Origin of the sequence: Pseudomonas sp. NPDC098747, from assembly GCF_044760045.1 — a bacterium.
Lineage (GTDB): Bacteria > Pseudomonadota > Gammaproteobacteria > Pseudomonadales > Pseudomonadaceae > Aquipseudomonas.
The window spans coordinates 1-57,671 of the sequence record NZ_JBIWAL010000033.1 but is presented as its reverse complement, the minus strand read 5'-3'; the positions used below and the strand labels follow the sequence as shown (position 1 = coordinate 57,671).

The window sequence follows — 57,671 nt, the reverse complement described above, 5'->3', positions numbered from 1 at the left end:
TGGCGCAGTCGGTGATCTCGTACCTCAATGGCCAGATCATGGCCGGCGCGCAAGCGGTGCAGATTTTCGATACATGGGGCGGAAACCTGTCGGCGGCGGCGTATCAGGAATTCTCCCTGGCCTACATGAAGAAAATCGTCAGCGGCCTGATCCGCGAAAATGACGGTCGCAAGGTGCCGGTGATCCTGTTCACCAAGAACGGCGGCCTATGGCTGGAAAGCATCGCCGAGGCCGGCGCCGACGCACTGGGCCTGGACTGGACCTGCGACATCGGCAACGCCCGCGCTCGTGTTGGTGACAAGGTTGCCCTGCAAGGCAACATGGACCCGACCGTGCTTTACGCCAAACCGGAAGCCATCCGCACCGAAGTCGGGCGCATTCTGGCCAGCTACGGCAAGGGCAGCGGCCACGTGTTCAACCTCGGCCACGGCATCACTCCGGAAGTCGACCCGGAACACGCTGGCGCTTTCCTGCGCGCTGTGCATGAGTTGTCGGCGCAGTATCACGAGTGATCGACACGCAATAGAAAACGCCCGGCATTGCCGGGCGTTTTTGTTTTTGATGTAGGAGTGTCAGGCCTTCACGCCGCCCAGTGGCGGCAACTTCGCCAGTTTCAACGCCACCAACAGTGCCACCAGCAACAGCGCACCGATAAACAGCCCAATCCCGTTCCACCCACCCAAATGCCAGAACACCCCGCCCGCCGTCCCGGCAATGCTCGACCCGGCGTAGTAGCTGAACAGGTACAACGACGACGCCTGGCCTTTGGCTTTGATCGCCCGACGGCCGATCCAGCTGCTCGCCACCGAGTGCGCGGCGAAGAAGCCAAAAGTGAAAATCAACATGCCGACGATCACCAGCAGCAGCGACGTGAACATTGTCAGCGCGAGGCCGACGAACATCAGCGCAATGGTCGCCCACAACACCTTGCGCCGGCCCAGTTGGTCCGCCAGCGAGCCGATTTTCGCCGAGCTGTAGATACCCGACAGGTACACCACCGACAGCAAGCCGACGAACACTTGATCAAGGTTGTACGGCGCGGCCAGCAAGCGATAGCCGATGTAGTTGAACAGCGTGACGAACGCACCCATCAGCACGAACGCCTCAAGAAACAACAGCGGCAGACCGGCGTCGCGAAAGTGCATGGTGAAGCCGTCGAGCAAGCTGCGCGGATGCAGTGAGCGTGAACGGAAGTTGCGCGACTCGGGGAGGATCTTCCAGAACACCGCTGCTGCAATCATCGCCAGACCACCGATTACCAGCATCGCGGTGTGCCAGCTGACGAAGTCGATCAATACGCCAGTGATCAAGCGCCCGCTCATCCCGCCAATCGCGTTGCCGCCGATGTACAAACCCATCGCCAGGCCGATGTGCTGCGGATGAATCTCTTCGCTCAGATAGGTCATTGCCACCGCCGCCAGACCACTCAACGACAAACCGATCAGCGCGCGCATGATCAGCACGCCGTGCCAGCTCGGCATCATCGCACTGGCCATGGTGCACAGCGCGGCCGCGAAGAGTGCGGCAACCATCACCGGTTTACGCCCGACCCGGTCGGAAATCGGCCCGGTGATCAGCAAACCAATGGCGAGCATGCCGGTGGCCACCGACAGAATCAGGCTGCTCTGGGCCGCGTTGATCCCGTATTCGTGAGACAGCAGCGGCATCATCGGCTGCACGCAATACAGCAGCGCAAACGTCGCGAACCCGCCGCTGAACAGCGCCAGCACCGTGCGCATGAACATCGGCGTGCCTTTTTCGATGTAGATCTCTTGCAGCTCGGCGACGACATCGTCCGCAGCAGCAGGCGGGACTTCATGGGCTAAGGGCGCGACAGCAGTTTTCACTTCAGACCTCGGAGGGCACGGCCAGGCAGGCAATGAAAAAATCATATAGCTGGCTAATGTTTCTATCCAATATATTGTTCGACCTGTTTGATAGCTTTAACGACCTAATGGGGTTTCCATGGAATTGCGTCACCTGCGCTACTTCATCGCCGTCGCCGAAGAACTGCATTTCGGCCGCGCCGCACAGGTGCTGGGCATCTCCCAGCCACCGCTGAGCCAGCAGATTCAGGCGCTGGAACGAGAGGTCGGCGCACGCCTGTTCGAACGGACCAATCGTCGTGTCGAGCTGAGTGAGGCCGGCAGATTGTTTTTGGAAGAGGCGCGGCTGGTGCTGGCGCAGGTCGATAAAGCGGCGGATGTCGCCCGCCGCGCGCAACTCGGCGAACTCGGTGAGTTGAAGATCGGCTTCACCTCGTCGGCACCGTTCAACTCGACCATTCCGCAGGCGATCTTTTCATTTCGTCAGCGTTTCCCGGCAGTGCATTTGAATTTGCGCGAGATGAGCAGCACCCAAGTCGCTGAAGCGCTGGTCGACGAATCAATTGAAGTCGGCATCATGCGCCCGCTGGGTTTGCCGGATTCGTTGAGCGTGGTCGAGCTGATGCGAGAACCGTTGGTGGCGGTGCTCGGTTCCAAGCATCCGTTGACGCAGGGCAGCGAGGATGGCTTGTTTCTTTCGGCGCTGGCGCTGGAGCCTTTCGTGTTCTTCCCGCGCAGCTACGGCAGTGGCCTCTACGCACAATTGCTCAGCCTTGCGCGCGATTCCGGTTTCAGCCCGCATTTCGCCCAAGAGGCCGGTGAGGCCATGACCATCATCGGTCTGGTGGCGGCGGGGTTGGGGGTGTCGGTATTGCCGGCGTCCTACCAGCGAATGCGCATCGACGGCGTGGTCTACCGGCCATTGCTCGATCCTGAAGCGGTGTCGGCCGTGTGGCTGGTGCAGCGCAAGGATCAGAAATCGCCGATGGCCAAGGCGTTTGTCGAACTGCTCACACGTAAGGTCGAAGAAGCCTGACGGCTACGCCGTCAATCGCTGGCAAGCCAGCTCCCACAGGTTTCAGTGTTGTTCACATTCTCTGTGTACACCCACAACCCTGTGGGAGCTGGCTTGCCAGCGATGACGTCCGTTCAACCCCAAACTTCTCAAGGCAACCGCACCAAATCCCCCTTCAACGCCACCCGCGTGACAAAAATCCCCGCTCGACACTCATACGTATTCAAATCCTTGCGCACATGCTGGTCGTAATAACTGACGATATTGGTCACTGCGTTCGCCCCGACCCGCTTGGCCTCGGCCTGCAACTTGATCAGGTTCGACTGCAACACCCACTCGCACGAGAACTGATCACTCTTGTTGAAGCCGTTGGTGCTCAGATCACTGACCACTCCCCGCTTTAGCAACTGTTGAGTTCCCTGCGGCCCATTGCCAACCAGATAAAACATAACGCTGCCATCCAGTCGCCCGGCGCGAATTGCCTGCGACAACACTGTTTCGAATGGCATGTACATCAGATTGGTCGCATGGCTGGCACTGGGCAGCAGGCTGAAAAGGACGGCGGCGATCAGGGCTTTCACTTGCATGGTCATCTCCTTGACGATGAAAGAGAACCGCGAGTGTTTGATCGATGGGGGCTCGCCGTTCTTGCAGGTGTGGTGCGTTGGCCTGCTTGATCGAGTGTAGATGCTGAAAGTGAAGAAGGCGCTGAACAGCTCTTTTGTGGCGAGGGAGCTTGCTCCCGCTGGGGCACGAAGTGGCCCTAAGTGACTCCCCCGCTACAGACTGGCGCACTTGAAGTGGTTGCATGAAGGGCTACAACTTGTACAAGCCAACCTGTCTGTAAAAAGGCGCCGAAAGACGCCCTTTGTCGTTTCTGGCGTTTACTGAACCTTCGCCAGATCTCCCTTCAACGCAACGCCCGCCATGATCGCGCCGGCGTGGCATTCGTAGGTTTGCGGGTCCTTGCGCTCGTTGCTCTTGTAGAAGCTGACGATGTTGGTCACCGCGTTGGCGCCGGCGCTCTTCGCGGCCTGGTGCAGGCTGATGATGGCCGATTGCACGACCCACTCGCAGGCGACCTGGTCGGACTTGTTGAAGGCGTTGGTTTTCTTGTTGGTCACGGCGCCGGAGCTGAGTACGGTGACCTTGCCGGCAGGGGTGTTGCCGGCCAGGTAGAACTTCACGCTGCCATCGATTTTACCGGAGCGGGTCGCTTCGGCGACGGCTTTGTCGAACGGCAGGTAAACCGCCGTGTCACGGGCCTGGCTCACCGCCGGCAGGACGCAGAGCAGAAGGGCGGCGGCAGCGAGTTTCTTGAAGTGCATGGAGGTCTCCTTGACCTGGATTAATTCGGTTGCGGCCAGCGGCGGAAAATCAACGAGGTGTTGACGCCACCAAAAGCGAAATTGTTGTTCATCACGTATTCGTTGCTCATCTGGCGGAATTCACCGCGCAGGTAATCGAGCTTGCCGCAGTGCGGATCGACCTCATCGAGGTTGAACGTGTGCACGTACAGGTCGCGGTTGAGCATTTCGATGCTGAACCACGACTCCAGCGCTCCGCAGGCCCCGAGCGTGTGGCCGAGGAAACTCTTCTGCGAGCTGATCGGCATGCGTTCGCCGAACAAGCTGCTGGTCGCCTGTGTTTCGGCAATGTCACCCTGTTCGGTAGCGGTGCCGTGACCATTGACGTAACCGATGGCATCCGGCGTCAGTCCGGCGTCTTCCAGCGCCAGTTCCATCGCGCGGCGCATGGTGGTTTGTTCGGGGCGGGTGGTGTGCTGGCCGTCGGCGTTGCTGCCGAAACCGACGATCTCGGCGTGGATATGTGCACCGCGCGCGAGGGCGTGTTCCAGCTCTTCGAGCACCAGAATGCCGCCGCCTTCACCGATCACCAGACCATCGCGGCCTTTGTCGTAAGGGCGCGGGCTGGTCTGTGGCGCGTCGTTTTTCAGGCTGGTGGCGTAGAGCGCGTCGAAAACCATCGCTTCGGTCGGGCAGAGTTCTTCGGCGCCGCCGGCGAGCATCAGCGGCAGGCGCCCGAACTTGATCGCTTCATACGCGTAGCCGATGCCCTGGCTGCCGCTGGTGCAGGCGCTGGAGGTTGGAATCAAACGGCCGGTGAGGCCGAAGAAGATGCTGATATTCGCCGCAGTGGTGTGCGGCATCATCCGCACGTAGGAGTTGGCGTTGAGGCCCTCGGCCACCGAGTTGAGCAGCATGTTGCCGAACGCCTTGATCTCGTCGGTGCTGCCGGTGGACGACCCGCAGGCCACGCCCATGCGCCCGTCCTTGATCGATTCATCGCCGAGCAGGCCGGCGTCGGCCAGGGCTTTTTCCGCCGCCCCGACCGCCAGACGCGAAACCCGGCCCATGCTGCGCAACTGCTTGCGGGTCCAGTGCGCCTGGACGACGAAATCATCGATAGGGCCGGCGAGACGCGTGTTGAGTTCGCTGAAGCGATCCCACTCGTCCATCCGGCGGATGCCGCTGCGGTTGGCCGCGAAGTTGCCGGCGATGGTCTGCCAGTCACTGCCCAGCGAGGTGATGCCGGCCATGCCGGTGACGACGACGCGCTTCATCAGCACAAGCCTCCGTTGACCGCCAGGACCTGGCGGGTGATGTACGAGGCTTCCGCCGACATCAGGAAATTCACCGCACTGGCGACCTCTTCAGGGGTGCCCATGCGTTGCGCGGGGATCATTTTCATCAGTTCTTCCACCGGCACGTTTTCGTCGAGCATCGCTGTGTCGATCAGGCCCGGGGCGACGCAGTTAACGGTGATTTTGCGCTTGCCCAGTTCAATCGCCAATGCCTTTGCTGCGCCAATCACGCCAGCCTTGGAGGCGCTGTAGTTGACTTGGCCACGATTGCCGATCAATCCCGATACGGATGTGATGCAGACAATCCGACCGGCGGCGCGGCGGCGGATCATCGGCATCATCACTGGGTGCAGGACGTTGTAGAAACCATCGAGGTTGGTGCGTAGCACCACGTCCCAATCGTCGTCGCTCAGCGCAGGAAAAGCACCGTCACGGGTCAGCCCGGCGTTGAGCACCACGCCGTAATAAGCGCCATTGGCCTCAACGTCGGCTTCAAGAATGCTTTTGCAGGCTTCGCGGTCGGCAACATCGAACTGCAGGATGCGCGCGTTGCGTCCCAAGGCCTGAATTTCAGCCTGAACCGCTTGGGCTTCGGCGACGCCGCTGCGGCAATGCAGGACGATGTCGTACCCAGCCTGCGCCAGACGCAAGGCAATGGCACGGCCGATGCCACGGCTGGAGCCGGTGACCAGTACGGATTCAGTCATCGTTCGACTCCTGTGTCTGTTGCAGATATTGGGACGGCTGGGGCGGGCGGAACACGTTCAACCGGGCGCTGGCCTGGATGCCTGGCGCAGTGATGTGGCATTCGAACACACCCATGCCGTTGTCATCCTCCAGCGAGCGGATGCCATGGACGGTCAGCTCGCTGCCGGCCGGAAATGCTTCGACGTTGCACTCGAACTTGCGTGTGCCGAGCAGGAAACCCAGTTCCACCGGATTGCCTTTGCGCCGAGCATGACAACCGGCGAACGCGGCGACGCTTTGTGCCATCAACTCGACGCCGACCCACGCCGGCAGACTGCCGTCGGGCAGGTTGAACAGGCCGTCAGGCTTGACCGTGAGGCAGGTATGGATCTGTTCATCGTCGAAGCTTGTGATCTTGTCGATCAGGATCATGTCGCCTGCGTGAGGCAACAGTTCGGCGAGCGGCCAGTCGGTCATGGGGCGTCTCCGATAATCAGGCTGACGTTGTTGCCCCCGAAGGCAAACGAGTTGCTCATCAGGTAGCGAGGTGCAATGGACGTCAGGGGTTCACTTGCGGTCACCCACTTGAGCGCTGGCAGGTCGGGATCGGGCTGGCCGTCCCAGACGTGCGGCGGTAGCGCGTGGCCTGGGTTGTGAGCGCTCAGGCTCAGCCAGCAGAACGCCGCTTCCAGCGCGCCGGCAGCACCGAGCGTGTGACCGGTCATTGGTTTGGTCGACGAGCAGGCGACGCCGTCGGGGAACAGCGCGGCGACCGCCAGGCTTTCCATGGCGTCGTTGTGTTGGGTCGCGGTGCCGTGCAGGTTCAGATAGTTGATTTGCGCAGGCTGCAACTGCGCGCGCCCCAAGGCTTTTTGCATCGCTTGCAGCGCACCGCGTCCGCTCGGTTCCGGCGCCGAGATATGGTGCGCATCGGAACTGGCGCCAGCGCCGAGCAGGGCGATGGCCCGGCCGTCGTTACGTTGCTTGCTCATCAGGAACAGCACCGCGGCCTCGCCGATGTTGATGCCGTTGCGGTTGGCCGAGAACGGATTGCAGCGCTCATCGGACACCGCTTCCAGCGACGAAAAACCGTTGAGGGTCAGCTTGCACAGGCTGTCGACGCCACCGCACAGCACTGCATCGCAGAGGCCCAGATCAAGCAGGCGCTGCGCGCTCATCAGCGCTCGTGCGCTGGAAGTGCACGCGGTGGAAATCACGTAGGCCGGACCGCTCAGTTGCAGCCAGTCGGCAAGGAAATTCGCCGGGGCGCCGAGCTCCTGTTGCCCATAGGCATACTCGCTCGGGAACTGCTGCTCACGAAGGAAATGCGCCAGACCACGACTGGCCTCGTCGATGCCCGAAGTGCTGGTGCCGAGTACCACGCCGATGCGCTCGCGGCCGTAGGTCTGAATCGCCTGGTCGATGTCGTCGCGGATCTGCAACGCGGCTTCCAGCAAAAGCTGATTGTTGCGGCTGCGCTGTTCTGCGAGTTCTGGTGGAATCGCTGCCAACTCACCGTGCACCGCGGCCACTGGCAACTCACGCTCCGGCACCCAGCCGGATTCGCGACGCATTCCGGAGCAGTCGCCAGCGAACAGATTGCGCGCGACTTCTTGCTTGTCTCGACCCAGCGCGCAGATCACGCCGAGGGCGTTCAAGTAGGCGGTCATGGCGTCGGTTCACCGAGGGGCGAAACGCGGTAGTGCGGGCCTTGAGGCAGTTTCAATTCGAAGCTCAACGGTTGTGAATAGCGGATGTCCCAGCGCGCCGGCAGGGAGCGTTGATCGCCCTGTTGCTGCGCGGCGGGGTAATTGCGCAGCAGCTCGCCGGACGGGGTCAGGGCGAACAGCAGCGCGGCGAATAACTCTCGGGCTTCGGGATTGGGCGGCAGCAAGCCATCGGCCTGCCAGCGCCCGTCGATCAGTCGCTGACGTGCCTGAGGAATGCCCAGCGGGTCCATCATCGACCAGCGAATGCCGGGACCTTCACGCTGGATCACCAGCAACCAGTCCTGACGTTGCTCGGCTTGTTGGCGCTCGATGTGCAGTTGCAATGGCAGGGGCAGGGTTGGGTTGCCTGTTGGTAGCGGTGCCTGAGTGGTGCAACCACTGAGCAGCAGAGCGCAGAACATCAACATCAGTCGCACAATGGAACCTGTGGGAGCGAGCTTGCTCGCGAATGCGGTCTGACATTCAAAATTTTCGGTGCATGGCGCACCGCTTTCGCGAGCAAGCTCGCTCCCACAGGTCATGCGCAACATCAGGAACCCTCTGCCAATGGCTTGCGCGCAACCACGTTCACCAACGTCTCTTCCCGCTGCCCGAACGGTTTGGGCTTGAGCAATCCAAAGCGCTCCAGCAAACCGAAATCCTTCGACCGGCTCCACCACAAATACGGGTACGAAACATTGCGCTCGGCGAACTCGAAACCCTGCTCGCGAATCATCCCCAGATACTGCGCCGCACTCTTCTGCACGTGCATCGGATGGCGGAACAGCCAGCGAATCACCCAGGTATCAATGTAAGCCTCGGTGGATTCGGCAAACAACAGATAACCGCCGGGCTTGAGTACCCGATAAAACTCGGTGAGGGCCTTTTCCTGTTCGACCAGATGATGAAAGGTCTGGTGGCAGAACAGCAAATCGACACTGGCATCCGGCACGTTAAGAGTCGCGCAATCGCTGCCAATGAGCTCGACTTCCAATCCCTGACGCGCTGCTTCCTCGGCACTCAATTCTAGGCTTTGCGGATCAGCATCGATGCCGATCAAACGCTGTGGTGCAAAGGTCTGGCGCAAATGGCCGAACGACTTGCCCTGACCGCAACCGGCATCGAGTAGCACCGGATTAACCGGCGGTGCTTCGCTGAACAGCCCACGCAGATCGTTGATCGCCACGCGCAACACGTGATGCTGCCAGGTGTGGCTGCGCAGGAACCAGAAACCGAAGCGGGTTTCCTCGACGTAGCTGTCGCTCAGGTAATTCATGTGTCGTCCTTTGCACAAAGTTCGGAAATCATTTTCAACCGTCGACGTGCTTCGCTGACGAACGGGTTGCGTTCATCCCAGGCGTAACCGGCGAGGATCGAGCAGATCATCCGGCGAATGTCGGCCTGGCCATCTTCATAGAAAATCACGTCCTGAAAAGTGCCGGCGTACCAGCCCTCGACGTAGCAGCGGAAGGTGTCAACGCCGCGTTTCAGCGGCTCGGCAAACTCGCTTTGCCAATCCACTGTTTCGCCCTGCAACTGACGATGCAGCACTGCCGCCGCCATGCTCGCCGAACGCATGGCGATGGTCACGCCGGAGGAGAACACCGGGTCGAGAAATTCCGCAGCGTTGCCGAGTAGCGCGAAGCCCGGGCCGTGCAGGGTTTTGACGTTGGCTGCGTAGCCACCGAGGGTGCGCGCCGGGGTGTCCCACACGGCGTTGTTCAAGACGCCGGCGAGGCTTGGCGTCTCGGCAATGAACCCGCGCAGGCAGGCGTCAAGATCGGTATCGCGACCGTTGAAGTGTTCGGCAGCGGCGACCACGCCCACCGAGCAGCGACCGTTGCTGAACGGGATGGTCCAGAACCAGATGTCGCGATGCTGCGGGTGCGTGGTGACGAGGATTTTTTCGCGGTCGAAGGCCGGGTTGTCAATGTGATCTTCCACGTGGGTGAACACTGCCTGGCGCACCGGGAAATTCGACGGTGCTTCAAGATCGAGCAAGCGTGAAAGCACGCGACCGTAACCGCTGGCATCCAGCACGAAATCCGCTTCGATGCGATATTCGCTGCCGTCTTCGCGGTGCACATCCAACTGCGGTTTTGCCCGGTCGAAATCGACACTGACGATGGCATCGCCATAGCGGATCTCTGCGCCTTGCAGCGCTGCTTGATCGGCCAGCAGTTTGTCGAAGTCGGCGCGCTGAACCTGGAAGGTAGTCGGCTTGCCATGGGTGAAGGTGTCGCCGAAATCGAACGCGCTGTAGCGCTCACCCCAGGCAAACGCGGCGCCGGTCTTGCGCTGGAATCCAGCGGCGTTGACGGCGTCGAGCATGCCGGCTTCTTCGACGAAATCCAGGCAATGACTGAGCAGGCTTTCGCCGATGGAAAACCTGGGGAAGTGCTGGCGCTCGATCACCAGCACGTCGTGGCCCTTGCGCTTGAGCAGGGCGGCGGCGATGGCGCCGGACGGGCCTGCGCCGATGATCACGACCTGACGGGATTCCATTTCAACGATTGGCACGTGAGCTCCGGGGCAGTGGGTTGTTCAAATTCAGTGGGGCGCGATGCAGGCCGATCAGGGCCGGCAGCAGCGTGGCGATCAAGCCCATCAGCATCAGCGCGAAGTACAGCGCCGGGGTGATGAGCTGTTGCTGCAACAACAAGTTGAGAAAGACGATTTCGCTGAGGCCGCGAATGTTCAGCAGCACGCTTTCGCGCCAGCGACTGGCGCCTTCGAACGAAGCGCCGGCCCAGCCGAGGCCGAGCCAGTTGCCGAGCAGTTTACTGGCAATCGGCATCAGCAGCAGCGCTGCCCATTGCAGCGCGCCGAGGCTGGCGAGGGCACTGTGAACGTCGATCTGCACGATCCCGAAGGTGAGGATCAACGGGATCGCAATCCACGTCTGCAAACGGCTCATCCAGCGCGCCGGCAACGGCAGCACCAGCGGTATTTTCAGCGCGGCCATGCACAACAGGTAACCGATGCCGAGAATCAGCGCGTTGAGTTTGTAGTGCTCGGCCAGCACCAACAACGCGAAAAATCCGAGGCTGTAAGTCAGCGGCCGCTGCACACCAAACAGGCGCAGCAATAAAGGCACGCACGCCAGCCCCAACGGCAGCAACAGGCTGCTCAGGTGCAAACTGCCTTGGGCGAGGCCGAACAGAGTCCAGCAGGTCAGGTCGATCAGGATCGCGGTTTGCACCAGCCGCCGCGTGGCGGCGGGTGGGTAATCAATGTGACGCAGATACAGGTACAGCACCGGAATGGCGGTGATGGCGAATACCAAGCCGATGGCCAACGAATTGAGCCACGGTTGCGCTGGCAGCAGCCAATAGGCGGTCGCCAGACCACAGGCGAATGGCACGGCAAAACTCGGCACGGCGATTTTCACGCTCTGGCGATCCAGACGCAGGTCGATCACATCGCTGAGGATGTGCCCGAGCAACAGCGCAAAACTCAGGCTGTAGAGGTCTTTCAGCCACGCCGGGGCAATCAGTTCGGCGCCGCTGAGTTGCCAACCCGGCTCGATCCAGAAATACATCAGCAGCGGCAAACCGAAACTGGCCAACAGCAATTGGCTGACAATCGGGATCAGGCCGAAGTGGCGACCGACGCGGGTTGCGACAAAGAACAAGGCAATGGCAAGTAGCCAAAATACGATGATCATCATGCTGCCGGCTCCGCGACGGTTGCGGTGTGAGGGTGACGCCCGGCCCACGGTGCAAGCATGAAACTGAAGGCCAGACCGAGGCTGACCGACAAGCCGAAATTGCTCACTGCGGGCGTGCTCGACACTGCCAGCAAACCGAACGACAGCCACGTCGTCACTGCCGCTAGTAACGTGCCGAGCAGGCTGACCGCCGCACCGCCGACTTGCTCACGCATGAGAATCGCGTAATCGACGCTGATCGCGGTCACCAGCAGCAGGCCGAACAGGCTGAACAGCGTCAGCGGCTGGCCGAGCCAGCCGAGGCTGGCCAGGCTGCACAGCGCTGCCAGCAACGGCAGCGTGACGATGCGCAGGGCGCCACCCAGACCAAACGGCAGGATCAACACCAGCACGATCAACACGCAGGAGGCGAGTTTCAGTTCCGCCGCACTGATCTGCGTGGCGGCGAAAACACTGTTCAATTCACCGAGGCGATCCACCAGCACCACCCCCGGTAAATCCAGCGCCTGCACCCGCAGCAGCGAAGGATTGTTCAGCCCTTGCAGACTGGTTATCGCCGCCACGCCGTCTTCGGTCGGGCCGAGCCACAGCGTACGGTAGGGCTCGCCGAGTGGACCGATCAACGCGGCGTCGATGTCCTCAAAGGGCAATGTTTGCAACTGCTGCAACTCGTTTTGCAGGGCCGCCACCGGCACACCGAGATCGAGCAACGGCTGCCAGAACTGTGGAAGTTTGTTCAGCGCTTCGCGCACTTGCTGTTGCTGACTCGGCGGGCTGACCAATTGATCGAGCGCCAGATACCCTTGCAGTTTGTCGAGGTTGACCAGTTGCTCCAGACGTTCGCTCAGCGCCGCTTGTCGTTCCAGCAGTTCCTGCTGGTTGGCCGCGCGCACCAGGAAGAACTGGCTGGTCGGCTGATACCCGGTAATGCGCGCTATGGTCTGCGCTTCATCGGTCAGACGCTGCGGCGCACCGACCCACTGGCGGATGTCGTTTTTGCTTTGCAGTTGCACGAGACCGCCCACACAGAAGGCGATCAACAGTGCCAGCAGCACCGGCGTGCGGATGCGCTCCAGCAATTTTTCCCGCAGGTTCACCAACCGTTCGGCCAGATGCAGTGGCCACTGTGCCGGACGCAGTTCGACGTCCTTCAACAGCGCCGGTAGCAGGCACACCGCCGACAGATAGGCGCCAAGCAACCCGGCGGCAGAGAAAACGGCGATTTGCGTCAGCGCCGGGAAGGGCGTCCACGCCAGTGCGAGATAGCCGATGGCGCTGGTGATCAGGCTCAGCGTCAACCCGGGCAAAGTCAGGCGTAAAGCCGGCCAACTGCGCCACGGTTTCAGACTCCAGCTCTTCGACAGATAGTGCAGCGGGTAATCCACCGCCACGCCGATCAGGCTGGAGCCGAGCACCAAGGTCATCACGTGCATATGGCCGAACAGCGCCACACACGCCACGGCACCAAACAACATCCCAACCAGCACCGGCACAAACGCCAGCAACACGCGCCAGCGGCGGAACAGCAGCAGCAACAACAGCAGAATTCCGACTGTGGCGCCGCCACCCACCCAGGTCATCTCGCGAGTAGCCTGTTGCTGACCACTGGCCGCGTACAGCAGACCGCTGGCGGCCAGAAGCTGCACGTCGGATTTCGCTGCCTGATCACGACTGTTCTGGAGCAAATCGGCCACTTGCAGCGGCAGGTTCATGTCGAAGGCATTACCGGTGGTGCGTGCGCGCAACAGCACCCAGCTCTTGCCGTCGGCATCGGCGACCAATGCACCGCTGCCGATGTCCAGTTGCACCGCGCCGTGTTGCGGCTGGCTGTTCTGGATGCGTGCGGTCAGGCCCAGCCAGTCATCCTGGCTCGGCACCAGACTGAAACCGCTGAACGGGTCGAACAGTGCCTGTACCCTTTGCTGAATGAAGGCGTCTGGATGTTCGATCAGCAGTTGCCGATCATCCGCCGAAAGCATCGCCAGTCGCCCTTGCAGCAATTGCGTGCGCAGGGCCGGCAGGTCTGCTTGAAGGTTCCACTGCACTTTTTCGAACAACCCGCTGGCCAGCCATTGCTCGCCCAGTGTCTGCGCCATGGCCACCGCTTGCTGGCGATCGGCGTGGCCGACCAGCACCAGCATTTCGCGGTTGAGCGGTTCCTGCATGCGTTGTTCGGCGCGCAGTTCGAGGGCGTCCGGGTCGGTGCCCGGCACCAGTTCCATCAGGTTGGCGGACAGCGGCGCACCGTCGCGCCACTGCCAGCCGGCCAGCGCGACGACCGCCAGCAGCAGGATCAGAAACAGCCAGGGCAGCTTGCGTTCACTCGGCAAAGTCATGTTGCTCCGCGTCGCTCAACGGTTGGCCGGCGGTGCTGTCCTGCATACGCAGCACGGTGCTGTCGCCCTGGGTTTCCAGCAGTTCGATGGTTTGCACCAGTTCGCCGCCGTCGATATTGATCTGGTTGAACACTTGCTTGAGCAGCAGCGAACGCGGGGTCAGGGTGAGTTTCCACTGTTGCGCGTCGCCACTCAGCGCCAGTTCAAAGTCGCGTTGCAGGCCGCTGCTGTCACCTTGCAGCACGGCGAGGAACAAACGGTTTTGCTCGGCCCCGGCGCTCTTGTTCGGCAGCAACTGCCAGCCGTTGCCGTCACGCCGGGCAATGCCTTTGGCGCTGATGCGGTAATCCTGTTGCAGCGGGGTTTTCAGCAGCCAGAGCAGGCCACTGTTTTTGGCGAGGACGAAACTGCCCTTGCTGATCAGCGGCTGGGGCAGGGCGCGCAGGTGTTTTTCCTGGATGAACTGGCCGTGGATCACCTCCGGCTTGGCCAGTTGCGCGCTCAGTTGTTGCAGGTCGAAGGCGTGGGCCAGTGACGCCACGGCCAGCAGCGCCAGCGCAGCAAGACTTCTAAAAAAAAGGTTCATCGCAGCATCCTTTCCACGGCAGTAGTGAAGATTTTTGGCGAAGCCAGTTGCATCTCGCGGCTGCTCACTTGGACCGCCACTTGCACCGAGCTTGCGCGAGTCAGGCGTTCGCCGCTTTGCAGGTCGGTGATCAGATAGTTGATCTTCAGACGGTTTTCCCACTCGACCAGACTGGCGCGCACATTCAGCCGTTGCCCGAACACCGCACCACGCACGTAGCGCAGTTGCAGGTCGATGATTGGCCACGCGTAACCGGACTCGACCATGTGCGTGTAGTTGTGGCCGATTTTGTCCAGCAACGCACAGCGGGCCACTTCGAGGTATTTGACGTAATGCCCGTGCCAGACTACGTGCAGGGTGTCGACGTCGAAGAACGGTACGAGGATTTCCGTGTCGGCGTGCAGTACTCCGGCGCTACGCATGCAGCCTCCAGTGTTGCGCGGCGATGCGTTGCAGGCACAGGCGCAGTTCGCCTTCGAGCGCACGGTCTTCGATGACCGGCGGGAAGTCCTTGGCGAGTTCTTTGTGCATGGCGGCCAGCGCAGGCGGCAGCGCTCGCGCGTCTTCGACCTGAGCGCGCAGCCACACGCCTTGATTGGCCGCGAGCAGCGTAGCGGCGGCGACCTGTTCGGTCAGCTCCAGCACGCGGATCGCATCACGGGCGGCGATGGTGCCCATGCTCACCTTGTCCTGGTTGTGGCACTCGGTGGAACGCGAGAAGACGCTGGCCGGCATGGTGTTTTTTAACGCCTCGGCAGTCCAGGCGCTGGTGCCGATCTGCACAGCCTTGAAGCCGTGGTTGAGCATTGCGCGATCCGCCGTGGCGCCGGACAGATTGCTCGGCAAACCGTGGTTGTAGCGCTCGTCCACCAACAATGCGAGCTGACGGTCGAGGAGGTCGGCGACGTTGGCCACGAGATTTTTCAGGCTGTCCATGGCGAAGGCGATGTGCCCGCCGTAGAAGTGCCCGCCGTGCAGCACGCGCTCGGCTTCGGCGTCGATGATCGGGTTGTCGTTGGCGCTGTTGAGTTCGATCTCGATGAACGAGCGCAGCCAGTTCAGACTGTCGGCCAACACGCCGAGGACATGCGGGGCGCAGCGCAGCGAGTAGCGATCCTGCAAACGGTGCAGCGGCGCGGTCGGCGCGTCGATTGCCAGATCCTTGCGCAGCCATGCGGCCACCTGCATCTGCCCCGGATGCGGCTTGGCGGCGAACAGGCGTTCGTCGAAGTGTTCCGGATTGCCTTGCAGCGCCACGACGTTCAGCGCGGTGATCCGCGTGGCCAGTTGCAGCAGGTAATCGGCGCGGGCGTAGGCCAGGCATGCGAGGCCGGTCATCACGGCGGTGCCATTCATCAGGGCCAGAGCTTCTTTCGGGCGCAGTACCAATGGTGTCCAGCCGAGTTCGCGGTGCACGTCGGCGGATTGTCGGCGTTCGCCACGGAACATCACTTCACGTTCACCGGACAGGGTCGCCGCGACGTAGGACAGCGGCGTCAGATCGCCACTGGCGCCAACCGAACCCTCTTCGGGAATCAGCGGCAGGATGTCGTGTTCGAGAAAAGCGTGCAGGCGTTCGAGCAGTTCAATCCGCACCCCGGACACACCGTGGCACAGCGACTGTAAACGCGCCGCCAGCACTGCGCGGGTAGCCTGAGCGTCGAGCAGTTTGCCCAATCCGCAACCGTGAAAGGTGTAGAGATGACGCGGCAGCGCTTCGACATGATGCAGCGGCACCGCGACCACGCAGGAATCGCCGTAGCCGGTGGTCACGCCATAGATCACGCCTTCCTTGTCCAGCAGCGAGTCGAGGAACCGCGCGCCCTTGGCGATGCGTTCGCGGTAATCAGCGTCGCTCTGCAACTGCACGGGCGCCTGACGGTTGGCCAGGGCCAGCACGTCTTCGATGCGCAAAGGGCGTTCGCCGAAGGTTACCGGCTCATGGGTTGGCGTCGTCATCGGTCTTCCAGAAAGGGTAAAAGTTGAACCATTGCTGCGGGGCTTCAAGGCAATAGTGACTCAGGCGCTGCGCGTAGCGGGTGGCCCACTGATGAATGACCTGCTCGCGCTCGCTGCGCTTCCACGCTACGGCGTCGGCGAAGGGCTCGAGGGTCAGGCGATAATGGCCGTCGGGCTGCTTGAGGCACATCAGCAGATTGACCGGGCACTTGAGCAGGCCCGCCAGCAGCCATGGGCCTTGCGGGAATGGCGCCGGATGGCCGAGAAAATCCACGGTCACGCTACGGCCGCCGTGCAGCGGTACGCGGTCGCCGGCAATCGCCAGCCACTCGCCGCGCTCCAGGCGTTCGTGCAGTTGGAGCATGATCACCGGGTCGAGTTCGCTGACCTGAATCAGGCGCAGATTGGTTGCCCCGGCCTCGCCCAGCAAACGGTTGAACTGCTCGGCGTGCTTGGTGTGCACCAGCACATTCATCGTGACCTTTTCGCCGATTTCCGCCAGTGCCCGGCACACTTCGAGATTGCCCAGATGCGCGCCGACCAGCAGTTGCCCGCGACTGCCGCGCAGTTGATTGCGCAGCAGGGCCGGGTCGATGATTTCGATCTGCTCGATGCGCAGCTTGCCGTTCCACACGTCGAGCTTGTCGAGCATCGAATCGGCGAATGCCATGAACTGGCCGAACACCCGCCAATGGCTTGGGCGCAAGTCTTCACGCTGGCTGAAATCGGCCAGGCGCTGCTGATACTGCCAGGCACTGCGCCGGGCCGTGCGGCCGAACAGGAAAAAATACAGGACGATACCGTAGAGCAATGGGCTCAGAAGGCGTCGGCCAAGGACTTTTGCGGCGAGCGCGGTGAATTTCATCAGCAGGAAACTGCCGCGCTCCTCGCGGTCGGCCCAGTGCTTTTTGTCAGTCTCGAAGGTCATGTCCGCCACCGTCGCCAGAGGATGAGCGGAAAGCGCAGCAACATGCCAAAGAACAGCCGCGTGTGCATGCTTGAAATCAGCGCGTTGTCATGGAACAGCCGGAAGTGCGAGACGCCGTCCAGCGGGTAATGCACGCTGGTTTGCAGCCAGCGCATCGGCTGATTGCGCCACGCCAGACGCACCAGAATGTCCGAGTCGAAATCCATGCGTTTGCCGACCTTGGCCGAGTCGATCACCGCCAGCGTCGGTGCCATTGGATAGACGCGGAAGCCGCACATCGAATCGCGAATCTGCAGCGACAATGTGTTGATCCAGACCATTACGTGAGTCAGGTAGCGCGCGTACAAGCGGCCCTTGGGCACGCTTTCATCGAACAGCGGATAACCGCAAATCAATGCTTGTGGATGTGCGCGGGATTCTTCAACAAAACGGGCGACGTCGTGCAGATCGTGCTGACCGTCGGCGTCGACCTGTAGTGCGTGGCTGAAGCCCAGGCGCGAGGCTTCGCGCAGACCGGTCATCACCGCGCCGCCCTTGCCTTGATTGACGGTGAGCCGCACCAGATGCACGTCGGCGCGCTCGGCCAGCAGGTCCAGCACTCGCGCGCAGGACTGCGTGCTGGCGTCGTCCACCAGCAGGCACGGCAGACCTTGGGCGAGCAGCGCATCGACCACGGTGGTGATCGCGGTTTCGTGGTTGTAGACCGGAATTACCGCGCAGGGGTTATGCATTGCCAGTCTCCAGAAGAATCCGGCCACTGGAGCAGGTCGCCATGTCATTGCGATAGGCAAAATACAATTTGCCGCGCTCGGGATCGAAGCGCAGGTGCAGCTGGATTTGATCGCCGGGGCGCACCAGTTGCTGGAATTTCAGCACTTCCATGCCAGCAAACGGGCCGCGCAGGTTCAGCAGTTGGCGACCGAGATTCAGCGCCCATTCCACCTGCACCACGCCGGGCAACACGGGGGCTTTGGGGAAGTGGCCGCTGAAGTACGCCAGATCCGGCGGCACGCTTAGTTGCAGGCTCCATTCGCCGTCCGTTTCGGTTTGCTCCAGCACCTCGGGGGCTTTCGGCCGAGGGCCGAGCAGCAGCGCCTCGATATCCGCCTGCGGCAGTTTGCCCTGGCTGTTGAGCGGCATTTGCCGCAGCAAACGCCAGCGACGCGGCAGGGCGAGGGCTTCGCAGTGCTCTTTCAAGTGCTGGCGCAGGGCTTCGGTCAGGCTACGTCGACCGTGTTCGCGCAGAGCAAACAGGCCGGACTCGCTGAGCACCAGCAAGGCGCCGAGGGACGCACGATTTTCCTGAACAACGCCCAGCCGCGCTTCGGCAACCCAGTCGTGGGCGACCAAGGCTTGCTCCAGCATCGGCAAGGAAATGCGTTTTTCTTCGAGTTTGACGATTCGGTCCAGTCGACCCAGTAGTTCGAAACGGCCGTCGGCGGCAATGCGCGCAGCATCGGCCGTGTGTTCAACCTGGCCGACAGGCAGGTACGGCGAGGCGATCAGCAATGCACCGTCGTTGTCTTGGCTCAGTTCGACGCCGGTGAATGGCTGCCACAGGATTTCGCCCTGGCGCCAGGCGATACCTCCGGTTTCCGAACTGCCGAGTATTTCCGTCGGCCACTGGTACAGGCGTTGATGCAGGCTTTGCGCGGCATCCGCGGGCAACGCGCCGCCCGAGGAAAACACCCGGCGTACGGCGCTCAGGGCCGGCCAGTCGAGGTTGTCGCCCATGCGCTTGAGTAGCGCCGGGCTGGCAACCCAGGCGAAGGCTGGATGCTCGCGGCTGGCGCGTTGCATGTCTTCAGGGAATGCCAGTTGCTTGCGCACGAACGAGCGCCCGGCGCACAGCGGCCACAACACGCGGAACAGCAAACCGTAGATGTGCTGGGTGGCAACGCTCCCGATGATGCAGGCATCACCGAGATCCGCGCCCCACAGTTGCTCCAGTGCTTCGACCTCATTGGCCAGTTGGCGCAGGGTCTTGTCGATGCGCTTGGGCTCACCACTGGAGCCGGAAGTGCACAGGCTCAAGCGGCACTGATCCAGATCCAGCTCGGCGCCGGGCAGTGGCGGCTGCTGGAAGTCAGCTAAATGACTGTCGCCGATCTGATCGGTCAGCCACAGATCCACTTCGCCAGACCAGCGCTGGCGGGTTTGCGCTTGCAAGTCCGAGGGCAGCAATACGCTGACGCCCGCGCGCCAGGCACCGAGCAGGGCGATGGCCAGCTCGGCGGCATCTTCCATATGCACGGCCAAACGCTGCACGCCTTGGGCTTGCAGGCCGGCGGCAACGCTCAACACCTGTTCGCACAGGTGCGCGTGATCGAGTGCCGGGGCGTGGCTGATCGCCCGCGCCGGCCACGCCTTGAGCAACAGTTGCTCAAGTTTTATCCAGTTCATGTACGGCCTCTTACCCGTTGTCGTATCAGCCATTCAATGGCAAACATCAGGCCGATCAATCCGTAGGAGATCAGGCCGGTGTACAACATCCACCAACTCAGCGGCGCCCACAGGGTCAGGAGCGCGGCGCACAAACCGTTGCAGAAGAAAAACACGCTCCAGGCCACCGTGACCTTGCGCGTGTAGGCAATTGCGTTGGCCGGCAACTGCGGTTCACGCAGCCGCGCCAGGCGCTCGACCATCGGCGGGCCGTATTTCAGGCTCAGGCTGAACAGCACCAGCATGAAGCCGCTGATCAGCACCGGATACCAGCGCAGCAACAGCGGGCTGTCGAACAGCGCCAGTAACAGGCAAAACACCATCGCTACGCAGGCCATCCACAGACTGCCGGGTTTGCGTTCGCCGGTCAGTGCTCGCGCCAGCCACAGGCTGCCCAACAGCAGGCCGAACTGCCATGGGGCAAAGTGCTCCATGCCGAAATACACCGCAAAGGGGTACAGCAGACCGGCCAGCAGCAGGCCGAGGCCGATCAATCGGCTCATGCGGCCGGGTGAACCAGACGGTAGACCGCCTCGACCACGTCACCGACAGTGCGCACCGATTTGAATTCTTCGGCGGCGATCTTCTTGCCGGTCTGGCGCTTGATGTGGTCGATCAGATCGACCGCGTCGATGCTATCGATCTCCAGATCCTGATACAGATTGGAGTCCAGGCTCACACGGGCCGGATCCAGTTCGAAGAGCTCGACCAAGGCATCGCGCAGGGTGTTGAAAATGTCGTCACGAGTTTGCATGGTCCGGTCTCAAGCTGCCTGTTTTGCCATGACGAATGCCGCAAGGCTCGCCACGTTGGAGAAATGGTTACGGGTGTCTTTGGCGTCCGCGTCGATCTTGATACCGTACTTTTTCTGGATCGCCAGACCCAGTTCCAGCGCATCGACAGAATCCAGGCCCAGGCCTTCGCCGAACAGCGTTTGATCGTCGCCGATGTCATCGACGCTGATATCTTCTAGGCCGAGGGCGTCGATGATCAGCAATTTAATTTCACGGTGTAGATCGCTCATCTTCGGCGAGCTCCTTAATAAAGTATGAATGCAAATAATCGTTAAGCTTGCGCGAGGCCTGCGGTGCAGGTCCCTGCGCGGCAAAGGTCTGTGGGTCTATATCGGCCCCGATGCGAAAACTGAAGTGCACGCGGCGACTGGGGATCCGATACCAGGGCTCGGCCTTGGTCAAAGTGGTCGGGCTGACCTTAATGATCACCGGGGTAAGGATTTTCGCACCACGCAGAGCAATCGCCGCGGCGCCCCGATGAAAGGAGGGGGCCTGGCCCGGTTGGGTGCGGGTGCCTTCAGGGAAAATGATCAGTGTCTGGCCGTTTTGCAGGGACTCGGCGGCCGCATCGAGCATGTCCATGCTGCCGTCGTTGCTGATGTATTCGGTGCTGCGTAGCGGGCCGCGGGTGAAGGGGTTTTCCCACAGGCTTTTCTTCACCACACAATTTGCCTGGCGCACCAGGCCAATCAGGAACACCACGTCGATCAGTGAAGGGTGATTGGCGATAATCATCTGTCCGGGGCGGCCGAGGCGTTCAGCGCCCTGAATGTCGTAGGTCAATACGCCAGTGCGAGCCATGAATCGCACAAAAAACCAGAACAGCCGACTGACGGTTTGCCGCGCACGCTGACGGTGCTTCAGGGCATCACCGGGCAGACAGCCGAGCAACGGGAAAACCAGCACGCGCAGGCACAGCCCGCCCAGCCCGAACAGCGCGAAACTTGCCGCGGTGGCCAGCAGGCGCCAGTAGTAGGCGTCGCGGTTCTTCTCGGTCACGGGTTGCGTTGCCAGGTCCATACACGTTTTTTCCAGGCATGTTGGCAAAGTGGTTGCTGGCCGAGCAGGGTGCGCAGCAGATTGAGCGCGTGGGGCCATTGCGCTTTGGACAGTGCTTCGGTGGTGCTGTTCAGGGTCAGCCGCCAGTCGGTACCGGGGGTGAGCAACAGACCCAGCGCGTAAGGAAACGGCACATCGTCGATCCACTGCGAATAGGCCGCGGGCGGCTGTTCTTCGGTAATCACCAGCAACACCGCCGGAGCGCCTTCATTGAGCAGGGCCGCTGCTTCAAGCATGCCGTGTTCGAGACCGTCGCCAGCGGCGGCGAGAGCAGTCATTTCGCTGGTTTCGCCGCGCATGATCGACCACAGACCGATGATCGCGTTGTGCACCGACAGGCTGAATTGAGTCGGCGACAGCGGTTCGTCTTTGGCAAGGTCACTAAGAATTTCGTAAGTGCGCGGGGTCTCGCCGTGTCGCGAGACGAACACCAGCGGCAGGTTTTCCCGTCCGTCGGCCAGTGGCCAGCCAACACTGAAAGCCATTCTGGCCAGTCGGCTTAGGCGGCGACGCTGCATGGCCGGTAAAAACGACACATCGGGCGCGGCATCACTGCTCTGGAGCACGACCGGTTGTCGGCTCCAGGCTTGCCATGCGTCCACGCTATCGAGCCCCGGGGCCCACGCGCGCCATTGGGCGATGTTGAAGTTGATCACGGATCATTCATCCCGCCCCTGCGGGCTTTTGTTGACACGTTGAGTCGTCAAAGCCGCAGCAGGCTTGACGTGGCGTTTGGCGCCGGGTGGCGCGCATTATCCCGGTGACACGGGTGCGTAGCAAATGCTGGTTACATTTTGCGCAACGAAATGTACCGAATGGTTCGCGGTAAAAATGTCACTTGGCCATTATCCAGATTGTCAGCAGTTTGTCTGTCGGCCATCTCGGAAATTACTGGCAGTTTTTACGAGGGCTGCACTCGGATTTTTGCACCTGACCCTGTAGTCCGTGTCTGTGAAGGTAGCGAAGCGAGGCGGCGCGCATCTACACTCGGTCATTCTTTGATACACGGAGGTTTTGTCATGCGGCGCGTGGTGTTCAATCAGAAAGGTGGCGTAGGTAAATCAAGCATTGCCTGCAATCTGGCAGCGGTCAGCGCGAGTGAGGGTTATCGCACACTGTTGGTGGATCTCGATGCCCAGGCCAACTCCACTCAGTATCTGACGGGGCTCACCGGCAACGACATCCCGATGGGCATTGCCGATTTTTTCAAGCAAACGCTGTCCTCAGGGCCGTTCTCGAAAAAGAATCAGGCGGATATCTACGAAACCCCGTTCGACAACCTGCACATCATCACTGCTACCTCAGAACTGGCCGATCTGCAGCCAAAGCTTGAGGCCAAGCACAAGATCAACAAGCTGCGTAAGCTGCTCGATGAGTTGTCCGAGGATTACGACCGGATCTATCTTGATACGCCGCCGGCGCTGAATTTTTATGCGGTATCGGCGCTGATTGCTGCCGATCGCGTGTTGATCCCCTTCGATTGCGACAGTTTTTCGCGTCAGGCCTTGTACGGTTTGATGGCGGAAATCGCCGAACTGAAGGAAGACCATAACGAAGGTCTGGAAGTCGAAGGCATCGTGGTCAACCAGTTCCAGGCGCGGGCCAGCCTGCCGCAACAGATGCTTGATGAATTGATTGCCGAAGGCTTGCCGGTCCTGCCGGTGTACCTGACCAGCTCAGTGCGCATGCGCGAGTCGCATCAGGCCAACATACCGCTGATCCACCTCGATCCGCGGCACAAGCTGACCCAGCAATTCGTCGAACTGCATAATTTGCTGGAAGATCACTGATCCCCCGAACAATCCACGATTCCTGTGGGAGCTGGCAAGCCAGCTCCCACAGGGTATCAAGGTGTATCAGATGCTCTGGCTACGCAACCACGCCATCAACTGCGGCAACGGAAACGCCCCACTCTGCCGCGCCACCTCCCGACCGTTCTTGAACAGAATCAGGCTCGGAATCGAGCGAATCCCCAACTGCGCCGACAACTGCTGATTCGCCTCGCTATCGAGCTTGGCCAACCGACACTTGCCCGCCAACTGCGCAGCCGCCTGCTCGAACACCGGCGCAAACGACTTGCACGGCCCGCACCAGTCCGCCCACACGTCCACCAATAACGGCAGATCACCCTTGATCTGGCTGGCGTAGTCGCCTTGCTTGAGTTCGAAGGGTTTGTTCAACAGCACCTCGGACTTGCAGCGGCCGCACTTCGGCCGGTCAGCGAGGCGCTCGGCGGGAATGCGGTTGAGGCCGTTGCAGGCGGGGCAGGGGATGAGGAGTGGATTGGTCATGTTGGGCTCTTGATTAAACAGTCTACGAGACTGATTTGGAGTCGGCACGCCAGTTTATCAATGTCTCACCTGCTCACATTTTTCCGAGAACCAATTTCTCATCGCTGACTAGTCTGAAGGTCAATTCAGCTTTTTAACGTTTGTCGTGAGGAGATCGCTTTGCCTGTATCTGCGTGCTACTTTTGTTGCACTAACCGCGAGGTCGATGACCTGCATGTATCGAATCGGAGCGACAAAATGTCCGTAACATCCAAAATTCGCCGTCAGGGTGGCGCTGCTGTCATTACGATTCCGCCGACGCTGCTGAAACTTTTGCATTTGGAAGTAGGGGCGCAGCTCGAACTGAATGTGGTTGACGGCGAGTTGATCGCTCGTCCAGCGGCGCCTCCTGCACGCAAGCGATATAGCTTGTCCGAGCTACTTGAAGGCGCCGAGGAGCTAAAGAAGCTGAACGTCCAGACTGCTGAGGCTCGCGAAGGTGATCCCGTTGGCAGGGAGTTGGGCTGATGGTGCGTCGGCAACCCCCACAGCGGGGAGACGTTTACTGGATTGATCCGAATCCCGTAGCTGGACGGGAAATGATGAACCGGCACCGTTTTGTAGTGATTACGCCTCGGGAAATCAATGCATTGGGCGTCAGCATGACCGTACCGGTCACCAGCGGCGGCAATTTCAGCAGAAACTCAGGATTGGCCGTGAACATCGCTGGCCACGAAACCAATGGTGTAGCGGTGTGTAATCAGGTTCGCAGCTTTGACATCGAACAGCGCGTAAGAGAGGGGACAGCCAGATTTATCGAGCGCTTGGATGACGTGACGATGGCGGATATCGTTGCTCGAGTTGTCAGCGCTATCGATCCTCTGGCCTGAAGCGCCTTACGACGAACAACTGATCTCCAAATGCTTGCCCCACTCGGGCGGGCGCTCGGCATAGCTTTCCATCCCCGGTTGTTCCTCGAACGGCTTGCTCAGCACTGCATGCAGCCGGCGAACTTCCGAGTAATCCCCTTGCTCAGCCGCATCGATGGCTTTTTGCGCCAGATAATTACGCAGGATGTACAGCGGGTTGACCGCGTGCATCCGTGTGCGGCGTTGCTCTTGATCAAGCGCGCCATCACGGGCGACTCGGGCGACGTAGCGTTCTCCCCAGGCGTCGAAGCCTTTGATATCGACGAAGTCGTCACGCAAGCGTGCGATGGCATCTGCGGGTGACTGCTCGCCCAGACGGCGGAAGAACAGCGTGTAGTCGACGCCGCTGTTCTGCATCATTTGCAGCAGGTTCTCCAGCAATTGCTGGTCGTCGTCTTCAGCCGTGGTGAAACCGAGGCGGCGACGCATCAGGTCGAGGTAATGCGCCTGAAACAGTGGCAAATACAAACCCAGCGTCTCGCGCAGGGCCTCAACGCTTATGAACGGCGTCAACGCCTGGGCCAGGGCGCTGAGGTTCCATTGGCCGATGGGCACTTGATTGCTGAAGGAGTAGCGGCCCTGATCGTCCGAGTGGTTGCAGATGAAGTTGGCGTCGAAATCATCAAGGAAGGCGAACGGGCCGAAGTCGAAGGTGATGCCCAGGATCGACATGTTGTCGGTGTTCATCACGCCGTGGCAGAACCCGTAGGCCTGCCATTTGGCGATCAGTTCGGCATTGCGCTCGACGATTTCGCGGAACATCGCCAGATACGGCTCCGGCTGCTCCAGGCATTCAGGGAAATGCATCGCCAGCACATGCTCACCCAGCAACTTCTGCTGCTCGGGACGCTTGGTGTAGTAGAAATATTCGAAGTGGCCGAAGCGGATATGGCTGGGCGCCAGACGCAGCACCATCGCAGCGCGTTCCTGTTTTTCACGCCAGACCGGGGTGTCGGAGCCGATCACGCAGGCTGCGCGCGAAGACGGAATGTTCAGCGCGTGCAAGGCTTCGGAGGCGAGGAATTCACGGATCGACGAACGCAGCACGGCGCGACCGTCACCCATGCGTGAAAACGGCGTCTGCCCGGCGCCCTTGAGGTGCAAGTCCCAGTGCTCACCGGCAGCGTTGTAGACCTCGCCAAGCAATAATCCGCGTCCATCGCCCAACTGCGGCGTATAGCCGCCGAACTGATGCCCGGAGTAAACCATCGCCCGCGGCTCGGCATCGGCCCACAGCTTGTGGCCGCCGAACAGTTCAGCAAACTCTTGGGTTTGAGCAGTCGCCGGGTCGAGGTCCAGCAATGCCAGCGCTGATGGGCTGGCGACGACCAGGCGCGGGTTGTCGATCGGCTCGGGCAGCACGTGGGCAGAGAAAGCGTCACCGAGGCGGGCGAAGCGATTGTCGAAGGTCAGTTCGTCGAGGGCTTTCAAGGGCCGGCTCCAGCAGAATGTCCGAGCATTCTGCTGGGATTAACCGGGTTAGTCGAGTTTGGCCGGCGGTGGCTCTTGCAGCGGCGCTTGTAGCGGTTTTTGCTCGGCGCCAACCGGCACGATGGTTTTCGTTTCCGGCTCGATCGGCACCAACTTGTATTCCTGGCCATGCAGGTTCTTCAGGTAAACCTCCATCTGGCGGAACGAGATGTTGATGTGCTGCTTCTTGAACTCGCGATTGATGAAGCGGTTGACCTCATCGAGCACCGGGTTGCGGTCACCCAGATCGCGTACATGCATGCGCAATTCGTGATCGAGGGTGCTTTCGCCGAAGTTGAGGAAGTACACGAGCGGCTCCGGTTCCTTGAGCACGCGCGGGTTTTCCCGGGCGGCCTTGAGCAGCAACTCCTTGACCAGATCCAGATCGGAACCGTAATCGACGCCCAGTTTAAGCGTGACCCGGGTGACGGTGTCGGTCAGCGACCAGTTGATCAGTTGCCCGGTGATGAAGGTCTTGTTCGGGACAATGATGTCCTTGCGGTCGAAGTCAGTGATGGTCGTGGCGCGGATGCGGATCTTGCTCACTGTGCCCGACAGGTTGCCGATGGTGATGGTGTCACCGATCCGCACCGGGCGTTCGAACAGGATCATGATGCCGGAGATGAAGTTCGCGAAGATCTCCTGCATACCGAAACCGAGGCCAACGGACAGCGCCGCCACCAGCCATTGCAACTTGTCCCAACTCACGCCGAGGGTCGACAGGGTCGAGACGAAGCCGATGCCGGCGATCACGTACGACAGCAGCGTCGTGGTCGCGTAAGCACTGCCCTGCGCCAGATTGAGCTTTGACAGCACAAACACTTCGAGCAGGCCGGGCAAGTTGCGCGCCAGGGCAAAGGTGATGCCGATAATGATCAGCGCGCCAAGCATGTCGCCAATGCTGATCGGCACCATGCTCATGTTGGCGCCGGTGCCACTGGTGTATTCGTAAAGGGTGATGTTGTCGAGGTACGAGAACACCGAGATCAGGTCCGACCAGACCCAGTACAGCGCCGCGATAAAGCCGCTGAGCAATGCCAGACGGATCAGGCGCAGGGACTGTTCGTTGACCTTTTCGATGTCCAGGGTTGGCTCTTCGATCACCGCTTCGCCGTCGCCGGCTTCTTTCGCGGCCTGACGTTTGGCCAAGGCGCGCTGGTAGGCCAGACGCCGTGCGGCAACGCTGAGGCCGCGCACGAAGGTGGCTTCGATCACCAGCCAGAACATCAGCAGGTAGAGCGTATTGATCAAGCGATCACTGAGTTTCAGCGCGGTGTAGTAGTAACCAAAGCAAACGGCGACGAACAACGCGATTGGCAAGAGCGTAAACATCACGCCCAAGGCCTTGCGGAACAGCGAGGCGTTTTCGTGGGCCGGGCTGCTGATCAGCAGGCGGCTCAGCAGTAATGCCATCAACGCGTAGCAGGTCAGCACCACTGGCATGCCGAGGACGTCGTCGGCCAGCGCCGCCGGTTGTAGCTCGGCAACTGCGACCACGGCCACCAGTGCTATGACCACCAGTCCGAGTCGACGCACCCAACCCTGCAGGAATTCGACCTGCGGCTTCTCCCAGCGGAAGTGCAATTCAGCAACGCCGCCCGGCGCCAGAATCCGGTACGCGGTGTAGAACACCAGCCATGCCTGGCCCATTTGCAGCAGCGCCGCGCCCATGTTGGCGTTCTGTCCACGTGCGTCAATCTGCAAGGCCAGACCGCAAAGACCCAGACCCAACGCCACCGGCATGGCCAGCAGAATGTTGATCAGGATCGCCTGCGGTGTGTGCCATTGGCTGTCGCGTTTGAAGTGGCCAATGTCCTGGTGAACCTTGTTCAGTCGCCCATACAGACTCTTGCGCCGCCACAGCAGCGCGCCGATCAGCAACGCCAGCGGCAGGAACAGCAGTGGGCGTTGAGTCAGGCCATCGGTCAGTTCGCTCAGGCTGGAAGCCCACGGCAAGGTATCGATCTGACGCTTCAGGCGCTCGGGCACGCCGCGCATCCATTCCAGATCCAGCGGCTTGTTGCTGGGAATCCAGAACATCTGCTCGTCGAGGGTCGCGCGCAGGCTCTGCGCGGTACTCAACAGTTGTTTCTGGTTGAGTTGCAGGGTGATCGATTCGTTGAGCACCGCGCTCAGTTCGCGGTTCAGACGCTCCAGCAGGTCGGCACGGGTATTGGCCAGTTCCATCAGGCTTTTGCGCAGTTGCGGAGTGACTTGATCCGGCGGCTGAGTGGACAGCAGGTTGTCGACGTAGGATGCCGGATTGCTCAGCAGTTCACGTTGCTGGCTGACGTCAAACTGATACAGGCGTATGTCGGCGATCTGATCCGCAAGATCGCGGTCCAGCTTCAGCCTTGGCAAGGCCTGTTTCTGTTTATAGAGAATCTTCGACAGCAGCAGGCTGCCCTTGAGCACGTTGATCTGCTCATCGAGGGCCGAGTCGCTTTGGGTCAGGCTGTCGAGTTGCTGTTTGGTTTGCAGGTTTTGCTGAGTGACTTCGTTGAGGCGGTCGGTGCTTTTGAGCAGATAGTCCGAGAGTTTGAGGTTGGCTGAGCTTTCAGTGGCGAGCAGGCTGCTGCTGCCGGCCTTCTGTGCCTCGATCGATTGCTGGGTGACGGTTTCCTGAGACTGCGCCAGACGCTTCTGGTTGATCAGGGTCTGCAGTTCCTGGATCTCGCGGTCGAGGCGCTCGGACTTCTCCGAGAGCAGGTCATGTTGAGCGTTGCCCAGATCCTGCAACTGGTTATTGCCGGCGAGTTCCTGACGGCGCAGCGGAATCAACGCGTTCAGCGCCGCCAGCTCGGCGTTCAATTGGTCACGCTGCTCGGCGCTGACGGTCTTGCCCGCGTCCTTGCCGGACTTGAGGATGTTATTGATCTGCTGAATGCGCGTCTGGCTGGCGGAGATCTCTGCCTGAGCACGCTCGGGGCGTGTCTGCGCAGTGATAATCAAACTATTGGCTTCGGCCAGGGCCTTTTGCAGATCACTCTGCTGGGTCGAGCGATCCGTAAGGATCTGCTCCAGCTGCTGGATCGACTCCTTGGGAAAACGCTGCGCTACCGGCACCATCGCAGTCGCTTTGAGGCGCGTCAGTTCGCGCGTGGTCTCAATGGTCAACTTGGGGGCGGAGGCCAGTTGCTGCTTGAGATCGATCAGCTTCTGTTCGTAATCCCGCTGATTGTTCAGCTGATTGAGCGTGCTCTGCAGGACTGCTTGCAGGGTCTTTTTATCGGCGTCCGGCAGTTTACTGTCGGCGAGCTTGTCGAGGCTGGCCTGCACGGATTGGCTGGACGGTGGTTCGGCAGCGTGAAGCGGGCCGACAGTAAGACTCAGGCCCAGTAGGGCCGCGACGAAAAAGGAGCGCAGGTTAGGCATAGAGACCGGTCAAGCAAGTGATAGTGGACGCAGTTTAGAGGAAGAGTCCGGGTCCCGGGCGACTTCCTTCGGGGAATCTGACGCCCACTTTGCCGATCTTGTTCCCGTCCATGGCCGCAACCGTCCAATGGGTGTTGTTCCATTCCACCTGGTCACCCACGATCGGTGCGCCCCCGACCTTGTGGGCAATGAAGGTGCCCAGAGTCATGTCCGGATCAATGCCTTCGGCCGGCAAGCCATAAAGCGCTGCAACCGCTTTAAGCTGGGCGTCTCCTTCGAGCACGAAATCGCCGAAGAAACGCAGGTCGAGGCCGCGTTGTGGCGCTTGGCTAAACAGTTTTCCGAGGGCCGGCAAGTTGTGTTCATGGCCGATAACACACAGCAAATCATCGACTTCCAGCACCGTACTACCCGACGGATGGAGCAGTTGCTGGCCACGAAACAGGGCCGCGATGCGCGTGCCTTCGGGCATTTTCAGCTCGCGCAGGGGCGAACCGATGCACCATTTCTCCGCGCCGAGCTTATAAACGAATAGCTCCCACTCGCTGGTGATGTGCACTTCCAATGCGGATCGGGAAATCGGCGCCGGCTCCGGCGGTACGGTGACCTTCAGCAGTTTGGCCACCCACGGCAGGCTTGTGCCCTGCACCAGCAGCGACACCAGCACGATGAAAAACGCCAGGTTGAAGTACAGCTGCGCATTCGGCAGTCCGGCCATCAGCGGGAACACCGCAAGAATGATCGGTACCGCGCCGCGTAGGCCAACCCAGGAAATAAAGGCTTTCTCGCGGCCATGGAACGCCTTGAATGGCAGCAGCCCGACGATCACCGACAACGGCCGCGCGAATAGAATCATCCACAGCGCCAGGCCGAGGGCGGGCAGGGCGATCGGCAGCAAATCGTGCGGCGTGACCAGCAACCCCAACACGAGGAACATGCCGATCTGCGCCAGCCACGCCATGCCATCGAGCATGTGCAGGATGCCGTGACGGCTGCGCACCGGGCGGTTGCCGATTACCAGACCACACAGGTACACCGCGAGGAAGCCGCTGCCGTGCAAGGCGTTGGTCAGGGCGAACACCACCAGACCGCCGGCAATCACCAGAATCGGATACAGGCCGGCGGCGAGGTTGATCCGGTTGACCATTTGCAACATCAACCAGCCACCGCCCAGCCCGACCACGCCACCGATGCCGAACTCGCGAATCAGGTGGGTCAGCAGGCTCCAGTGCAAACCAGTCTGGCCGCTGGCGAGCATATCGATCAGGGTCACGGTGAGGAACACCGCCATTGGGTCGTTGCTGCCGGATTCGATTTCCAGGCTGGCGCTCACCCGCTCGTTCAGGCCCTTGCCGCCGAGCAGCGAGAACACTGCTGCGGCGTCGGTGGAGCCGACAATGGCGCCGATCAGCAGGCCTTGAATCATGTTCAGGTCAAACAGCCAGGCGGCGGCCATGCCGGTCAGCCCGGTGGTGATCAACACCCCGACCGTCGCCAGCGACAGCGCCGGCCACAACGCCACGCGAAAACTGGATACCCGCGTGCGCAAGCCGCCGTCGAGCAAAATCACCGCGAGTGCGAGGTTGCCGACCAGATAGGCCGTCGGGTAGTTATCGAAAATGATCCCGGCGCCATCGACCCCGGCCGCCATGCCGACCGCAAGAATGATGACCAGAATCGGAATGCCGAGCCGGGAAGAGAGTGAACTGACGAGAATGCTTGCGCCTACCAGCAACGCGCCGATCAAGAACAGGCTGTTGATGGTGGTTGCATTCAAAGGCAGTACTCCAGAAGCGTAAAAACGGGCACAAACTGACCATGCAGTCTGCGTGCCAGCGATTCTAACCTGTTGAAATGTGATGCTGTCAAAAAGGTTTTACGCTGGGGTGTTCGAGGTTTCGGTTTGGCTTGCGATTGCTGCCCTCACCCTCACCCTAACCCTCTCCCGGAGGGAGAGGGGACTGGCCGAGGTGTTTGTGCGGGTTACATCGACCTGAGGTTTCGAATCGAACTCAGGTTTTGGATTGCACGAAGATCGGCTCCCTTTCCCCCTCTCCCTCTGGGAGAGGGCTGGGGTGAGGGTGCTTTTGATCTTGATTTACTGAATCAAAGGCTGAACCGCCCAACCATATTGTTCAGATCCAGCGCCAACCGCGACAGCTCGTTACTCGCCGCACTGGTCTGATTCGCCCCGGTCGCCGATTGCACCGACAGATCGCGGATATTCACCAAGTTACGATCGACTTCCCGCGCCACCTGCGCCTGCTCTTCAGCGGCGCTGGCGATCACCAGGTTGCGCTCGTTGATCTCGACGATGGCAGTGTTAATGGTGTCCAGCGATATACCGGCACCACGGGCGATGTTCAGCGTCGATTCAGCGCGCTCGGTGCTGTTACGCATCGAATCCACGGCGTGTTCGGTGCCGCTCTGAATGCTGCCGATCATGCGCTCGATTTCGCTGGTCGACTGCTGCGTGCGATGCGCCAAGGCACGCACTTCGTCCGCCACTACCGCAAAACCACGACCGGCCTCACCGGCACGCGCCGCTTCAATTGCGGCGTTCAGCGCCAGCAGGTTGGTCTGATCGGCCAAGCCACGAATCACGTCCAGCACCTTGCCGATGTCACGGGATTCATTGGCCAGATCACCGATCAGGCTCGCGGTGCTCTGCACGTCGGCGCTCATGCGTTCGATGGCGCTGACAGTTTCCTGCACCAGATCACGACCGTCGCCGGCAGATGTGGTGGCGTTCTTCGAGGCTTCCGAGGTGCTCACAGCGTTGCGTGCGACTTCTTCGACTGCGCTGGTCATCTCGTTGACCGCCGTAGCCGCCTGTTCGATTTCATTGTTCTGCTGAGTCAGGCCGCGAGCGCTTTCGTCGGTGACGCTGTTCAGTTCTTCGGCGGCCGAGGCGAGTTGCGTGGCCGAACCGGAAATCCGCTGCAAGGTGTCACGCAGCTTCGATTGCATCTTGGCCATCGCCGCCAGCAGGCGTCCGGCTTCGTCGCTGCCGTCAACGTGGATCGGCTGAGTCAGGTTGCCCTCGGCGATGGTTTCCGCTGCTTCCAGTGCCTTGGAGATGGGCTTGGTGATGCTGTTGGTCAGTAACCAGGCGAACAGGAAGGTCAGGCCGGTTGCGATGACCAGCAGGGTCACCACCAGATTAAACGCCGAAGAGTACTGATCGGCCGCTTGCTGATTGGTCTCGCTGATTTGCTCGCCGTTGATCTGCATCAGGCGATTGAGCACGCCGTTTATTGCTTCGGAGTTGTTCAGCAGCTCGGTGTTGAGCAGGTTGCGCAGCTCATCCACCTGATTGTTGCGCGACAGGGTCTTCATCCGCTCTTCGATCTGGCGGTACTGGCTCAGCAACTGCACGTATTGATCGTAGGCCGAACGCTCGGAGGGACTGCCGATCAGCGGCTCGTAATCGGTTTGGGCTTTACGGATCTGCTGATTTCGCATGTCCAGCAGCTCGACGGTTTTCTGTTGCACGTCCGGTTCGCGGTTGACCAGCAAGCGGTAGGACAGCACGCGCAGGCGCAGGGTCAGTTGAGTGAACTCGTCGAGACTTTTGATGCTTGGCACGCTGCTGGAGGAGATGATCTCGGCGGCGCCGCGGATTTTGCTCATCTGATTCAGGGCGAACACACCGAGAATCAACATCAGGCCGCCGATCAGGGCGAAACCAGTGAACGCCCGGGGGGCGATATTCATATTGCGAAGGGACATGGGGCGGATACCAAGGGAGGGCCGCTTCCATGCGGGCTGAGACTGCTATTGCATGACTTATCGGTCGAGCACATGAACTCTTTAGTTCATGTGCGTATTTGTCGCACCGGGCGCCCGGCGACGAAGTGCAGGAACCAGATCGGCAGAACACAGTCTTCTAAACTCGCGAGAACGGTCGACCGTCAGGAAAATCAAGGCTTTGCGCCGGTTTAAACCTAGCGTCTACGGCGACTTTTCTTTATCGTACGCGCCCTTTGAAAAACGCTTGGAAGATCAAAATGTTGGAAGCATCCCTCAGCCAATTGGAACAGCTCGTCAGCGACCTGGTGCAACAGAACCAGAGCCTTTCGCAAACCAACCAGACCTTGTCCACGGAACTGGCCCAGGTCAAGGATGAAAACGAAAGCCTGCAACTGAACCTGATGGAACAGGAAGAAAAACACGGCGCCACTGCCGCGCGCATTCAAGCCCTGGTTGATCGCGTCAATGCAGGTCCTGTCAGCGCATGAATCACCAAACAGCAGGGGTAAAAGTCGTCTCCATTCTCGGGGAGGACTATTCGATCAAGGCACCGGCCGGGGAAGAACAGACCCTGCTGGACGCAGCAATGATGCTCAAGGCTGCATTGGCCGACACCAAAAGGAAATACCCGACGCTGATCGGCGACCGCCTGCTGGTACTGGCAGCGATGAATCTGTGCTCGCAACAGATCGAAATGAAGAAGCAGCATCAGGAAGAACTCGACCGTTACCAAGAGCAAGTCAGCGCCACGGTCGACACCATCGCCAAGACCATCAATCAGGGTTGATGGAGTTGCGCACAACCAAAGAATAGATTGTCGATTAAGTTGTATACAATCGGCATGGCTGTTGCATTGTTTCGGCCACTTATTCTTTGGGGGTGCTCCATGCACTTATGGCGACGCAGTATTCAATGGCAACTGATTCTCAGCATGGGCACCGCCCTGCTGGTCAGTATCCTGATCGTGGTTGGCATATATACCCTGGTGGTCAACCGCCTCGCCCAGAGCTATCTGGTCGAACAAGCACTGCCGTCGAGCATTGAAGCGACGCGCAACGATATCGAACGCATCCTCATTCAGCCGCTGACCGCCGCGAAAGACATCGCCAGCAATTCGATGGTGCGCGACTGGTTGGCCGCCGGTGAAGACAGCAGCAAAACGGCGGCCTTCGCGCAGTATCTGGAAGGCATCCGCGCCGAACACAAGGCTTTCACCGCTTTGATCATCGGCGCCGAATCCCATCACTACATCAGCGAAAAAGGTTTGGATCGCACCCTCAGTCGTGCCAAGCCGGCCGATGCCTGGTTCTATTCCTTCCTCGACAGCGATCAGCCGCGCACCCTCAATATCGACAACGACGTGGCGACGGGAGAGTTGGCGTTGTTTATCGATTTGAAGGTCGAGCAGGCCGGCAAAGTCGTCGGTGTGGCGGGGCTTGGGCTAAGCATGAAAGAGCTGTCGGAGCTGATCCACAACTTCAGCTTCGGTGAGCGCGGCAAGGTCTATCTCGTGCGTTCTGACGGTTTGATTCAGGTCCATCCTGAGGCGCAGTTCAGCGGTAAGCGCACCTTGAGCGAGCAAATCGGCGCCGGCGCGGCGCAGGCGGTGTTAGGCCAGAAAGTTGCCAGCAACAGTACCTTTCAACGCGACGGCGAGGATTTCCTCGCTTTCAGCCTGCCTCTGCGCGATCTCGGCTGGACCTTGGTGGCCGAAGTGCCGCAATCGCAGATCTACGCTGAAGCCCGTCGAGCGATGTGGATGAGCGGCGGAATCGGTCTGGCAGTGGCGCTGGTGTGTCTGGCGTTGGTGGTGTGGCTGGCTCAAGGGCTGGTGCGGCCAATTCGTCAGGTAACAGCCGCGCTGGTAGCAATCGGTAGCGGTGGGGGAGATTTGACCCATCGGTTAGATTCTGGTCGCGCCGATGAGCTGGGTGACCTGGCTCGGGGCTTCAACCGTTTCCTCGACAGTCAGCGCGAAATGATTGGCGAAGTGCTGACCACCAGCGAGCGCCTGCGAACGGCGGTAGGGCAAGTGGCGAAAGTGGTGGAGAACACCGCCGAGCGTTCCGGCCGCCAGCAGGAAATGACCGACATGGTCGCGACGGCTGTCCACGAAATGGGCCTGACCGTGCAGGAAATCGCGCAGAACGCCGGCAACGCTGCGCTCGCTTCGCAAAACGCGCGGGATGAAGCGATGCAGGCGCGCGAGGTGGTGGGTGGCTCGATTCGCCATATAGAAAGCATGTCCGATGAAATCGGTTTGGCTGCCGGTGCGGTGGGTGAATTGGCGCAGCAAGTGGCGTCGATCGACTCGGTACTGGCGGTGATTCGCGGGGTTTCCGAACAAACCAACCTGTTGGCGCTCAACGCCGCCATCGAAGCGGCGCGTGCTGGGGACATGGGCCGTGGCTTTGCGGTGGTGGCAGACGAAGTTCGTACGTTGGCGCGGCGTACACAGGCGTCGACAGACGAGATTCAACTGATGATTGGCAGCCTCAAACAGGGCGCGGAAAATGCTGTGTCATCGATGCGCACCGGGCAAGCTGCGACGGGTACTGGGGTCGAGTCGAGCCAGCGTACCGGGGCATCGCTGACGGCGATCACCGGGCAGGTCGAGCGCATCAGCGACATGAACCATCAGGTGGCGACCGCGACCGAAGAACAGTCGGCGGTGACCGAAGAGATCAATCGCAACGTGCAGGGGATTTCCGATCTGGCCCGGGCGACAGCGGGGGAGGTTCGGGCGTGTCGTGAGGATTGTCAGATGTTGCAGCGTCTTGCGGATGATCTGGCGCGGCAGATGGGTGGGTTCAAGTTGAGCTGAGTGTTGAACCTGAAAAGCCCCTCACCCTAACCCTCTCCCGGGGGGAGAGGGGACTGACCGAGGGATGCTTGCGAGGTACGCCGACCTGAAAGTGCTTCATCGAATCCAAAATCGACATGACCTGAAAGTGCGGAGTCGAATCCATAATCGACTCGGTTTTTCAGGTCGATGTATGGCGAAAGACAACTCGGTCGACCCCCTCTCCCTCCGGGAGAGGGCTGGGGTGAGGGTGAGCCTTTAAAACCACTCATCCCGCATGCTCAGACACGTATCATCCCGCGCCTCCAGCAACGCCAACTCATGGTGACAACCCGGCACTTCCCACGTCAGGAAATACCGCGCCGCCTGCAACTTGCCCTTATAGAAATCGGCATCCGCCGCATTGCCCTTGGTCAACCCTTCCTCGGCACAAATGGCCTGCTCCAGCCAGCGCCAGCCAATCACCGTGTGCCCGAACACCTTCAGATACAGCGCCGAATTCGCCAGGCTGCTATTGACTTTGCCCTGCGCCAGATCGGTCAGCAAACCGATGGTCACCACTTGCAGGCGCGCCACCAGTTTTTCCAGCGGCTCACGCAGTGCGGTCAACGATTCGTAGGCAACAGCGCGTTCGGCGGTGTCGGCGATCAGGCGCACCAGTTGCTTCAAGCCTGCTCCACCGTTCTGCGCCAGTTTGCGCCCGAGCAAATCCAGCGACTGAATGCCGTGTGTGCCTTCGTGGATCGGGTTCAAACGGTTGTCGCGGTAATACTGCTCAACCGGGTATTCACGGGTGTAACCGTGGCCGCCGAGAATCTGGATCGCCAGTTCGTTGGCCTTGAGGCAGAACTCCGACGGCCAGGATTTGACGATCGGTGTCAGCAAATCCAGCAGCTCATGGGCGTGTTTGCGCTCGGCTTCGGTTTCCAGCGTGGTGGTGTCATCGAACAATCGGGCCGCGTACAGCCCGAGGTCAAACGCCCCTTCGACGTAGGACTTTTGCGTCAGCAGCATGCGTCTGACGTCGGCGTGCTGAATGATCGCCACGGGTGCGGTGGTCGGATCCTTGCTGTCCGGCACCCGACCCTGCGGACGTTCGCGAGCGTATTCCAGTGAGTACAGGTAACCGGCGTAACCGAGCATCACCGCGCCCATGCCGACGCCGATCCGCGCCTCGTTCATCATCTGGAACATGTAGCTCAAGCCGCGATGCGCTTCGCCCACCAGATAACCGACACATTCACCGTTATCGCCGAAGTTCAGCGCGGTAGACGTCGTGCCGCGCCAGCCCATCTTGTGGAACAACCCGGCCAGCAGCACGTCGTTACGCTGGCCGAGGCTGCCGTCATCGTTGACCAGAAATTTCGGCACGATGAACAGCGAAATGCCTTTCACTCCCGGCGGCGCGTCCGGCAGCTTGGCCAGCACCATGTGCACGATGTTTTCCGAGAGCGGATGATCGCCGCCGGAAATAAAGATTTTGTTGCCCTTGAGGCGATAGGTGCCGTCAGACGCCGGCTCTGCACGAGTACGAATATCCGACAGCGAAGAACCGGCGTGCGGCTCGGTCAAGGCCATGGTGCCGAAGAAGCGGCCGTCGATCATCGGTTGCAGGAAGCGCTGTTTCTGCTCGTCAGTGCCGAAGCTTTCGATCAGGTTGGCCGCGCCCATGGTCAGGAACGGGTACGAAGTCGAAGCCGCATTGGCTGACTGGAAATGTGCGAAGCAGGCTTGCGACAGCAGCGTAGGAAGTTGCATGCCGCCGGCTTCGAAACTGCGCGCGGCGTTGAGGAATCCGGCTTCGAGGAAAGCATCCACCGCCGGTTTCACTTCGGGAATCAGAATCGCCTGCCCGTCCTCGTAGCGCGGCTCGTTCTCGTCGCCCTTGCGGTTGTGCGGCGCGAAGTATTTCTCGGCGATGCTGCGGGCGGTGCCAATGGCGGCGTCGAAAGTCTCGCGGTTGTGCTCGGCGAAGCGCTCACGCCGGGTCAGGCCCTCGGCATCAAGGACTTCATACAGCTCGAAAGCCAGATTGCGGGAACTGAGCAGCGTCTCGGACATGGCGGCCTACCTGAAATTGGGGTTGGGCCGAGTTTAAGGCGGGAGAATGGAAGCTGGATAGGATGATTGATAGCAGTGATATTGGCGCCGAGCGACGGCTTAACAATCACCACAAAACACTGTGGGAGCGAGCTTGCTCGCGAAGAGGCCGACACATTCAACATTCACGTTGACTGGCAAACCGCTTTCGCGAGCAAGCTCGCTCCCACAGGGATTGTTGCTATGCCGGACACCGTTGCAGGTGCCCGGTTTATCGGGTTTAACCGATGGTCATCAAACTCGCATTACCACCCGCTGCAGCGGTGTTAACGCTCAACGCCCGCTCAATCACCAGACGCTCCAGGGCAATGTTGGTCTCGCCCTGGGACAAGCCCTGAACCCCAACGATCGCACCTGCACGCTTGGCAATCTGCTGGCAAACGCCGCGCAACTGGTCGGAATGGCCGTGGTGCAGAACGGCATCGAACACTACGTCGTCCTTGTTCCAGTCAGCGATCAGTTTGATTCGCGCCTGAATGTCCTTCGGCAGACGTGCGAACAATGCCTTGCTGATGTCGGACTCCGGCCATACCGCCGAACCACCTACCGCCAGCACTGCCGCCAGTTGCGTCAGCAGATCGCCTTCAACGTCGGCCAGGCACAACACGTGTTCGCGCGGCAGGATCGCGTAGCTGTTCTTCTCACCGGTCGGGCCGGCCAGCACGCGGGTAATACCGCTTTGCGATTGCGCGGCGTACTGCACGCACAGGGTGCTCAGGTCAGCGAATTTGTTGCTGTCGGCCCAGGTTTTCAGGGCAGTCAACGGCTTGCTCATGGCGTCACGCAGGCGAACGTCCGGGGCTACGGCAGCATCACCGCGAGCGAAGGATTGTTCGATAGCATCGGTAGGACGCGTCGACAGCAAGCGATACAGGTACAGCGGGCCACCGGCTTTCGGGCCAGTACCCGACAGGCCTTCGCCGCCGAACGGCTGCACGCCGACCACGGCACCGACGATGTTGCGGTTGACGTAGACGTTACCGGCGTTGACGTTGTCGATCACCTTGGCGATGGTCTCGTCGATACGGGTGTGCACGCCCAGCGTCAGGCCATAACCGGAAGCGTTGATCTGGCCGATCAACTGGTCGATCTCTTTGCGCTTGTAGCGAACCACGTGCAGCACCGGGCCGAAGATCTCGCGTTGCAGCTCGTCGAAGCTTTCCAGTTCGATCAGGGTCGGCATGACGAAGGTGCCGCGTTTGACTTCTTCGGTGTCGGCGATGGCCACCTGGTACACGTTGCGACCTTTATCGCGCATGCCCTGGATGTGCTTGTCGATACCGGCCTTGGCTTCGGCGTCGATCACCGGGCCAATGTCCACGGACAGACGCTCAGGGTTACCGAGACGGGACTCCGCCATGGCACCTTTAAGCATTTCGATGACGCGATCAGCGGAATCTTCCTGCAAGCACAATACACGCAGGGCCGAACAACGCTGACCGGCGCTGTCGAACGCCGAGGACACTACGTCGATCACGACTTGTTCGGTCAGAGCCGACGAGTCGACGATCATTGCGTTTTGGCCACCGGTTTCGGCGATCAGCGGAATCGGACGGCCCTGGCTGTCGAGGCGACCAGCGATGTTGCGTTGCAGCAGACGTGCGACTTCGGTCGAACCCGTGAACATCGCGCCTTTGACGCGATCATCACCGACCAGGCCAGCGCCGACGGTTTCACCGCGACCCGGCAGCAGTTGCAGCACGCCTTCCGGAATCCCGGCTTCGAGCAGCAAGCGTACGGCTTGAGCAGCAACCAGCGGCGTCTGTTCGGCCGGTTTGGCCAGTACCGGGTTACCGGCAGCCAGTGCGGCAGCGACTTGACCGCTGAAGATTGCCAGCGGGAAGTTCCACGGGCTGATGCACACCACTGGACCCAGTGGGCGGTGGGCGTCGTTGCTGAAATCGTTGCGTGCCTGCACTGCGTAATAACGCAGGAAGTCGACGGCTTCGCGGACTTCGGCGATGGCGTTGGCGAACGTCTTGCCGGCTTCGCGAGCCAGCAGGCCCATCAGCGGCTGGATCTCGCCTTCCATCAAATCAGCAGCACGTTCCAGAATCGCGGCACGTTCGGCGGGCGGGGTGGCCTGCCAGATCGGCGCAGCGTTCAGGGCGCATTGAATAGCGTTGTCGACGTCTTCAACCGTAGCTTCCTGCACGTAACCCACCACATCGCGGTGATCCGCCGGGTTAAGCACGGGTGCTGGGGTTTCGGTGCTGGAAGCGCAACCGAGCATCGGCGCGGCTTTCCAGTCCGTGTGCGCGGTAGCCAGCAAAGCGCAGGACAACGACGCCAAACGGTGTTCGTTGGCCATGTCGATGCCGCTGGAGTTGGCGCGCTCGGAACCATAAAGGTCACGCGGCAGCGGGATACGCGGGTGCGGCAGGCCGAAGCCACCTTCCACGGTCGCCATCTGCTCGATGCTGGCCACTGGATCGGCCACCAACGCCTGAATCGTGATCGACTGATCGGCGATCTGGTTGACGAACGAGGTGTTGGCACCGTTTTCCAGCAGGCGACGCACCAGATAAGCCAGCAGCGTTTCGTGAGTGCCGACCGGAGCGTACACGCGGCACGGACGGTTCAGCTTGCCTTCGGATACTTTGCCTACAACCTGCTCGTAGAGCGGTTCGCCCATGCCGTGCAGGCACTGGAATTCGTACTGGCCCGGGTAATAGTTCTGACCGGCAATGTGGTAAATGGCCGACAGGGTGTGGGCGTTGTGCGTGGCGAACTGCGGGTAGATGACTTCCGGCACCGACAGCAATTTGCGTGCGCAAGCGATGTAGGAAACGTCGGTGTACACCTTGCGGGTGTAGACCGGATAGCCTTCCAGGCCTTCGACCTGGGCGCGCTTGATTTCGCTGTCCCAGTACGCGCCTTTTACCAAGCGGATCATCAGGCGATGACGGCTGCGACGAGCCAGGTCAATCACGTAGTCGATCACGTACGGGCAGCGCTTCTGGTAAGCCTGGATGACGAAACCGATGCCGTTCCAGCCAGTCAGTTGCGGTTCGAAGCACAGGCGCTCGAGCAGATCCAGCGACAGTTCGAGACGGTCAGCTTCTTCGGCGTCGATGTTCAGGCCGATGTCGTATTGCTTGGCCAGCAGGGTCAGCGACAGCAGGCGCGGATACAGCTCGTCCATCACGCGCTCGTACTGCGCACGGCTGTAACGCGGGTGCAGTGCCGACAGCTTGATCGAGATGCCCGGGCCTTCATAAATCCCACGACCGTGGGAGGCTTTGCCGATCGAGTGGATCGCTTGTTCGTACGACGCCAGGTATTTTTGCGCGTCGTGTTCGGTCAGCGCTGCTTCACCGAGCATGTCGTACGAATAGCGGAAGCCCTTGGCTTCGAACTTGCTCGCGTTGGCCAGGGCTTCAGCGATGGTCTCGCCGGTGACGAACTGCTCGCCCATCAGGCGCATGGCCATGTCGACGCCCTTGCGGATCATCGGCTCGCCGCTCTTGCCGATGATGCGGCTCAGCGACGAAGTCAGGCCGGTTTCATTGTGCGTGGATACCAGTTTGCCGGTCAGCAGCAGACCCCAAGTGGCGGCGTTGACGAACAGCGACGGGCTGTTGCCCAAGTGCGGGTGCCAGTTGCCGGTACTGATTTTGTCGCGGATCAGGGCATCACGAGTGCCCTTGTCCGGGATACGCAGCAGCGCTTCGGCCAGGCACATCAGCGCCACGCCTTCCTGAGACGACAGGGAAAATTCCTGCAGCAGACCCTGAACAATGCCTGCACGACCACCGGCACTTTTCTGGTTACGCAGTTTTTCTGCGATGGATGCGGCGAGTTTGTTGGTGGCTTCGGCCATGGCAGCCGGGAGGCGAGCCTGCTCGATCAGCATCGGCACCACTTCCGGCTCTGGGCGACGGTAGGCAGCGGTGATCGAAGCGCGCAGTACAGACTGCGGCAGAATGCTTTCAGCGAATTCAAGGAAGCACTGATGGGCGTGATCGTTGTGGACTTCGCCCGAGTCATCGGTGTCCTTGGCGGTCAAACCGTTCAGCTCGGTCAGGGTTGCACCACCCTCGAGTTTTTCCAGGTAATTGAAAATTGCCTGCTTGATCAGCCAGTGCGGCGTGCGATCAATCGAGGTTGCGGCAGCCTTCAGGCGCTCGCGGGTCGGGTCATCGAGTTTGACCCCAAGGGTGGTGGTAGCCATATTTTTATCCTCATGGTTGCCACAGTTGCGTGGCATCAGCTGGCCGCAAGATTAGCCGTGCGCTGAAAGAGGTGCAACCGGGTGCAACCCTTTTTTTGTCGGAATAATAGGCAGCTCGTCAGGAATTATTTTCTGGAACCAAAGTGCTGCTCCTGCTTGGTGCTTTTGCTTCTAGCCAAGGGCCATTACTGCTACAAAAGGGAGCAAAAACGGGGTGGTCGTCGATAAATCCGACTGGGTGCAACTTATTCTCGCGAAACTGGTTGCACCTTATTTGATTTGTTGCATAGCATTCGCGCCCAAGGTGCAACCGGAATTCCCGATGTACCCGGCTGATGGCTTTCCTGGGGAAACATCAGTCCTAAATGCGCGGGATCCCGGATCGTCTGCCAAACGTCGTCGTTTGCGAGCGGTTCACCACCGCCGCTACATAAAAACAAAGCCAGGGCGTAACTCAATGAGCGTAAGTAATCCAACCTTGATCACATTTGTGATCTACATCGCAGCAATGGTGCTGATCGGTCTCATGGCCTATCGCTCCACCAACAACCTTTCTGACTATATTCTGGGTGGCCGAAGCCTGGGCAGCGTCGTGACCGCACTGTCTGCTGGTGCTTCCGACATGAGTGGCTGGTTGTTGATGGGCCTGCCGGGCGCCATCTACATGTCTGGTCTGTCCGAAAGCTGGATCGCCATCGGTCTGGTCGTCGGGGCCTACCTCAACTGGCTGTTCGTCGCCGGCCGTCTGCGTGTGCAGACCGAGCACAACGGTGATGCGCTGACCCTGCCGGACTACTTCGCCAGCCGTTTCGAAGATAAAAGCGGCCTGCTGAGGATCATTTCGGCGGTTGTGATTCTGGTGTTCTTCACCATTTACTGCGCTTCCGGCATCGTCGCCGGTGCCCGTCTGTTCGAAAGCACTTTCGGCATGACCTACGAGACTGCGCTGTGGGCCGGTGCTGCGGCGACGATTGCCTACACCTTTATCGGCGGTTTCCTGGCCGTGAGCTGGACCGATACCGTACAAGCCACCCTGATGATTTTCGCGCTGATTCTGACGCCGGTCATCGTGCTGCTGGCCACCGGCGGCGTCGACACCACGTTCCTGGCGATCGAAGCACAGGATCCAAGCAACTTCGACATGCTTAAAGGCACAACCTTTATCGGCATCATTTCGCTGATGGGCTGGGGTCTGGGCTACTTCGGCCAGCCGCATATCCTCGCGCGCTTCATGGCCGCTGATTCGGTGAAATCGATTGCCAAGGCGCGTCGCATCTCCATGACCTGGATGATCCTGTGCCTGGCCGGCACCGTGGCTGTAGGTTTCTTCGGTATCGCTTACTTCTCGGCGCACCCGGAAGTTGCAGGTCCCGTGACTGAAAACCCTGAGCGCGTGTTCATCGAACTGGCCAAGATCCTGTTCAACCCATGGGTTGCCGGTGTCTTGCTGTCGGCCATTCTGGCGGCGGTCATGAGCACCCTGAGCTGCCAGTTGCTGGTGTGCTCGAGTGCCCTGACTGAAGATTTCTACAAAACCTTCCTGCGCAAAACCGCCTCCCAGGTTGAGTTGGTCTGGGTCGGTCGCGTCATGGTGCTGCTGGTCGCGCTGATCGCTATCGCCCTGGCTTCCAACCCGGAAAACCGCGTACTCGGTCTGGTCAGCTACGCGTGGGCTGGTTTCGGCGCGGCCTTCGGCCCGGTTGTGTTGATCTCAGTCATCTGGAAACAAATGACCCGTGACGGCGCACTGGCCGGCATCTTGGTCGGCGCGATCACCGTTGTGGTCTGGAAGCATTTCGAACTGCTGGGTCTGTACGAAATCATCCCGGGCTTCATCTTCGCCAGCCTGGCAATCTACTTCGTCAGCAAGATGGGCCAGCCGAGCGCCGGTATGGTTCAGCGTTTCGACGCGGCGGAAAAAGATTACAACATGAACAAGTGATTGTTCCGAGCTGAGGCTCACCAAAAGCGGCCCGTCTCTTGAGCAGAGGCGGGCCGTTTTTTGTGCCTGCGATTTCTCAAGAACACTGGAGAACCTTGTGGGAGCTGGATTGCCAGCGATGGCGGTATGTCAGTCACTGCATCTGTTGAGTTTGCTGGCCCCATCGCTGGCAAGCCAGCTCCCACAAGGTTCAGCGCAGGGCTCGAAGGATATGTCTGTAGTCGGATGCGGCAATTTCTGAAGGGGTTTTCGACCGTTCAAGTAGGGGGAATCTGATTTTTCCGTCACCTACCCAACACCCCTTGCCCCTCATGCAGAATCGCCCGCCCTTCATTCTGCAGAGAGACATCGGATGTTCGCGCCTGCCAATCAACCGCGTTTCACGTTGACCCTCGAAGGCGCCCCGCATGACCTCAAGGTCCTTGAGTTCACGGGCAAGGAAGCCATAAGCCAACCCTTTCGTTTCGAACTTGAGCTGGTCAGTGAACGGCCGGATCTGGACCTTGAAAGCCTGCTGCACCGTCAGGCATTTCTGAATTTTGCTGCGGGTGGTTCCGGTATTCACGGTCAGATCTATCAGGTCGGACAGGGCGATTCCGGAAAACGTCTTACTCGTTATCACCTAAGCCTTGTCCCGCGTCTGACATACCTCGGGCATCGCATCAATCAGCGGATATTCCAGCACCAGAGCGCGCCGCAGATTATTGCGCAGATCCTCAAGGACCACGCGATCCTGCGCGATGCCTTCGAGTTTCGCCTCGGCAGCGAATACCCGATGCGTGAATATTGCGTGCAATACGCCGAGAGCGACCTGGCGTTCATCCAACGTCTGTGTGCTGAAGTCGGTATTCACTTCCATTTTCAGCACAGTCCCGAAGGACACTTGTTGGTGTTTGGTGATGATCAAACGGTGTTCCCGCGGCTGGCCGAGCCGACCCTTTATCTGCCGGGCAGCGGCATGGCAGGCGGGGCGCCGGCGATCCAACGTTTCAACGTTCGCGTGGAAACCCGAACCAGCGTGGTCACGCGCCGTGACTACAACTTCGAGAAGCCGCGTTTGCAACTGCAGAGCCGCATCGACGGCGAACAGCGACCGGTGCTGGAGGATTACAACTTTCCCGGCCAATTCAACGACCGTGAAACTGGCAAGCATCTCGCCCAGCGCGCACTTGAACGCCATATCGCCGATTACCGTCAGGCCGAAGGCATCAGCGATGAATCCGCATTGGTTTGTGGACATTTCCTGCAACTCACGGAGCACCCGCGTCAGGAATGGAATGATCTTTGGCTGCTCACTGGCATCGAGCACCATGGCCGGCAGCCGCAAGTGCTGGAGGAGTCGGTGACCAGTGATGGGGATGAATTCCGCGGTTACCGTAATACCTTTCTCGCGACGCCGTGGGACGTGTTCTTCCGCTCGGCTTTGGGGCCGGAAAAACCACGCATGCTCGGCTATCAACCGGCCGTCGTCACCGGGCCACAGGACAGCGAAATCCACTGTGACGAGTTCGGTCGGGTCAAGGTGCAACTGGCCTGGGATCGTGACGGCGAACTCAACGAACACGCCAGTTGCTGGCTGCGAGTCGCCACCGGTTGGGCTCACGATCGTTACGGCAGTGTGTTGATTCCAAGGGTCGGCATGGAAGTGCTGGTCGGCTTCATCGATGCCGACGCCGATAAACCGCTGGTGATGGGTTGCCTGCCCAACGCCGCGACCCCCGTACCGCTGGACCTGCCGGCGGACAAGACCCGCAGCATCTTCCGTAGCCAGAGCAGCCCCGGTGGTGGCGGCTACAACGAACTGCGCATCGAAGACAAAAAAGGCGCCGAGGAAATCTACCTGCGCGCCCAGCGCAACTGGACTCAGCATGTATTGAATGATCAACAAGTGCAGGTCGACAACCAGCGCAGCATCGTCGTCACCGGCATCGCCAAGCATGAGTTGAAGGCTGACGAACAACGCATCACCCACGGCCAACGTCAGACCGAAGTCAGGCAGGACGATCATCTGACGGTTGTTGGCGATCGGCATATCCGCGTGAGCAATCAGGCGACCAGCGCCAGTGCGCAGTTCCACGTCAGCGCCGGTCAACAAGTGGTGATCGACGGCGGTGCGAGCGCGACGATTCAGGCGGGTGGGCAGTGGATCAACATTGGCCCCGGCGGAATATTCAGCAGCGTGCCAATTGTGGTGGGGGGCGCGCCGATGGCTGCGATGAGTGCGGCGCCGAGTGTGCCGGGGTTGCCAGAGAAACTGGCGGCGGCGCCAGCGGCCATTCTCACCGCAGCGCAAATAATGAGTTTCAAAGGTGACGCACCATTCTGTGAAGAGTGTGAGCGTTGCAAGGAGGGTGTTTGTGCAGCTTGAATTTCTTGAGCCTCGTGCATGGCTGTCGCGTGAGCCGCTGAAATCGTCGGAGCATTTGTTCGCGATCTTCAGCCGTGCCAGTAATGCCAAGCCGCCGTTGCAGGTGGCGCCGAGCCCGATTTGGGCGGACACGATCTACGCCGAGTGGGACGCGGTTATGCCCTTCGTGGGAGTTGTCGCGGCGGACAGTGAGTTTCTGGATTGGGTGGCGACTACCGAATCTCGCGACTGGGGTTGGTTGGCGGTGTCTTCGGCGAGTCTTGAAGGGGTGGTCGAGCATTTTCGCAGCCTGACGCAAGTGTTGATGCCGGACGGGAAAGCAGTGTTTTTCCGGTTTTGGGATGGACGGTTTTTGTTGCCGATTTTGCAGTCTGAAGAAGTGGATTCGGCGCAGTTGTTGCCGGTGATCGCGCGCGGACTCATCAACGGTCAGACTATTGATATCGGCGGCAGGGCTCAGGTTTCGGGGCAGGTGTTCCCTTGGTGGAAAGTGCCTGATTTGGTATTGGCTGCAAGTGGTGATGAGGTTCAGGTCAGCAATGCTGTGCAGTGGCTGAGCGAGGAACATCCGGCGTTGTACGAGGCATTTCCCGAGGCTGTTTTGCGTTGCAAGGTCAGGCAGTTTTTTCGGGTTGCGACGTCGGAAGAATCGTCGCAATCGGCGTTGTTGGAGTTTTTGCTGGCAGACTCGGAGTGACATTTCCGGGCGAAGGCCTCGGACGTTTCCTTCGGGTTGCGGCACTGTGACTCAATCAGAGATATACGCATCCTGAGTCTTGATAAAACGGTCGAAAGCCTCTGAGTTGTAGACCTCCAGGCACGCATGAAAGACTACTTTTTTGTCCGAATGCTTGCTGCTCGAGGGGGGCTGTTCATAGGCGGCGAACATGTAATTTATGGTTTCCCTGTAGGGGTCGTGCAGGGTGTGCAGCGTGTCTTCATTTTGCAGGATTGTGTGCATGCCTTTACCCATGAATGAGTAGGCGCCGGCAGACAATGCGATGTCTTTTTCCAGTGCTGATTCTTCGTTAAATGGCTTCAGGATGCAGTGGCTCAAGCCGTAGTTCTTGAGTGTTTGGCGAGCTTGTTCAGTATGTTTTTCGTCGCTCACGGCTTGAGATGAAATGACCAGGGCCAGTGAGGAAGTGATGAGATAGCGCATGGATTTTCGACGTCCTGTCGGTGATTTTGAACAAGTGTAACTTCATTCATCAGAGCCCCTCACCCTAACCCTCTCCCAGAGGGAGAGGGGACTGACCGAGGTGTTTGGGTGATGTTCGCCGACTTGCGACTTCTGCGGCGATCTTAGATTGGCCAGGCTTGAGATTATGTTGCTCTTTCAGGTCGATGTACTTCGAGAGATCACCACCGTCAGTCCCCTCTCCCTCCGGGAGAGGGATAGGGTGAGGGAAAGGCTTTTGCCCGCTCGGCTGCGAACCCCTGACTTGCCGCCCGGTAAAAGGTAAACTTCGCGGCCTTCGCAGGAGCAATCATGAATTATCGTCACGCCTTCCATGCCGGCAATCACGCCGATGTGTTCAAACACCTGACCTTGACCCGCCTCATCGCCCTGATGTCGCGCAAGGAGCAGCCGTTTGCCTATCTCGACAGCCACGCCGGCATTGGCCTGTACGACTTGCAGGGCGATCAGGCCAACCGTACCGGCGAGTACCTGGAAGGCATCGCGCGCTTGTGGGATCAGCCGGACCTGCCGGCGCTGACCGCCGACTACATGCAGGTGCTGCATGAGATGAACCCGGACGGCCAGTTGCGCTACTACCCGGGTTCGCCGGAGCTGGCGCGACGTCTGACCCGGCCGCAGGATCGGATTATGCTCAACGAAAAGCACCCTGAAGACGGCGTGCTGCTCAAAGACAACATGGCCGGCGATCGTCGGGTGAAAGTGCATCTGGGCGAGGGCTGGCATGTCGCACGGGCGATGTTGCCAGTGCAGGAGAAGCGCGCGGTGATGTTGATTGATCCGCCGTTCGAGCAGCTCGATGAAATGCAGCGTTGTGCGGCGTCGATGAAAGAGGCCATTGGCCGGATGCGCCAGACTGTGACAGCGATCTGGTACCCGGTGAAGGATCAGCGTGCGTTGCGCCGTTTCTATCAGGACCTGGCGGGCACTGGTGCGCCGAAGTTGTTGCGCGTTGAGTTGCTGGTGCATCCGCTGGATACGCCGAACAGCCTGAACGGCTCAGGGATGGCGATTGCCAATCCGCCGTGGGGGCTGGAGGAAGAATTGCGTGAGCTGCTGCCGTGGCTGTCCAAGAAATTGGGCCAGACTCAGGGTGGGTGGCAGATGGATTGGTTGATTGCCGAAAGTTGATCGGTAACTTCAGTGGCGTTTGATCGGACGCCATCGCGGGCAAGCCCGCTCCCACAGGGTAATGCGCAATTTTGGAATCGGCGCTGAACCTGTGGGAGCGGGCTTGCCCGCGATGCTTTTAAGGCTTAGTTCCCCGCCAGGCTTGGTGGCATGCACACACCGGTGCCGCCAATCCCGCAGTAGCCTTCCGGATTTTTCGCCAGATACTGCTGGTGATAAGTTTCGGCGAAGTACACGGTCGGTGCCTGTTCGATCTCGGTGCTGATTTCACCCAGGCCTGCCTTCGACAGTTCCGCCTGATAGGTCGCTTTGCTCTCCAGCGCGGCGTCCAGTTGCTCTGGTGAGGTCGCGTAGATCACCGAGCGGTACTGAGTGCCGATGTCGTTACCCTGACGCATGCCCTGAGTCGGGTTGTGCAGTTCCCAGAACATCGCCAGCAGTTCTTCGTAGCTTACTTGCGCCTTGTCATACACCACCAGCACCACTTCGGCGTGGCCGGTCAGGCCCGAGCAGACTTCTTCGTAGGTCGGGTTCGGCGTGAAACCGCCGGCGTAACCGACCACGGTGCTGACCACGCCTTCGCGCTGCCAGAAGCGACGTTCCGCCCCCCAGAAGCAGCCAAGACCGAAGATCGCGAAATCGACGTCCTGGAAAAACGGGCCGAGCAGCGGGGTTTCTTCGAAGACGAAGTGCTTTTCAGGCAGGGTCATCGCGGTTTCGCGGCCGGGCAGAGCTTGTTCTTTGGTCGGGAGCACGTTTTTGTTCACCAGAATTTCCGAGCGCAGAACCATGATCGTTCCTCTCAGTCAGGATGGGATGTAAAAAGTAGACCGCCAGTGTGCCCAATGATGCCCGATTTCGCACTATTCAAATGTGGGAGCGAGCTTGCTCGCGAAGGCGGCGGGTCAGTTAAGGAAGATGTTGGATGGCACGCCGCTTTCGCGAGCAAGCTCGCTCCCACAGGGGGGGGCGGGAGGTTACAGGCAGAGCGGACCGCGCGGATAGCGCTTGAGAGCCTGGATCAGTTCGGCGCCGGGGATCGGCCGGTCGAACAGATAGCCTTGACCCACATCGCAACGATGGCGACGCAGGAATGCCAGTTGCTCGGCAGTCTCGATCCCTTCGGCTACGACTTTGAGTTTCAGGTTGTGGGCCATGGCGATCACCGCGGAGGTGATTTCCATGTCGTCCTGATTGTCGGGGATTTCGTGGATGAAGCTACGATCAATCTTGATGACGTCGATCGGGAATTTTTTCAGGTAGCTGAGCGACGAATACCCGGTGCCAAAGTCGTCCATGGCCAGGGTCAGGCCCAGACGCTTGAGTTGATCAAGTTGCAAGTGCGTGTCTTCGGTGGCTTCCAGCAGCAGGCCTTCGGTCAGTTCCAGCTCCAGCAGATTGGCCGGCAGCGCTTCTTCCTTGAGGATGTTAGCAATGGAGGCGACCAGATCAGGATCGGAGAACTGCTTGGGCGAGAGGTTGATCGCCACTTGCAGATTGCCCAGCCCGGCGGCGGTCAGCGCTTTGCTCATGCGGCAGGCCTGACGGGCGATCCATTTGCCGATCGGAATGATCAGGCCGGTTTCTTCGGCGACGCTGATGAACTGATCCGGACGAATCATGCCGCGCTCCGGATGATTCCAGCGCAACAGCGCTTCCATGCCCAGCAGGCGACCGCTGCGCAGGCAGAGCTTGGGCTGATAGAACACGTCCAGCTCGTTCTGGGTCAGGGCGCGACGCAAGTTGTTCTCGACAAACAGCTTGTAGCTGGCCTCGGCGTTCAGCGCTTCGGTGAAGACTTGTACCTGATGTTTGCCGTTGGCCTTGGCCTTGTGCAGGGCTAAACCTGCGTTACGCATCAGGGTTTGCGGGTCGCGGCCGTGCAGGGGCGCGCAGGCAAGGCCCACCGAGCCGGTGACGCTGATCAGCTGGTTGTCGACGAACATCGGCTTGTCGAGTGTCATCAGCAACTGACTAGCGATCTGCTGGCCAACTTGAAGGTCGGTGTTGTCGAGCAGCACGGCGAATTCGTTACTGGCGAACCGGGCGAGGCTGCCGCTCGGGCTCAGGCTATTACGCAGACGCCGCGCCAGACTGATCAGCAGTTTGTCGCCGGTCTGGTGGCCGAGGCTGTCGTTGATCCGCTTGAAGTTGTCGATATCCACCAGCAGCAGGCTGATCGGGGTATCGCTGTCGCGGGCGAAGCGTTCGTCGAGGTTGCGGATAAACGCCGGCCGGTTACCGAGGTTGGTCAGGTTGTCGGTGTACGCCAGACGCTCGATGCGCTGCTGCGCCAACTTGGTCTGGGTGATGTCTTCGTAGATGCCGATGTAATGGGTCAGCTCACGGTTGTCGCCGTAAACCTTGGAGATCGACAACTGGCCCCAGTACGGTTCGAGGTTTTTTCGGCGGCTCTTGAATTCGCCTTGCCAGCTGTTGCTCTTGGCCAGCGCCGAGGGCGCGTCGAACAGCAGCTCGCTGAGGTTTTCCAGGGCCGGCAGCTCCGACAGGCGCTGACCGTGGACTTCCTCGGTGGTGTACTGGGTAATCGCGGTGAAGCTCGGGTTGACGTACTCGACCACGCCGTCGCAGTTGACCAACAAAAAGGCGTTGGCGCTTTGCTCGACCGCACGCTGGAACAGGTGCAGGGCGCTGGTGGCGGTGCGCCGGTTGTGGTTGTTGATGACTTGGGCGAACTGGTCGGCCAGTTCCCCGGCAAAGGCGATTTCATCGGACTGCCACGCGCGGGTGGCACCGGTCTGCTCCAGGCACAGTACGCCGACCACTTGGCCGTCGACGCGGATGCTGGCGTCGAGCATGGCGTTGACGTCGCGCGGGCGCAGCGCTTCGGCCATCTCGCGGGTGCGCGGGTCACGCATTGCATTGTGTGCGTCGATGGCGCGGCTGCTGTGCAGGGCGTCCATGTAATCAGGGAAGCTGCTGATGTCGATCGCGTCCGGGAGAATGTATTCCTGAGTCGCGCGGTGGTAAGCCGAGATCGGCAGCAGTTGCTGGCCTTCGAGATTCCACAGGCTGGCGCAGTCGATTTCATAGATATCGCAGGCGCAGCGGGTGATCAGTTCGGCGGCTTCTTGCAGCGAGTTGTGCGTGCTGTAGCGCTGGCGGGCGAGCAGCAGAATCAGCTCCTGCTGGGCGCGCACCCGCTCCAGATGCTGCAGTTGTTCCTGCTGGGCACGCTGGTTGAGTTCGAGGGCGATCTGCAGGCGCGAATTCTGCGTTTCGAGATCGACTGAAGGCAGCAGCGGCGGTTCGTCGAAGACGTTATCGACCGCCAGCAGGTAGCCGCGCAGCAAGTGACGATTGTGCTGCTTATAGGCTTCGCCGAGTTCCAGGATGGACAGCGCGCCGGCAGGGGTGTGCAACGTATAGCGCACCAGATAATGCGGGCTGGTACTGAGTTGCTGCTGGATCGTGTCATGCAGTTGATAACGCGCTTCCGGCTCCATCAGGCTGGCGTAGGGCGAGCCGACCAGCGCACACAGCTCAACGGCCGGCTGACCGAATTGACGCTCGCAATTGGGATCAAGAAAAAGCATCGCCCAGCTGGCTTCATTCAAGCGCTCGAAACGCAGCATGCCGAGCCGCGAGGGCACCGGCAATTGCGTCACTACCTCGGCCACCATACGGCTGGCGGCATCGGGTTGGCTCTTCATGGAGGGAAACTCGCTTGGAAATATGCTGAACGCGCCGGGCTCTCGCCCTCTTTACTGTTGCCTGCGGCAAGGTTGCATCATTGCGGCACTGACTGACAAGAGTGATGAAGGCCAAGTGCTATAAGAATGTGTCGGCTGCGCCGGGCATTTCTCCAGTGCCTGTCAGAAAAGAACGACAGATCGCAGCCTCCGACAGGTCCTACAGGCGAATTTGACCTTTGTAGGAGCTGCCGAAGGCTGCGATCTATTAATGTCTTAACGCAGTTTTATCGCGATCGATTGCAGCTTCTTGCCATCTCGATCATGGTAATTGACCAGAATCTGATCAGCCTCGACCACCATATGGGCAAAGTTGTCCTCGCTGACCACCGTGCCGGTCAGCTCATGCCGATAGTCGCCTGCTGCCGTACGCACCAGCGGTTGGTCGAGTATGAAAGTGGAGGCCTTGGCGTACGGGAGCAGTTTGCTGTTGCATAGTGGCGAGGACACGATGGTGTGGACTTCGAAGTCCGGGTCTTCGCTGTGGGTCAGGCGCGAAGTCAGTGAGCCGTGCACGTCGCCCGAGACGAACACTACATTGTTGATTCGCCGGGTGCGTATGGTTTCCAGAAGGCGCAGGCGCTGTTCCGGGAAGGCTTTCCACGCGTCGTCGCCAAGTTGTTTTCGATCCGGGTAGAACATCACGCTGGTCACCACGAACTTCACCCGCGCGGGACTGTTGATCAGCCATTTGAGTAACGCTTGTTCCTGAGCTTCATCGAGGATGCGTCGATCAGCGGCCGCCAAGTTGCGTCGCGTGCGGCTGTCGGTTACGAACCATTCGATATCACCGTCGCTGAATTGATACCAGTAATGCTCAAGTACGGAGCGATCAATCTGACCGTTAGTTGTCAGCGGATGTACCGGGCTGTGACTGGCTTGATACAACTCATAGGCGGCCATGGCGTTGCGATATAGCGCGCCATCGGACTTGCCGGCATTGGCCGGCCAGTTATCTTCGATTTCATGGTCGTCGAGAATCATGTAAGTCGAAGTGCCGGACATCAAGCGCTTTATATTGGGTTGTGAGAAGGCTGCGCGGTATTTGCTGAGTATGTCCTGGTATTCGCGATCAGGTGCGATCAGGTTCATGTCGTCGGCGTAAATTTGATCACCGGTCATTAGCGTGGCACTGATCGGCGGTTGTGCGCCCTCAATCAATTGGTTGATGGAGGCGAAGATACGGTCGCCCAACTGGGGCAGTGAAGCAATGCCGGCGGTCATGCGCAAGTAGCGACAGGAGCCGACAATATAGGCCCGTGCGTGCGTGGCTTTGCTGGAGCGGGTGCGCAGACGGTGGATCTCCCGAGGCCATTGCAGAGGCAGTTCTGCCACCGAGTCCTCGGTATGAACAGGATTCATCGGGCTGAACCATCCGGCCTGATATTCATATTCCGTATCGCTGCTCAAGTTGTTAATTGCGAAAACTTCCGACATGTCTCGAAGATTGCTCAGTTTGACGAAAATGCCGTTAGACCATTGTTGTGTGCCGGAGATGCGATAACGTACGCCGCCAAATACGATAGCGTTTTTTTGTCGGTCGCCGCGGATAAATATGCGTGCATGGTTAGTTGTAACGTGGCCGATGATCGGGCCGATAGTTGGTTTTAACATATCGAATCCATTCGAATGAGTCGTTGAATAAGTTTCAGTGGGTATCAAGTTTGTTTAATAAACTTGCTGTGCCAAGGTTAGTTGTATGTTGAATAAATAAGTCGGCGCAAAGTTGACTTGTGTCGTGGCCGATGTCAGCGCAATTTGTAGGAAAAATACAAAGCCCGATTTATTTCAGGCAAAAAAAGCCCCGCCAATTGGCGGGGTTGAGGTACGAGCGTGTGGCGCTCGAAAACGTGGAGCACAAGTGGCCCTCCGTCGCCGGAGGACCGCTCGGATTACAGCAGGATAGTGCGGATGTCCGCCAGCAGGCTGCCCAGACGCTGGGTGAAGCGTGCGGCAGCGGCGCCGTTGATCACGCGGTGATCGTAGGACAGCGACAGCGGCAGCATCAGTTTCGGCTGGAAGGCTTTGCCGTCCCAGACTGGCTGAATGGTTGCCTTGGAAACACCGAGGATCGCCACTTCCGGCGCGTTGACGATCGGCGTGAAGCCGGTGCCGCCAATGTGGCCGAGGCTGGAAATGGTGAAGCAGGCGCCTTGCATGTCGTCAGCGGTGAGCTTCTTGTCGCGGGCTTTGGCGGCCAGCGCAGCGGCTTCAGCAGCAAGTTGCAACAGGCTCTTCTGGTCGACGTTCTTGATGACCGGTACCAGCAGGCCATCCGGGGTGTCGACGGCGAAGCCGATGTTCACGTATTTCTTGCGGATGATCGCTTTGCCGCTTGGTGCCAGCGAACTGTTGAAGTCCGGCAGCTCCTTGAGCATGTGCGCGCACGACTTGAGCAGCAGCGGCAGGATGGTCAGCTTGACGCCGGCCTTCTCTGCAACGGCTTTCTGCGCAACACGGAACGCTTCCAGCTCGGTGATATCAGCCGAATCGAACTGAGTCACGTGCGGAATGTTCAGCCAGCTGCGGTGCAGGCTCGACGCGCCGATTTGCATCAGGCGAGTCATCGGCACTTCTTCGGTTCCGCCGAAACGGCTGAAGTCGACAACCGGAATCGGCGGGATGCCCGCACCACCGGTAGCGCCAGCAGCAGCGGCCGGTGCTTCTTTGGCCTTCTGCATCATCGCTTTGACGTAAACCTGCACGTCTTCTTTCAGGATGCGACCGTGTGGACCGCTGGCGCCGACCGCGTTCAGCTCAACGCCGAACTCGCGAGCCAGTTGACGCACGGCGGGGCCGGCGTGAACTTTCGCGCCCGGCTTGGCCGGGGCGGCGACAGGTGCGGCGGCAGCAGGTGCAGCGGCAGCCGGAGCAGCAGCGGCAGGTGCCGGAGCACTTGCAGCGGCAGCAGGAGCCGGGGCAGCAGCAGGCGCCGCGCCTTTGACTTTCAGCTTGAGGATCAGGTCGCCAGTGCCGACTTCGTCATCCAGCTTGATCGAAACGCTTTCCACCACGCCAGCGGCAGGCGATGGGATTTCCATGCTCGCCTTGTCGGATTCCAAGGTGATCAGCGATTGATCAGCTTCGACAGTGTCGCCAGCCTTGACCAGCACTTCGATGATCTTGGCTTTGCCGGCCGAACCGATGTCCGGGACGTGGATGTCCTGAACGCTGTCAGCCACCGGTGCAGCTGGCGCGGCTGCCGGAGCAGGCGCAGCAGCAGCGGCTGGCGCAGCAGCCTGAGCCGGAGCGGCCGCAGCAGGGGCCGCAGCACCCGCCACTTCCAGATCCAGAATCAGGTCGCCGGTGCCGACTTCGTCGTTGAGCTTGACGCTGATGGCCTTGACCACGCCAGCGGCAGGCGACGGGATTTCCATGCTCGCCTTGTCGGATTCCAGGGTGATCAGCGATTGATCAGCTGCGACGGTGTCGCCGACCTTGACCTGGATCTCAATGATCTGCGCCTTGCCCGACGAACCGATGTCCGGCACGTGCACTTGCTGAACCGAAGCGGCAGCAGGTGCAGCGGCTGGCGCGGCAGCAGCAGGAGCCGGTTTGGCTTCAGCTTTTGCAGCTGGAGCAGCGGCAGCCGCAGGGGCCGCTTCAGCGGCGCCCTCGACTTCCAGCTCAAGCAGTTCGTCGCCTTCTTTCAGTCGGTCGCCCAGCTTCACTTTCAGGCTCTTGATGACGCCGGCTTTCGGGGCTGGCACTTCCATGCTGGCCTTGTCCGATTCCAGGGTCAGGATGCTCTGGTCGGCTTCGATACGGTCGCCGACCTTCACAAACAGTTCAATTACTTCACCTTCACCGCTGCCGATGTCAGGTACGCGAATGAGTTCGCTCACAAAATGTCTCCTCAGCAGTCCAGTGGGTTGCGTTTTTCCGGGTCGATGCCGAACCGGGTGATGGCTTCAGCCACAACCTTGGGTTCGATATCACCACGGTCAGCCAGTGCTTCCAGGGCTGCCAACACCACGAAATGACGGTCGACTTCGAAGAAATGACGCAGTTTCTTGCGGCTGTCGCTGCGGCCGAAACCGTCGGTGCCCAGGACTTTGAATTCCTTGGACGGTACCCACTGACGGATCTGCTCGGCGAACAGCTTCATGTAGTCGGTAGAGGCAATGACCGGACCTTTACGGCCGCTCAGGCACTCTTCAACGTAGCTCTGCTTAGGCTTCTGACCAGGCTTGAGACGATTGCTGCGCTCTACAGCCAGGCCGTCGCGACGCAGTTCGTTGAAGCTGGTGACGCTCCACACGTCGGCGCCGACGTTGAACTCTTCACGCAGAATCTTCGCCGCTTCACGCACTTCGCGCAGGATGGTGCCGGAGCCCATCAGCTGTACGTGGTGTGCCGCTTCGCGGGTGTCTTCTTCGAGCAGGTACATGCCCTTGATGATGCCTTCCTCAACACCGGCCGGCATGGCGGGTTGCTGGTAAGACTCGTTCATCACGGTGATGTAGTAGAAAACGTCCTGCTGCTCTTCGGTCATCTTCTTCATGCCGTCCTGAATGATCACCGTCAGCTCGTAGCCGTAGGTTGGATCAAAGGTGCGGCAGTTCGGGATGGTCGCGGCCAGGATGTGGCTGTGTCCGTCTTCGTGTTGCAGGCCTTCGCCGTTCAGCGTGGTCCGGCCGGCGGTACCGCCGATCAGGAAGCCACGGGTACGGCTGTCGCCTGCTGCCCACGCCAGGTCACCAATGCGCTGGAAACCGAACATCGAGTAGAAGATGTAGAACGGCAGCATCGGCTGGTTGTGGCTGGAGTACGAAGTACCGGCAGCGATGAAGGAGCTCATGGCGCCCGCTTCGTTGATGCCTTCT

The 57,671-nt window shown here is 60.1% G+C and carries 48 protein-coding genes and 2 pseudogenes (1 of these 50 running past the window's edge); 13 read left to right on the top strand and 37 right to left on the bottom strand.

The window, feature by feature from the left end; genetic code table 11:
• On the top strand, positions 1-512 hold the 3' portion of the coding sequence (hemE, locus tag ACIQVE_RS19455; protein WP_402811082.1) for a uroporphyrinogen decarboxylase. The gene continues 556 nt to the left of window position 1, outside the view; 512 of the gene's 1,068 nt are visible here — the last part of the coding sequence; its start codon lies off the left edge, out of view; its stop codon occupies positions 510-512.
• A 60-nt stretch (positions 513-572) separates the two neighbouring features.
• On the opposite strand, the gene ACIQVE_RS19450 is transcribed toward hemE, so the two are convergent.
• Entirely contained in the window at positions 573-1,847 is a 1,275-nt protein-coding gene (locus ACIQVE_RS19450; RefSeq protein WP_402811081.1) for an MFS transporter, read from the bottom strand.
• Positions 1,848-1,965: 118 nt separating this feature from the next.
• Between ACIQVE_RS19450 and ACIQVE_RS19445 the strand changes: the two genes are divergently transcribed.
• A complete protein-coding gene (locus tag ACIQVE_RS19445) occupies positions 1,966-2,862 on the top strand; it encodes a LysR substrate-binding domain-containing protein (RefSeq protein WP_402811079.1) in 897 nt (298 codons plus the stop codon).
• Between the two features lie 128 nt (positions 2,863-2,990).
• On the opposite strand, the gene ACIQVE_RS19440 is transcribed toward ACIQVE_RS19445, so the two are convergent.
• The 22 genes from ACIQVE_RS19440 to ACIQVE_RS19335 form a co-directional block, all read right to left on the bottom strand.
• Complete coding sequence (locus ACIQVE_RS19440; RefSeq protein WP_402811077.1) at positions 2,991-3,428, bottom strand: excinuclease; 438 nt, start codon at positions 3,426-3,428, stop codon at positions 2,991-2,993.
• 297 nt (positions 3,429-3,725) lie between these two features.
• Positions 3,726-4,169, bottom strand: a complete 444-nt coding sequence (locus ACIQVE_RS19435; RefSeq protein ID WP_402811076.1) for an excinuclease — start codon at positions 4,167-4,169, stop codon at positions 3,726-3,728.
• 20 nt (positions 4,170-4,189) lie between these two features.
• Entirely contained in the window at positions 4,190-5,425 is a 1,236-nt protein-coding gene (locus tag ACIQVE_RS19430; protein ID WP_402811074.1) for a beta-ketoacyl-ACP synthase, read from the bottom strand.
• Entirely contained in the window at positions 5,425-6,153 is a 729-nt protein-coding gene (gene fabG / locus ACIQVE_RS19425) for a 3-oxoacyl-ACP reductase FabG (RefSeq protein ID WP_402811072.1), read from the bottom strand. The genes ACIQVE_RS19430 and fabG overlap by 1 nt, the downstream gene beginning before the upstream one ends.
• Positions 6,146-6,610 (bottom strand): hotdog family protein, encoded by a 465-nt coding sequence (locus ACIQVE_RS19420; RefSeq protein WP_402811070.1) that lies wholly within the window; start codon positions 6,608-6,610, stop codon positions 6,146-6,148. Before ACIQVE_RS19420 ends, fabG begins: the two co-directional genes overlap by 8 nt.
• Positions 6,607-7,803 carry a beta-ketoacyl-[acyl-carrier-protein] synthase family protein gene (locus ACIQVE_RS19415; protein WP_402811068.1) on the bottom strand — a complete coding sequence of 399 codons (1,197 nt, stop codon included), beginning with the start codon at positions 7,801-7,803 and terminating at the stop codon, positions 6,607-6,609. Before ACIQVE_RS19415 ends, ACIQVE_RS19420 begins: the two co-directional genes overlap by 4 nt.
• On the bottom strand, positions 7,800-8,393 hold the full coding sequence (locus ACIQVE_RS19410) for a hypothetical protein (protein WP_402811066.1): 594 nt from the start codon (positions 8,391-8,393) through the stop codon (positions 7,800-7,802). Before ACIQVE_RS19410 ends, ACIQVE_RS19415 begins: the two co-directional genes overlap by 4 nt.
• The gene (locus ACIQVE_RS19405; RefSeq protein ID WP_402811064.1) at positions 8,393-9,118 is read right to left on the bottom strand and encodes a class I SAM-dependent methyltransferase; all 726 of its coding nucleotides are present in this window, start codon (positions 9,116-9,118) and stop codon (positions 8,393-8,395) included. Before ACIQVE_RS19405 ends, ACIQVE_RS19410 begins: the two co-directional genes overlap by 1 nt.
• Complete coding sequence (locus ACIQVE_RS19400; protein ID WP_402811062.1) at positions 9,115-10,362, bottom strand: NAD(P)/FAD-dependent oxidoreductase; 1,248 nt, start codon at positions 10,360-10,362, stop codon at positions 9,115-9,117. The genes ACIQVE_RS19405 and ACIQVE_RS19400 overlap by 4 nt, the downstream gene beginning before the upstream one ends.
• On the bottom strand, positions 10,349-11,512 hold the full coding sequence (locus ACIQVE_RS19395; RefSeq protein WP_402811060.1) for a sodium:proton antiporter: 1,164 nt from the start codon (positions 11,510-11,512) through the stop codon (positions 10,349-10,351). Before ACIQVE_RS19395 ends, ACIQVE_RS19400 begins: the two co-directional genes overlap by 14 nt.
• Positions 11,509-13,848, bottom strand: a complete 2,340-nt coding sequence (locus ACIQVE_RS19390) for an MMPL family transporter (protein ID WP_402811058.1) — start codon at positions 13,846-13,848, stop codon at positions 11,509-11,511. The genes ACIQVE_RS19395 and ACIQVE_RS19390 overlap by 4 nt, the downstream gene beginning before the upstream one ends.
• Positions 13,832-14,434 (bottom strand): outer membrane lipoprotein carrier protein LolA, encoded by a 603-nt coding sequence (locus tag ACIQVE_RS19385; protein WP_402811056.1) that lies wholly within the window; start codon positions 14,432-14,434, stop codon positions 13,832-13,834. The genes ACIQVE_RS19390 and ACIQVE_RS19385 overlap by 17 nt, the downstream gene beginning before the upstream one ends.
• A complete protein-coding gene (locus ACIQVE_RS19380) occupies positions 14,431-14,856 on the bottom strand; it encodes an acyl-CoA thioesterase (protein ID WP_402811054.1) in 426 nt (141 codons plus the stop codon). The genes ACIQVE_RS19385 and ACIQVE_RS19380 overlap by 4 nt, the downstream gene beginning before the upstream one ends.
• A complete protein-coding gene (hutH, locus tag ACIQVE_RS19375; protein WP_402811052.1) occupies positions 14,849-16,393 on the bottom strand; it encodes a histidine ammonia-lyase in 1,545 nt (514 codons plus the stop codon). Before hutH ends, ACIQVE_RS19380 begins: the two co-directional genes overlap by 8 nt.
• Complete coding sequence (locus ACIQVE_RS19370; protein ID WP_402811050.1) at positions 16,374-17,321, bottom strand: glycosyl transferase; 948 nt, start codon at positions 17,319-17,321, stop codon at positions 16,374-16,376. Before ACIQVE_RS19370 ends, hutH begins: the two co-directional genes overlap by 20 nt.
• Positions 17,318-18,052: a glycosyltransferase family 2 protein gene (locus ACIQVE_RS19365; RefSeq protein ID WP_402811048.1), complete on the bottom strand. Its 735-nt coding sequence runs from the start codon at positions 18,050-18,052 to the stop codon at positions 17,318-17,320. The genes ACIQVE_RS19370 and ACIQVE_RS19365 overlap by 4 nt, the downstream gene beginning before the upstream one ends.
• Complete coding sequence (locus tag ACIQVE_RS19360) at positions 18,045-19,724, bottom strand: AMP-binding protein (RefSeq protein ID WP_402811046.1); 1,680 nt, start codon at positions 19,722-19,724, stop codon at positions 18,045-18,047. Before ACIQVE_RS19360 ends, ACIQVE_RS19365 begins: the two co-directional genes overlap by 8 nt.
• Positions 19,721-20,266: a hypothetical protein gene (locus tag ACIQVE_RS19355; RefSeq protein ID WP_402811044.1), complete on the bottom strand. Its 546-nt coding sequence runs from the start codon at positions 20,264-20,266 to the stop codon at positions 19,721-19,723. Before ACIQVE_RS19355 ends, ACIQVE_RS19360 begins: the two co-directional genes overlap by 4 nt.
• A complete protein-coding gene (locus tag ACIQVE_RS19350) occupies positions 20,263-20,517 on the bottom strand; it encodes an acyl carrier protein (RefSeq protein ID WP_402811042.1) in 255 nt (84 codons plus the stop codon). Before ACIQVE_RS19350 ends, ACIQVE_RS19355 begins: the two co-directional genes overlap by 4 nt.
• 9 nt (positions 20,518-20,526) lie before the next feature.
• Positions 20,527-20,787 carry a phosphopantetheine-binding protein gene (locus ACIQVE_RS19345; protein ID WP_047299425.1) on the bottom strand — a complete coding sequence of 87 codons (261 nt, stop codon included), beginning with the start codon at positions 20,785-20,787 and terminating at the stop codon, positions 20,527-20,529.
• The gene (locus ACIQVE_RS19340) at positions 20,768-21,577 is read right to left on the bottom strand and encodes a lysophospholipid acyltransferase family protein (RefSeq protein ID WP_402811039.1); all 810 of its coding nucleotides are present in this window, start codon (positions 21,575-21,577) and stop codon (positions 20,768-20,770) included. Before ACIQVE_RS19340 ends, ACIQVE_RS19345 begins: the two co-directional genes overlap by 20 nt.
• The gene (locus ACIQVE_RS19335) at positions 21,553-22,272 is read right to left on the bottom strand and encodes a beta-ketoacyl synthase chain length factor (RefSeq protein ID WP_402811037.1); all 720 of its coding nucleotides are present in this window, start codon (positions 22,270-22,272) and stop codon (positions 21,553-21,555) included. Before ACIQVE_RS19335 ends, ACIQVE_RS19340 begins: the two co-directional genes overlap by 25 nt.
• Before the next feature lie 363 nt (positions 22,273-22,635).
• On the opposite strand from ACIQVE_RS19335, the gene ACIQVE_RS19330 reads away from it, so the two are divergent.
• On the top strand, positions 22,636-23,406 hold the full coding sequence (locus ACIQVE_RS19330) for a ParA family protein (protein WP_402811036.1): 771 nt from the start codon (positions 22,636-22,638) through the stop codon (positions 23,404-23,406).
• Between the two features lie 66 nt (positions 23,407-23,472).
• Here ACIQVE_RS19330 and trxC read toward each other — a convergent pair whose 3' ends face one another.
• Entirely contained in the window at positions 23,473-23,907 is a 435-nt protein-coding gene (gene trxC, locus ACIQVE_RS19325) for a thioredoxin TrxC (protein WP_402811034.1), read from the bottom strand.
• Positions 23,908-24,144: 237 nt separating this feature from the next.
• On the opposite strand from trxC, the gene ACIQVE_RS19320 reads away from it, so the two are divergent.
• Together ACIQVE_RS19320 and ACIQVE_RS19315 are read left to right on the top strand one after the other, a co-directional pair.
• Entirely contained in the window at positions 24,145-24,414 is a 270-nt protein-coding gene (locus ACIQVE_RS19320) for an AbrB/MazE/SpoVT family DNA-binding domain-containing protein (protein WP_402811032.1), read from the top strand.
• Entirely contained in the window at positions 24,414-24,776 is a 363-nt protein-coding gene (locus tag ACIQVE_RS19315) for a type II toxin-antitoxin system PemK/MazF family toxin (protein WP_402811030.1), read from the top strand. The genes ACIQVE_RS19320 and ACIQVE_RS19315 overlap by 1 nt, the downstream gene beginning before the upstream one ends.
• Positions 24,777-24,782: 6 nt before the next feature.
• Here the strand turns inward: ACIQVE_RS19315 and selO are convergent, their stop codons facing one another.
• The 5 genes and pseudogenes from selO to ACIQVE_RS19290 all read right to left on the bottom strand — a co-directional run.
• Positions 24,783-26,246: a protein adenylyltransferase SelO gene (gene selO, locus ACIQVE_RS19310; RefSeq protein ID WP_402811028.1), complete on the bottom strand. Its 1,464-nt coding sequence runs from the start codon at positions 26,244-26,246 to the stop codon at positions 24,783-24,785.
• Positions 26,247-26,294: 48 nt separating this feature from the next.
• Positions 26,295-29,660, bottom strand: a complete 3,366-nt coding sequence (mscK, locus tag ACIQVE_RS19305) for a mechanosensitive channel MscK (RefSeq protein ID WP_402811026.1) — start codon at positions 29,658-29,660, stop codon at positions 26,295-26,297.
• A 34-nt stretch (positions 29,661-29,694) separates the two neighbouring features.
• Positions 29,695-31,437, bottom strand: a complete 1,743-nt coding sequence (locus tag ACIQVE_RS19300) for a potassium/proton antiporter (protein WP_402811024.1) — start codon at positions 31,435-31,437, stop codon at positions 29,695-29,697.
• A 329-nt stretch (positions 31,438-31,766) separates the two neighbouring features.
• Complete coding sequence (locus tag ACIQVE_RS19295) at positions 31,767-32,630, bottom strand: methyl-accepting chemotaxis protein (protein ID WP_402811088.1); 864 nt, start codon at positions 32,628-32,630, stop codon at positions 31,767-31,769.
• A pseudogene (locus ACIQVE_RS19290) lies at positions 32,622-33,377 on the bottom strand (MCP four helix bundle domain-containing protein); the annotation flags it as partial. The pseudogene ACIQVE_RS19290 and the gene ACIQVE_RS19295, both read right to left, overlap by 9 nt.
• A 293-nt stretch (positions 33,378-33,670) precedes the next feature.
• Here ACIQVE_RS19290 and ACIQVE_RS19285 point away from each other — a divergent pair.
• From ACIQVE_RS19285 to ACIQVE_RS19270, 4 genes and pseudogenes are all read left to right on the top strand, one after another.
• The gene (locus ACIQVE_RS19285) at positions 33,671-33,901 is read left to right on the top strand and encodes a hypothetical protein (RefSeq protein ID WP_402811023.1); all 231 of its coding nucleotides are present in this window, start codon (positions 33,671-33,673) and stop codon (positions 33,899-33,901) included.
• On the top strand, positions 33,898-34,200 hold the full coding sequence (locus ACIQVE_RS19280) for a cell division protein ZapA (RefSeq protein ID WP_402811021.1): 303 nt from the start codon (positions 33,898-33,900) through the stop codon (positions 34,198-34,200). The genes ACIQVE_RS19285 and ACIQVE_RS19280 overlap by 4 nt, the downstream gene beginning before the upstream one ends.
• Positions 34,201-34,254: 54 nt before the next feature.
• Positions 34,255-35,373, top strand: a pseudogene (locus tag ACIQVE_RS19275) (cache domain-containing protein); the annotation flags it as partial.
• Positions 35,374-35,391: 18 nt separating this feature from the next.
• Positions 35,392-36,237 (top strand): methyl-accepting chemotaxis protein, encoded by an 846-nt coding sequence (locus ACIQVE_RS19270; protein ID WP_402811086.1) that lies wholly within the window; start codon positions 35,392-35,394, stop codon positions 36,235-36,237.
• A 237-nt stretch (positions 36,238-36,474) separates the two neighbouring features.
• Here ACIQVE_RS19270 and ACIQVE_RS19265 read toward each other — a convergent pair whose 3' ends face one another.
• Positions 36,475-38,277: an acyl-CoA dehydrogenase gene (locus tag ACIQVE_RS19265; RefSeq protein WP_402811019.1), complete on the bottom strand. Its 1,803-nt coding sequence runs from the start codon at positions 38,275-38,277 to the stop codon at positions 36,475-36,477.
• Between the two features lie 259 nt (positions 38,278-38,536).
• Positions 38,537-42,490, bottom strand: coding sequence for a trifunctional transcriptional regulator/proline dehydrogenase/L-glutamate gamma-semialdehyde dehydrogenase (gene putA, locus ACIQVE_RS19260; RefSeq protein WP_402811017.1), 3,954 nt, complete (start codon positions 42,488-42,490; stop codon positions 38,537-38,539).
• Between the two features lie 457 nt (positions 42,491-42,947).
• On the opposite strand from putA, the gene putP reads away from it, so the two are divergent.
• From putP to ACIQVE_RS19245, 3 genes are all read left to right on the top strand, one after another.
• Complete coding sequence (putP, locus tag ACIQVE_RS19255) at positions 42,948-44,432, top strand: sodium/proline symporter PutP (RefSeq protein WP_402811015.1); 1,485 nt, start codon at positions 42,948-42,950, stop codon at positions 44,430-44,432.
• 352 nt (positions 44,433-44,784) lie between these two features.
• Entirely contained in the window at positions 44,785-46,800 is a 2,016-nt protein-coding gene (locus ACIQVE_RS19250; RefSeq protein ID WP_402811013.1) for a type VI secretion system tip protein VgrG, read from the top strand.
• Entirely contained in the window at positions 46,790-47,497 is a 708-nt protein-coding gene (locus ACIQVE_RS19245) for a DUF4123 domain-containing protein (protein WP_402811012.1), read from the top strand. The genes ACIQVE_RS19250 and ACIQVE_RS19245 overlap by 11 nt, the downstream gene beginning before the upstream one ends.
• 51 nt (positions 47,498-47,548) lie before the next feature.
• Here the strand turns inward: ACIQVE_RS19245 and ACIQVE_RS19240 are convergent, their stop codons facing one another.
• Positions 47,549-47,962, bottom strand: a complete 414-nt coding sequence (locus tag ACIQVE_RS19240; RefSeq protein WP_402811010.1) for a hypothetical protein — start codon at positions 47,960-47,962, stop codon at positions 47,549-47,551.
• 330 nt (positions 47,963-48,292) lie between these two features.
• Between ACIQVE_RS19240 and ACIQVE_RS19235 the strand changes: the two genes are divergently transcribed.
• Complete coding sequence (locus ACIQVE_RS19235) at positions 48,293-49,132, top strand: 23S rRNA (adenine(2030)-N(6))-methyltransferase RlmJ (RefSeq protein ID WP_402811008.1); 840 nt, start codon at positions 48,293-48,295, stop codon at positions 49,130-49,132.
• 125 nt (positions 49,133-49,257) lie between these two features.
• On the opposite strand, the gene msrA is transcribed toward ACIQVE_RS19235, so the two are convergent.
• From msrA to ACIQVE_RS19210, 5 genes are all read right to left on the bottom strand, one after another.
• Positions 49,258-49,923, bottom strand: a complete 666-nt coding sequence (msrA, locus tag ACIQVE_RS19230) for a peptide-methionine (S)-S-oxide reductase MsrA (protein WP_150593983.1) — start codon at positions 49,921-49,923, stop codon at positions 49,258-49,260.
• A gap of 186 nt (positions 49,924-50,109) precedes the next feature.
• Positions 50,110-52,806 carry an EAL domain-containing protein gene (locus ACIQVE_RS19225; protein WP_402811006.1) on the bottom strand — a complete coding sequence of 899 codons (2,697 nt, stop codon included), beginning with the start codon at positions 52,804-52,806 and terminating at the stop codon, positions 50,110-50,112.
• A 255-nt stretch (positions 52,807-53,061) separates the two neighbouring features.
• Positions 53,062-54,459 carry an alkaline phosphatase D family protein gene (locus ACIQVE_RS19220; protein ID WP_402811004.1) on the bottom strand — a complete coding sequence of 466 codons (1,398 nt, stop codon included), beginning with the start codon at positions 54,457-54,459 and terminating at the stop codon, positions 53,062-53,064.
• 278 nt (positions 54,460-54,737) lie between these two features.
• Positions 54,738-56,690 carry a dihydrolipoyllysine-residue acetyltransferase gene (aceF, locus tag ACIQVE_RS19215; RefSeq protein WP_402811002.1) on the bottom strand — a complete coding sequence of 651 codons (1,953 nt, stop codon included), beginning with the start codon at positions 56,688-56,690 and terminating at the stop codon, positions 54,738-54,740.
• An 11-nt stretch (positions 56,691-56,701) separates the two neighbouring features.
• Positions 56,702-57,671, bottom strand: a 970-nt coding sequence (locus ACIQVE_RS19210) for a transketolase-like TK C-terminal-containing protein (RefSeq protein ID WP_402811001.1), incomplete at its 5' end; no start/stop codon positions are given.

Excerpts from the sequence above, each read along its gene's own strand:
- ACIQVE_RS19445 (WP_402811079.1), top strand. The coding sequence starts at position 1,966 with ATGGAATTGCGTCACCTGCGCTACTTCATCGCCGTCGCCGAAGAACTG.
- ACIQVE_RS19440 (WP_402811077.1), bottom strand. The coding sequence starts at position 3,428 with ATGCAAGTGAAAGCCCTGATCGCCGCCGTCCTTTTCAGCCTGCTGCCC.
- ACIQVE_RS19435 (WP_402811076.1), bottom strand. The coding sequence starts at position 4,169 with ATGCACTTCAAGAAACTCGCTGCCGCCGCCCTTCTGCTCTGCGTCCTG.
- ACIQVE_RS19430 (WP_402811074.1), bottom strand. The coding sequence starts at position 5,425 with ATGAAGCGCGTCGTCGTCACCGGCATGGCCGGCATCACCTCGCTGGGC.
- fabG (WP_402811072.1), bottom strand. The coding sequence starts at position 6,153 with ATGACTGAATCCGTACTGGTCACCGGCTCCAGCCGTGGCATCGGCCGT.
- ACIQVE_RS19420 (WP_402811070.1), bottom strand. The coding sequence starts at position 6,610 with ATGACCGACTGGCCGCTCGCCGAACTGTTGCCTCACGCAGGCGACATG.
- ACIQVE_RS19415 (WP_402811068.1), bottom strand. The coding sequence starts at position 7,803 with ATGACCGCCTACTTGAACGCCCTCGGCGTGATCTGCGCGCTGGGTCGA.
- ACIQVE_RS19410 (WP_402811066.1), bottom strand. The coding sequence starts at position 8,393 with ATGTTGCGCATGACCTGTGGGAGCGAGCTTGCTCGCGAAAGCGGTGCG.
- ACIQVE_RS19405 (WP_402811064.1), bottom strand. The coding sequence starts at position 9,118 with ATGAATTACCTGAGCGACAGCTACGTCGAGGAAACCCGCTTCGGTTTC.
- ACIQVE_RS19395 (WP_402811060.1), bottom strand. The coding sequence starts at position 11,512 with ATGATGATCATCGTATTTTGGCTACTTGCCATTGCCTTGTTCTTTGTC.
- ACIQVE_RS19390 (WP_402811058.1), bottom strand. The coding sequence starts at position 13,848 with ATGACTTTGCCGAGTGAACGCAAGCTGCCCTGGCTGTTTCTGATCCTG.
- ACIQVE_RS19385 (WP_402811056.1), bottom strand. The coding sequence starts at position 14,434 with ATGAACCTTTTTTTTAGAAGTCTTGCTGCGCTGGCGCTGCTGGCCGTG.
- ACIQVE_RS19380 (WP_402811054.1), bottom strand. The coding sequence starts at position 14,856 with ATGCGTAGCGCCGGAGTACTGCACGCCGACACGGAAATCCTCGTACCG.
- hutH (WP_402811052.1), bottom strand. The coding sequence starts at position 16,393 with ATGACGACGCCAACCCATGAGCCGGTAACCTTCGGCGAACGCCCTTTG.
- ACIQVE_RS19370 (WP_402811050.1), bottom strand. The coding sequence starts at position 17,321 with ATGACCTTCGAGACTGACAAAAAGCACTGGGCCGACCGCGAGGAGCGC.
- ACIQVE_RS19365 (WP_402811048.1), bottom strand. The coding sequence starts at position 18,052 with ATGCATAACCCCTGCGCGGTAATTCCGGTCTACAACCACGAAACCGCG.
- ACIQVE_RS19360 (WP_402811046.1), bottom strand. The coding sequence starts at position 19,724 with ATGAACTGGATAAAACTTGAGCAACTGTTGCTCAAGGCGTGGCCGGCG.
- ACIQVE_RS19355 (WP_402811044.1), bottom strand. The coding sequence starts at position 20,266 with ATGAGCCGATTGATCGGCCTCGGCCTGCTGCTGGCCGGTCTGCTGTAC.
- ACIQVE_RS19350 (WP_402811042.1), bottom strand. The coding sequence starts at position 20,517 with ATGCAAACTCGTGACGACATTTTCAACACCCTGCGCGATGCCTTGGTC.
- ACIQVE_RS19345 (WP_047299425.1), bottom strand. The coding sequence starts at position 20,787 with ATGAGCGATCTACACCGTGAAATTAAATTGCTGATCATCGACGCCCTC.
- ACIQVE_RS19340 (WP_402811039.1), bottom strand. The coding sequence starts at position 21,577 with ATGGACCTGGCAACGCAACCCGTGACCGAGAAGAACCGCGACGCCTAC.
- ACIQVE_RS19330 (WP_402811036.1), top strand. The coding sequence starts at position 22,636 with ATGCGGCGCGTGGTGTTCAATCAGAAAGGTGGCGTAGGTAAATCAAGC.
- trxC (WP_402811034.1), bottom strand. The coding sequence starts at position 23,907 with ATGACCAATCCACTCCTCATCCCCTGCCCCGCCTGCAACGGCCTCAAC.
- ACIQVE_RS19320 (WP_402811032.1), top strand. The coding sequence starts at position 24,145 with ATGTCCGTAACATCCAAAATTCGCCGTCAGGGTGGCGCTGCTGTCATT.
- ACIQVE_RS19315 (WP_402811030.1), top strand. The coding sequence starts at position 24,414 with ATGGTGCGTCGGCAACCCCCACAGCGGGGAGACGTTTACTGGATTGAT.
- mscK (WP_402811026.1), bottom strand. The coding sequence starts at position 29,660 with ATGCCTAACCTGCGCTCCTTTTTCGTCGCGGCCCTACTGGGCCTGAGT.
- ACIQVE_RS19295 (WP_402811088.1), bottom strand. The coding sequence starts at position 32,630 with ATGCAATCGAAGCTGCGTGACACCTTGCAGCGGATTTCCGGTTCGGCC.
- ACIQVE_RS19285 (WP_402811023.1), top strand. The coding sequence starts at position 33,671 with ATGTTGGAAGCATCCCTCAGCCAATTGGAACAGCTCGTCAGCGACCTG.
- ACIQVE_RS19280 (WP_402811021.1), top strand. The coding sequence starts at position 33,898 with ATGAATCACCAAACAGCAGGGGTAAAAGTCGTCTCCATTCTCGGGGAG.
- ACIQVE_RS19270 (WP_402811086.1), top strand. The coding sequence starts at position 35,392 with ATGATTGGCGAAGTGCTGACCACCAGCGAGCGCCTGCGAACGGCGGTA.
- ACIQVE_RS19265 (WP_402811019.1), bottom strand. The coding sequence starts at position 38,277 with ATGTCCGAGACGCTGCTCAGTTCCCGCAATCTGGCTTTCGAGCTGTAT.
- putA (WP_402811017.1), bottom strand. The coding sequence starts at position 42,490 with ATGGCTACCACCACCCTTGGGGTCAAACTCGATGACCCGACCCGCGAG.
- putP (WP_402811015.1), top strand. The coding sequence starts at position 42,948 with ATGAGCGTAAGTAATCCAACCTTGATCACATTTGTGATCTACATCGCA.
- ACIQVE_RS19250 (WP_402811013.1), top strand. The coding sequence starts at position 44,785 with ATGTTCGCGCCTGCCAATCAACCGCGTTTCACGTTGACCCTCGAAGGC.
- ACIQVE_RS19240 (WP_402811010.1), bottom strand. The coding sequence starts at position 47,962 with ATGCGCTATCTCATCACTTCCTCACTGGCCCTGGTCATTTCATCTCAA.
- ACIQVE_RS19235 (WP_402811008.1), top strand. The coding sequence starts at position 48,293 with ATGAATTATCGTCACGCCTTCCATGCCGGCAATCACGCCGATGTGTTC.
- msrA (WP_150593983.1), bottom strand. The coding sequence starts at position 49,923 with ATGGTTCTGCGCTCGGAAATTCTGGTGAACAAAAACGTGCTCCCGACC.
- ACIQVE_RS19225 (WP_402811006.1), bottom strand. The coding sequence starts at position 52,806 with ATGAAGAGCCAACCCGATGCCGCCAGCCGTATGGTGGCCGAGGTAGTG.
- ACIQVE_RS19220 (WP_402811004.1), bottom strand. The coding sequence starts at position 54,459 with ATGTTAAAACCAACTATCGGCCCGATCATCGGCCACGTTACAACTAAC.